This is a genomic window from Xanthomonas sp. NCPPB 1128, assembly GCF_001043115.1.
Lineage (GTDB): Bacteria > Pseudomonadota > Gammaproteobacteria > Xanthomonadales > Xanthomonadaceae > Xanthomonas_A.
Genome location: NZ_LFME01000013.1, coordinates 1 through 57,671, shown reverse-complemented (window position 1 = coordinate 57,671; position 57,671 = coordinate 1). Strand labels below are relative to the sequence as shown.

Genomic DNA, 57,671 nt, shown 5'->3' with positions numbered 1-57,671 from the left:
GCACCTTGTCAAAGTTCATCTGGACATTGACGGACACCGCAGCGTTCTCGCCGCCGGGTGCGTTGGCCAGCAGCTTGCGGATGTCGCTCTCGTATTGCGCAGCGAGTGTGCGCGCGGCACCACCACGCTCGCTGGCGGCCTCTCCACCATCGGCCTCTCCGCCACCGAGCTGCAACCCCGAGGGACCAACGACGATGACCGAATCTGCCTTCAGGCCATCCACCGCGGCGGCGACCAGGTTGCGGATGCCGGCCACCTGTCGCGCATCGAGCCGTGTGCCAGGCGCGAGCGCAACGGCAACGGACGCCTTGGACTCGCCATCCTCGGCCAGGAACATGCCCGGACGGCGGATCGACAGATGCACGCGTACGTTCTGCACGCCGGGAATGGTCGCGATCGTCCGTTCGATCTCGCCTTGCAGCGCGCGTTGGTAGCTGATGCGCTGCGCGAATTCGGTGACCCCCAGCTCGCTGTGATCGAACAGCTCGAAACCGACATGTCCGCCTTTGGGAATGCCGGCCGATACCAGGCGCATCCGCAGCGGATGCACCTGGGATTGCTCGACCAGGATCCCGCTTCCATCATTGGTATAGCTGTGCGGCACCTTCCACTCGTCCAGCGCCGTGGAGACCTCCGCGGCGTCGGATTCCTTCAGGTCCCCGAACAGCAGCGCCTGACGGGAGGACAGCGCCCACCACAGCGCGCCGGCGGTGGCCAGCACGATCACCAGCAAGCCAAGCAGAAGGCCGCGGCGCCGGGACTGGCTCAAGGCGGAGTAGGTATTGGTCAGAAGCGCCACGTGTCCGGGTCCTTACAGCTGCATCCTGGAAAGCTCTTGATAGCCTTCCACCAGTCGATTCCGCACCTCCGAGAACAGCATCAGGTGCATCCGCGCCTCTTCCAGGGAGATCATCAGGTCGTGCGGCGCGATATCGTGGCCCGCGGCCAACTCGCGCACGTTCTGGTCCGCCGCGCCCAGCGCCTGATCGACCTTGGCCACACCCTGTTCGACGATGCGGCCGAAATCGGCCGGCTGCAGCGCCGATGGCGCCACGGGCGCTTCCGTTCCGGCATGGGCCAGCAGCGATGTCACCGCCTCTATCGCCGACATGCTCATTTGCCCCCGATTTCCAATGCACGCAGCACCATGCTGCGCAATACGTTGAAGGACCGGACATTGGCCTCATAGCCGCGGCTGGCCGTCATCAGCGTGGTCATTTCGCCGACCATGTCCACCGCGGGGTAGTGCACCATGCCCTTCGCGTCGGCCATCGGATGCTTCGGATCCAGCACCGTCCGCGTCCCGAGCTCGCGCGCGGCGGACACGCCCTCGTCCTGTCCCACCAGCGTCGCGAACGACGGACCGGTCTTGGTCAGTTGATTCGGATCGAGGGCACGGTTGGCGACCGCGATGTGCCGCCCCGCCTCATCCATGCGCAGCCGTTCGTTCTGCATGCCTGCGCGGCTTGCTTCCAGGATTGCGTCGATGCCCATCTCAGCTCCTTCCGGTAATCGCCAGGCGCATCAGACCGAAATGCCGGCTCAGCGATTCGGTCAGCGCCTGATAGTTGAGACCCGCCGACACCGAATCGGCGACCAGTTCGTCGAGCGAGGCCTGCGGCAGATCGTTGCGTTCGTTCACCACTGCCAGGGACCCCTTGACCGGGTCGTGCAGCAACCCGGCAACGTCCTGCGGCGTCGCACCCGCTGCGGCTTCCAGCAGACGCGTGGCCTCTGTATCGTCGACGACGAAGCGGGTGGCGTTGGCGGCGGACGCGTTGACGATGTTCCAGCCTGCGACTTCCGCTTTCAGTTTGCTTACGCCCAATGCCGTACGTACGGCATCGACGGTCAGATCGTGCGCCATGACATGTCCTATTGAATGACCAGTTCGCCGTCGAGCGCGCCCGCCGACTTGATGGACTGCAGTACCGCGATCACGTCGCGGGTGGAGAGCTTCACCGCGCGCAGCGCCGAGATCAGCTCGGCGACCGTGGCGCCTTCGGCGATCTTCACTACCGGCGCAACGCCCTCCTCGGTCTTGATCTCGCTTTCGGGCACCAGCACGCTGCGGATGCCCGGACCCGGGCGGACCAGCAGGCCATCCGGCTGGGAGACGCTGTAGTGCGTCGCGATCTCCACGCGCAGGTCTCCATGCGAGATGCTGACCTGGCCCACCCGGATATCGCCTCCCGCCACGACGGTGCCGGTGCGTTCATTGATGACCACGCGTGCCGGCCGCTCTCGCGCCACGCGGACGTTCTCGACCTGTGAGATCCGCGCAACGCGGTTGCCATCGTCGCGGAAGCGGACGACCACCTTGCCCGCGTGCTCTGCCGTGGCGGTCGCGCCCGGCACCGTGCGCGTGATCGCCTCGGCGATGCGGTTGGCGGTGGTGAAATCGGCTTCTTCCAGCAGCACGCTGAGCGTGCCGGGCTGACCGGCAACATCCAGCGGCGCCGCGCGTTCGACGGTCGCACCCGAGGGGATCCAGCCCACGGTCGGATGGTTCTTCTGCACCGAGGCGGTGACGGCCTCGAACTGGTAGCCGCCGACGGAGATCGCGCCCTGCGCGATCGCATAGACCTTGCCGTCCGGGCCGGACAGCGGCGCGAGCATGAGCGTGCCACCGGTTAGGCTGCGCGCATCGCCGGCCGAGGACACCTGCACGTCCAGCGGTTGACCCGGCTCCGCGAACGCCGGCAACTTCGCGGTCACCAGCACGGCCGCAACGTTGCGGCTGGACAGATCGTTCAGCTCGACCGCCACCCCGAAGTTGCGCAGCGTATTGGCGACCGACTGCACCGTCGCGCGGTTGCGCGGAGAGTCGCCTGAGCCGGACAGTCCGAACACCAGTCCATACCCGGTCAGCGGATTTTCGCGGACGCCGGCGATACGGGCCACGTCCTTGACTTTGACTTCATGGCTTTCAGTCGCCGACGCAGCGCCGGCGAACATGCCGACAAGCAGGACGAACGGATGCAGGAATTTCATAGCACCCTCAGCCATTTCAGCACCCGGTACACCATGCTCTGCCGCTGCGATTCGGCCACCGCGCCCTTTCCGTCGAACTGCACATGCGCGTTTGCCAGGCGATGCGACCAGACCGTATTGTCCGAAAGAATATCGTCGGGTCGCACGATGCCGCTCAGCACGATGTGCTGGTCTTCCTTGTTGATGGTCAGCGACTGCTCGCCTTCGACCGCCAGCGACCCGTCGGGAAGCACCGCCGTGACCCGAACCGACAGCTGGGTCCGAAGCTCGCCGACGCGGGAGGTTTCGCCGCTGCCCTTGGTACCGCCAGCCAGGCTCGCATCGAATGCGCCGCGATAGGCATTGTTGCCCGCCGTACCGCTCACCCGCACGTCCGATCCGGCATCGGTCGCGGCGCTGGACCGCGCACGCGCAGCCTCGAGCACATTGACCGTCAGGATGTCGCCCACCCGGTAGGCACGCCGATCCGAGGCGATGCCGCGGTAGGTATCGGGATTGATCAGGCTTTCCTGGGCGATGGCCGCATGCGCCATACCGAACGCCAGCAGCAGCGGCACTGCCCGGGACCACATACGTTCAGCGTTCAATCGCCACCTCCCCTCGCGCCACGACGCGCGCCTTGACCGCGTCGTGTGCGCCCTCCGGCACCACGGCGATCAATTCGCCGGCTTGACCGCCATCGATGGCCAGCGCCGGCATGCGTACTACCACCGCCCCCTGGGTCAGCCGCAACATCACGCGCTCGCGCTGCTCCACCGTACGCGGCTGCTGGAAATCCGATGCCAGCACCACGTCGCCCGCGCGCACTTCGCGCCGCAGGCGCAGTGCGGCAGCGGATGCCGCGTCCGCCATGGTCGGGCCGCGCTGGGCCAGGCCCGCGACATTCACGCGGGCGGATCGGGTCGCCAGCGAGCCATACGCCGTGCCCTTGGCGTAGCGGTCCGCATAGACCGGCACCTGCGCCCACCATTTCGCCGAGAACCACACCATTCTGGTCTGCTGCGTCTTGCCATCGACCAGGATCCGTACCGGCACGCCGACCCGTGCCCGCGGCCACGCGCCTGCGATCGTGCCAGCCTCGAGCGTGACCGCGGCAGGCTCCGCGTCGAGATGCGATTCGACCGGCGCGCTCGGTTCCAGCTCCAACTGCCCGGCCACCGACGACGGCAGACCGTGCAGGTAGGCACTGGCGCACTCGACCAGACGCTCCGGGGCCAGGGTCGTCGTCGCAGCGATCGCCCACATCGGGCATACCGCCAATAGCAGGAGCACGAAACGGGTCATCAGCGGCGCAGGTTGTTGATGGTTTCCAGCACCTGATCGGATGCCTGCAGCACGCGCGCATTCAGCTGATACGCACGCTGCGCCAGCACCAGCCCGGTCATTTCGTCGATCATGTCGACGTTTGCGGACTCCAGATAGCCCTGCTGCAACTTGCCCGCGCCATCCACGCCTGCCGTGGCGACGATCGGCTCCCCGGAACGGCTACTGGCCTGGAATACGTTGTCGCCATATGCGCTCAGCCCTTCGGTGGAGGCGAAGGTCACCAGATCGATGGTGCCCAGCACGCTGCGTTCTTGCGCTCCCTCCAACGTCGCACTGACTTCGCCCGCGCTGGAAATCAACAGATCGGACGCGCCGCTGGGGACCTGGATGCCAGGTGCCAACCGCATGCCGTTGACCGCCGTCAGATAGCCCTGCGCGTCCAGCCGGAATTGGCCCGAGCGAGTGTAGAAACGTTCGCCATTGGCATTTTCGAGTTCGAAGAAGCCGCTCCCGTCGATGGCCACGTCCAAGGTGTTGCGGGTGGGCTGCATCGCACCCGCGCCGAACTCCATGGTCGTGGACATGACCCGCGTGCCGCCGCCATGCAGCATGGCCGCCTGGTCGATGCTCTCGCCAGCCATCGGCACATTGGCGATTTCGGCGAAGTTCACCCGCCCACGCTTGAAGCCGGGCGTCTGCATGTTGGCGACATTGTTGGAAATGACGTCGATCTGCTGCTGCTGGCTGCGCAGGCCGCTGGACGAGATATAAAGCGCATCGATCATGAGAGTGCCCTGTTAGTTGTCGCCGACGCGGTTGATGCCCACATCGAGCACCTTGTCGTAGAGAGAAATCACGCGTTGCACGGATTCGGCATGGCGCGTCAGTTCGATCAGCTGCAATGTCTGCTCCGCGGCATCGACATTCGATTGCTCGACCGCGCCCTGCTCGACGGTGCCGTTCCAGTCCTGCAGCGCCCCGTCGTAACGGTAGCCACCGGCCGCGGGCAGCAACCGGCCGGCATCGGCGACGTCCACCAGCAGCAGGCGCCCGAGCGACTGGTCGCCGCTCCAGACTGCGCCATCGCGCTCTACGCGGATGTCGCCCTGCGGCAACGTCAACGGGCCGCTGTCGGTGAGGACCGGCATGCCGTCGCGCGTCACCAGCATGCCGTCCGCCGAACGGACGAACGAGCCCGACCGCGTCAGCACCCGCTGCTCTCCGTCCTGCACCACGAAAAAGCCATTGCCGCGCAAGGCCAGATCGAGACCGCGCTGCGTTTCCTTCAATGGCCCGTCGCTCAGTTGCAGCGCGCCGCGCATCCCCGAAACGGTGGCGAAATCCGGAACGCCGCGCACCGACTGGTAACCCGGCGTATTGATGTTGGCCACGTTCCGACTGATGGCAGTGAGGCCTTCGACATCCGCATTCAGGCTGCGGCTGATGGCATTGATCGCGTCGCTCATGCGGCCGCCTGCAAGGAAGTGCCCACGGCCGCGAACGAGCGGACCATGGTGGTGGAGGGGATCTCGTTCAGACCGAGCACGGCGACGTGCGGCAGCGATCGCTGGATCAAGGCGCGCAACGGACGCCGCAGCGGCGATGGGCACAGCAGCACCGGCTGCAGGCTCCGTCCCATCATCGTTTCGGCGGAGCGCGAGAGCTGGCGCACGAAACCGTCCAGTTCCGCCATGTCGTTGAACAGCGAAGCGCGCCCTTCCGTCGCCCGCTGGTTGCCCATCAAGGCCCGCTCGATGCCAGGCTCCAGGGTCAGCACGTTCAGTTCGCCGCGCGGGTCCACATAGCGCTGGCAGATGGTTGCGCCCAGTCGCTCGCGCACGCGTTCGGCCAGTTCGGCCGGCGCCTTCATGGTGCGGCCGCAATCGAGCAGCACTTCGATGATCGCTTCGAGGTTGCGAATGCTGACCTGCTCGCGCAGCAGCATCTGCAGGGTCTTCTGGATATCCGAATAGGTGAGCACGGCAGGCACCAACTCGTTGAGCATCGCCGTGCCGCGCTCGCCCATCCGCGCCATCAGGCGCTCGGTTTCGGTACGGCTGAGCAGCTCCGGGCTGTGCATCTTCACCAACTCGTTGAGATGGGTGATCAGCACGGTGTCCGGCTCCACCAGCGTGTAGCCCGCGGTACGCGCGCTCTGCCGCTGCTCGGGCTGGATCCACAGGGCCGGAAGACCGTAGGCCGGGTCGCGTGTTTCCAGCCCGTCCAGCTTGGTCTTGATGCCGCCGGGATTGATCGCCAGCACCCGGTCCGGATACAGGACGCCGTGCGCCACCCGGTTGCCTTCGAGATGGAACTCGTAGCCGCCGGCATCCAGTTCCTGGCGCAGGCTGGTCTGTACCTTGGGCAACACGAATCCCAGATCCATCGCCACCTGTTTGCGCAGACTGGCGATGCGCTCGGCGAAGTCGCCGGCCGGCCCCAACAGCATTTCATGCACTGCGCCGCCCAGCCTGATCTCGACCGGCTCGACCCGCATCGCCTGCTGCAGATCGTCCTGCGCGGCGGGGACGGCCTCTTCTTCGGGTTCGGTCGCCGCCATTGGCTCCTTGTTGCGGCTGAACCTGATCAGCACTGCGATACCGGCCAGCACCAGCAGCACCGGCCACTTGGGAAAGCCTGGCAGCAGCAGGACCATCAGCAACGCCGCCCCGACCACCAACAAGGCCTTCGGGTTGGACAGGACCTGGCGCGGGATCTCCGCGCCCAGCCGGGCATCGGCAGCGGCGCGGGTGATGATGATGCCGGTCGCCACCGCGATGACCAGGGAGGGGATCTGCGTGACGATACCGTCGCCCACCGTCAGCAGGGTGAAGCGCTGCACCGCCTCCGTCCACGGCATCCCCATCTGCGCGATGCCGATCGCCAGACCGCCGACGATGTTGATCAGGACGATGACGATGCCGGCGATGGCGTCGCCCTTGACGAACTTGGTCGCGCCGTCCATCGCGCCGTAGAAATTGGCTTCCTTCTCGATCTGCTTGCGACGCCGGCGCGCCTCGTGCTCGTCGATGAGCCCCATGTTCATGTCGGCGTCGATGCTCATCTGCTTGCCGGGCATGCTGTCCAGGGTGAAACGTGCGGCCACCTCGGCGACACGCTGCGCGCCGGTGGTGACCACCACGTACTGCACCACCACCAGGATCAGGAACACCACGATGCCCACGACGTAGTTGCCGCGGATCACGAACGAGCCGATCGCGGCGATGACGCGGCCAGCATCGGCGCCATCGAGGATCAGGCGTGTGGCCGACACATTCAGTGCCAGGCGGAACATCGTCGCCAGCAGCAGCAAGGTCGGGAACGTGGAGAAGTTGAGCGGCGACTCGGTGAAGAAAGTCACCAGCAGGATCAGTAGCGCCAGGCTGATGTTGATGATCAACAGCAGATCCAGCACCACCGACGGCACCGGCACGAACAGCACCATGAGCACGCCCACGACCAAGCCCACCAGGGCCAGGTCGCGCTTGTCCTGCAGCAGCGGCGCCAGCAGCTCCTTCATGCCGCCTTCCCCAGGCCTTGCGCGTACAGCTGCCGATAGATCGGCGCCAGTTGCCCGTAGAGATCCTCGGGCACCGGCGCATCGATGTCGCAGGCGCGGTACAGCGCGCGTGCCAGCGCCGGAACGCGAATGACCGGCACGCCCGCACGCGTTCCGACCCCGCGGACGCGCGCGGCCATGAAGCCGCGGCCCTTGGCCAGCACCACCGGCGCGCGCATGCTGCGCGGACGGTACTTCACCGCGACCGCGTAGTGCGTGGGATTGGTCAGGATCACGTCGGCATCGGCCGCACGCGGCAACGCACGCACCTTCTTCAACAACTCGCGGATCTGCCGCCGTTGCCGCGACTTGACCTCCGGATCGCCGTCGCGGCGCTTGGCATCGTCGCGGACTTCGCGGCGGCTCATGCGCATGCGCTTGCCATGATCCTTGCGCACGAACAGCAGGTCGGCGAACGCCACCACCAGCAGCGCCGACAACAGATAGAGCGAGGTCGTCCAGAAGCCGTCCTTCAGCCGCTCCGGCAGGTCTGTGACCGGACTCAACGCGATACGGCCGACGAAGCTAGCCGCGGCCTTCGCCGCCGCATAGGCGATCAACGCCAGCAACAGCAACTTCACCACGAGCTTGCCCAGTTCCCACAGGCTACGCATCGAGAACAGCCGCTTGACCGTCGTCGCCGGATTCAGCCGCTGGGCGCTAGGCTTCAGCGGGAAGGCGGTGAGGATCGGCCCGGTCTGCACGAGGTTGGCGACCACGCCCACCACCAGCAGGGCCAGCACCATCGGCATCACTGCCTGCAGCAGGCCGAAGTAGGTTCCCTCCAGCCAGCGGAACAGCCCCGACCCGATGATCGGGCGGGTACCGGCCAACAGCAGGGTGCGCTCGGTTGCCTGCGTCAGCGCGACCGCGATCGAGCGCACGGTCAGCATCAGCGTCAATGCAAAGGCGATCAATCCCACCATGCCGACCATGTCGCTGCTTTTCGCCACCTCGCCCTTGTTCCGCGCTTCCTCCAGGCGATGCTGGGTCGGCTGCTCGGTCTTGTCCTGGTCGCCGGCCATCACGGCGCTCCCAATACGGTCGGCACTGCATCGATGGCCTGTGCGAACAGCCGGCCGATCAACGCTGGCGCATAGGCCAGCGTCAACGCCAGCAAGCCCATCGCCACCGCGACCTTGAGCGGCAGTGCCAGGAAATAGATGTTGGCCTGCGGCATCGACCTGGATGCATACCCCACCGCCACATCGACGCAAAACAGGCCCAGTACCACCGGCGCCACCACGGCCAGCCCACCCACGAAGCTGCTCCCCAGCATGGCCAGCAGCGCATCGGGATTCAGCGGCCGGGTCACCCGTCCCAACGGAATGAGCTGCACGCTCGACGCTACCGCCTTGAACAACACCAGATGCAGATTGAGGGCGAAGAACAGTACGGTCGCCGCGAGCATCAAGGCGTGACCGAGCAGGGATTCCTGGGTGTCGCCCGATCCGGGATTGAGCAGCGCACCGGCGCTGAGTCCGGCCTGCATGTCCAGCAGCCACCCGCTCTTGTGCAAGGCGCCATTGGGAAGCAGGAACGCCAGGCCGAAGACGCCGCCCAGCAACAGCTCTCCCAACGCCGCAAGCAGGAGCAGCAAGGGCTGATGCAGCAACGGCAACACCTGCCCATCGGGCAACGACAACACGGTCAACCACGCGAACGCCAGCATCACCACAATCCGCACCAACAGCGGCGCCCAGGACAGCGGAGACAACCCCGGGAGCACGGTCAGCGGCAGATAGCGCAGCGAGGCGAATCCGAACAACACGGCCAGGGCGGCGATCGCGTCCATGCTCACATGCTCGCGGCGATGTCGAACATGCGCTTGGCCAGCTCGACCGAGGTCAGGATCATCCAGCTTCCCAACATCACGACCACCACGCCGACGGCGATCAGCTTGGGGATGAAGGTGAGGGTCATCTCCTGCACCTGCGTCACCACCTGCAGGATCGAGATCAGCAGCCCAACCACCAGCGTCACCAGCAGGATCGGCGCGGACACCTTGGCCGCGGCAAGCAGCGTCTCGGCCAGCAGTTGCATGGCGGTATCGGCGTCCATCCTTGCCCCTCAGCCAGCGTGCCGCGGCGCCGACAGACGGGCGCGCAGGCGCATGGCCATCTGCGCCGGATCCGCGTCGGGCACCTCGATCGCGCCGGCCAGCGCGCCTTCAGCGACCAGGACGGCAAACTCCGCCGCCGCGGTCGCCGCATCGCCGCGGTCTTGCAGCCACAGCGTGCGCGCATAGCGCCCGCTGATGCTGCGCGGATCCAGCCGCAGCGCGATGCGCATCAGGGCCTCGCCTTCCTCGCGCCCTTCCAGCAACGCCACTACCGCCAACCCGCCGTGAGATTCGGCAAAATTGCGATCCAGTGCGTAAGCCTGGCGGTAGCTGCTCTCGGCTTCGCTGCGCTCTCCACTCAACAATTGCAGCCAGCCCAACGCATGCCATGTCCCGATGTGATCGGGCATCGCACGCGTGGCGGCCTCCAACAAGGCGCGGGCACGTTCCAGGTTTCCTTGCAGCATGCACGCTTGGCCCAACCCGGACAGCGCACGGCCGGAATGCGGGAAGCGCGCGAGCGCGCGTTCGAAGTCGGCCGCCGCTCGGTCGGCATCTTGATGATAAAGACGCACGCTGCCGATCGTCAGCAGCGCCTCGTGCTGATCCGGGTACTCGGCCAGGCAAGCAACCGCGGTGTCCCATGCCTGCTGCGGACGGTCGGCGTCCAACTGCGCCAACGCGCGCAGGCCCAACGCCGTGGCGTGGCCGGGATCGAGCTGCAACGCCTCGTCCAGCGCCGCATCGGCAGCCGCCTCGTCGTGCTGCATCAACGCAACGCGCGCGGCCAACACAGCGAAATCGGCCGAGGGTCCGTGAAGCTGCCTCGCCTCGGCCAAGGTGGCGGTCGCACCGACAAGATCGCGTTGGCAGAGCTGCGCAAAGGCGATGTCATGCGCGATGGCTGGCGCAGGCGTGCGCTGTATCAGTGTCCGCAAGGTCGCTTCGGCGGACCCATAGCGCCCACTCAGCAGGTCGACCCGCGCGCTACGAAAGGCGACGCCGGGATCGTCCCGGCTGGCGTCCGGCAACTGCGCCAGCACCCGATCCGCAGCCGCAACCTGCCCGGCCGCGATCAGCGCATCGCACAGCTGGCACGCAAGCAGCGGGTTGGCGGGGTCCTGTGCCAGAAACGCGCCAAGTCGATCGATCGACGACATCTGTTACATCCATGCGACAAACAGCTGCGCCCGTCCTGTGGACGGCACGACAACTGGCAATTCCTGAAACGCCAAGACCCGCAAGCACATCAACGCCATCACGCAGCGCGCCTTCGCGGACGATGCGTGTCATTGATGAAGTCTTCGGCGTGTCCCCCCTGACAACGCGGCCACTTTACAGCCCATACCGGGATGCCTGTCAAGCGATCGTGAAGAAGAGCTTGACGAATGGCCACGCGAGTATGGTAGATCCGCACTCTGCTATAAAGGTTGCACTTTTGGCCGTTGGGCGCAGCGCGTCTTGGCAAGCAGAACCCGGAATGGATGGCTGGGCGCTTGCACATGGCACATTAATGTGATGGGCGCCTCAAAAAAATGTTATTAAATGATGCCCGCTTTTTTGATCCGACGCTGTGGCAAGTTTTGGACTTAGCTTTTGATGCTGTGCGCTGAGGCAGACAGTTGTCGCGTTTTAGGCAGCCATTAAGGTCGATGTGAGCGCTCCTCATCGGAGGACATGCCGTTGCCTTTCTATTTTATACAGCAGTGTATCGCGATAGCCGCGAAGGCGGCCAGAACCGGATCTGTTAATGGCAATCGGCTGGCGCTTTGGCAAATCCGTCGTCCTAAAGATCGAAGCCCCGCGGATGCATCGTTAGGGCTTCGCGTTCTTTCAGAAGATTTCGCTTGGCCTATCGAGTATGCAGAGGCATCACCTCTAATCAACACTCTACAAACTTTATTGCATAGAAAAAATTCCTGAAAAATTCGAAAAAATCTCATTTCCCCAGCGCGTTTCAAAACTCAATGGAAACATTGAATAAAAATCGAGAGACCTCCCCATCATTAGCAAAAAATTATCTATTTGCTCTTTAGATGCGCCTGGCATGTTTTTGTTGACGTAAAAAACGCAACCGTCACAAAAAAGCCCTATAGAAAATACTCTATCCACGCCCACGATATAACCCTCAAACTGCTCTCCGGTCGGCCCGATAAATTGAGCACGAATGCTCAAATCCCGAGCAAGCTCAGGCAACTCCTGCTCGCATCTTACGGGAAAGAAGAGATCACTGTCCTCGTCATATCTCCAAGCAGGGCAAAAATCAAAATCCGCAGGACTCAGGTTAATTTTCCCATCAATTTCCAAGCTGTACCCCCTTAATTAATCCTCTATCACGTAACAACGTTTGCGCTGAAACGCGCCCCGAAGTTGGCGTGATCACAATGTTGTAGCCCTCTCCACGAATCGGATCGAAGCGATTGAAGAACCGTGCTGCAACTGCAGAATCCTTGAGACTCACGATCTCGATCGAAACATCTTGGACTCCTGCAGCATTAAACGCAGCCAAACGCCTATTATCAGTCGAAAACGGATTCCTCTCATAAATAACAACCTGCAAAGGCTTACCAACCTCATCAGATGTTATTCTACCCGCACGCAGGTCATCCACCAAACTAGTGATTGTTCCAATGGGTCGCTTTGTAACGGGATCAATGAAGTTGGGCGATGCATCGGACTGAGTAAATCTGAGCTGCCGTGGATCTGCCCTGTAAAATCCAGGCGGGATTTCACCCGAAGAAAAATCCACAAGCGCCACTCTGCTTGCACCTTCAGCAGCGGCCGCATTGAGTTTAGCAGCTTGTCCCAGACGTGCCTCAGGCGCAAGCACACTGACGACCGCCATGCCCACATCGAACATTGTCGCGCCCATCTGCTGATCGGCCGGGATATCGAACCGCGGCAGGTCCATCCGATAGCCAGTCAGCACCTGCGTCAGCTTTCCGGCCGACGACATGTTCACGAAGCCTTCGGCACTGTCGCTGAGGAGATTGATGCCGCCCTTCCATTGACCCACCGTCAGGTCCAGCGGCGAGTCCGGCATCGCGTACCCATTCTCCGCCCAAGCATGCACATTTGGCACTAACCCACCCACGAGGCCTCTGACGATGCCCTCGCCACTGATATGCGGCAGTTGGACCGTCGCTGCATCCAGGTACCGCTGCCCGATCTCGGTCTGCCCCAGCGTCTTGTCAGTAAACGGCAAGCCCATCTCAGAGAGCATGGCGCGGCTTTGCAAGCTACGTGCGTTGTAGGCGTCGACCAGCGTGTTCAGACCCGATGTGATGCCAATCCCCGGGAAGCCATAGGTCTTTGGCGCTTGCGGCTGCGGCTGCATACGCGACATCTGCCAAGCACGCGCATCCACCCCAGCACCGTAGCCATTGGTCCAACTGGCCGGAGGACGACTCCACGCCTCGACCGTCTGCTCGCGCGAGGAACGACCGACGTTCAACATCACCTGCGATGAGGTGATCCAACGCCGGTTCTCCGCATTCCATACCGCGCTGTCCCAGTCGCCCGTCACTGCGTCGCGATGCAGGCTCACCTAGATCGGATCCAGATCGGTGATTGCAGTTCCGCCACCGTCAAGCGATGCCAGCGCATATGGATAGCGGCTTCGGAAATCTCTCCCATCAACCACAGCTGTGGCAGCACTCGCGGAACGTCCAGCCGCATTAGCCAACGCATTGCCGAACGCATCAGCAGCGATCGCGCCGTAGTCCACACCACCGCCGACCAGGCCTTGACGCACATGCGCACTCACCACACCGCCGGTGATGCCAGCCAACAGATCGCCCGGCATCGAGTTCGGGTCGATCTGGAGTGCTGAACCCAGCGCGGGAACAACCTCCGCCGTGATCGCTGCGCTGACGACGCTGGCGGCCACGCTGCGCCAGCTGAACCCGACATCGTTGCCGACCAGTTGGTTGGCAGCGTAAGTGCTGAGGTTGCCCACCGCTCCTGTCGCCATCGCCTGTACCACCGGGTTGGATAGCGCTGCAGCACCGCTGGTCGCCGCGCCGAACCCGGCCGTCACTGCGCCGGCCACCGTGCTGGCCGCCACGTTGCGCCAGCTGAAGCTGGTCGCGCCCATCGCGCTGCCCACGCCCTGGCTCGCCACGCTACCGGCGAACGCGCCTGCTGCGCCACCGACGATCGCGGCCGTCGTGCCGTAGGTGCCGGCCAGCACGCCGGCGCCCGCACTGAGCGTTGCCCCGGCCGTCATGCCCGCCGCGGTGCTGACGCCTGCAGCCGTTGCCGCGGTCGCACCACCCGCCGTCGAAGCTACGCTACCCAGCGCCGCACCCGCCGTATACACCGTCACCACCACCGCCACGGCGACCATGATGATCGTCGCCAGCGAGCCGCAGCCGTGGCTGCTCGGCGGCTGGATATACGGCAGTTCCGGGCTGGTCGAGCCCACCGCCTCGCTGGCGTTGAACGGCTTGAAGGTGCGCGCGTCGTTGGCCGAACTGGTCACGTCCGGCACCGTCAGCGTCGCGCCGACCACCAGGCCGCTGTCGTCATCCAGCGCATTGGCATCGGCCAGCACGTACCACAGGTTGGCGTTGCCATACAGGCGCTGCGCCAGGCTGCGCAGCGTGTCGCCGGCCTGCACCGTGGCCTTGGTCGTGCCGGTCTCGTTGACGTCGTAGGCCGAGGTCCGGCCGAGTACGTCCACCTTGCCGTCGTAACGACCGGACGCCACGTTCTGCCCATTGACGTAGGCATAGACCTGCGTGCGCAGCACCGCCGCATCGTCCTGGGTGAAGGCACCGTTCTTGATGGTGCCCTCGGTGCGGCGCAGGATGTTGCCGTTCTGATCCAGCCCGAAGTAGCGCACCCGGTCGTCGATCTTGCTGCCGGGGGTCTGCTCGCGCACTGCCAGCAACCGCCCCCAGTCGTCGTAGCTGCTGGTGCTGTTGCTGGTCTTGAACTTGCTGTTGCTGCTGCTGCCGCTCACCACCTGCTGCAGGTAGCCATCGCGGCCGATGTAGCTGTTGCGGTAGGTGTGGGTGTAGCCCTCGTCGGAGGACACGCCGCTGCTCTTCTCGTTGTGCAGCAACGTGTAGCGGTAGCCGCGCAGCCGGCCGGCCGTGTCGTAGCCGATGCTGGTATCACCCTGTTGCTGGTAGGTCACCGTGCTCAGCAGGGTCAGGCCTTCGTAGCCGTCGGCCGGCGCCGAGCCGTTGCCCGAGTCGTTGAGCGGGCGACCGTAGGCCTGCTGCGCGATCAGGCGGCCATCGCCGTCGTACTGGCTGACGTCGATGTGCTTGGGCGCGCCGGTGTCGTCGTACGTGCGCCGCTCCAGCACCCGCCCGTTGCCGTCGTAACTGCTGGTCTCCAGCACCCGCCAGACGTTGTCCGGCATCTGCTGCAGCACCTGGGTCAGGTGCCCGCGCGCGTCATAGACCATCTGCTGGCGCTTGAGCGTGCCGTTGTCGTAGAAGCTGCGCGTGGCCACGTTGCCGGCGGCATCGTAGTTCTGGGCGAAGCTCACGTCCTCGGTAGAGGCGACGATCTGCCCGTTCACCAACGCGCCGTTGCTCACCGTCATCCGGTTCTCGGCGTCGTAGTCGTACCAGTAGGTCTGGGTGGGCAGCGTGCTGCCTGTGCCGTCGGAAGTCAGGCCCCAGGTGAAGTCATCCACGTTCAGCGCGGCGCCCGGGTTCTTCTTGGCACTCGCCCCGATGCCCATGTAGGCCGCGCCGGCTGGCACCTTCACCGTCACCGACGACTTCTTCCATTCGCCGTTGGAGCCGCTGTCGATCAGGTTGCCGGCCGACCACGACTTGTCCTCGCCACCGGGCAGCATGTTGCCGTCGCCGTCGTACCAGATGATCAGTACGCGCGCGGCGGCATCGCCGGCGGAAGAGGCGCCCTGTTGAACCTGCACGCTGGCGGTCGCGGTCTGCCCAGGCAGGACGGCGATGCGCTTCTTGTTGACGATGCTCTGCGGCCCGTTCCTGGTGCCGTCGAAGCGCGCACCCCAGGTGCCGGTGTAGGCCTGCCCGCCATCGGTCTCCTGGCGGATGCTCCAGCTCTCGCCCAGGATCCAGTTGCGGTCGCCGTCCTCGAAACCGGCGTTGAGCGGCTGCTCGCCCGCGGGATTGTAGAAACTGCCGACCTCGATGCGGCGCCGGTTGCCGACCGCGTCGTAGCTGTACCGCGTATCCAGCATGCGCCGGCCATCGACCAGGTCGTCCTGGACGATGCCCTCGATGCGGTTGTGCGCGTCGTAGGTGATGATGGTGCGCAGGTGCAGGGGGCGGCCGCTGGCGTCGGTGGCCTGGGTCTCTTCCAGGGTCCGGTTGCCGTTGGCGTCGTAGTCGTAGCGGGTCCGGTTGGTCGTACCGGACGAGGTCTGCTCGGACACCTCCAGCAGCAGGCCATTGGCCGCGTACTTGTAGTTGCGCGTGCCCTGGGTGCTGACCGTGGTCGGCGGGGCGGGCGGCTCGCCATCCTGCCCGTCGGAGCCGCTGGCGCTTTGCGTGGTGGCGGTTTGCGTGCTTTGGCCTTGGCCGTTGTCGACCGACTGCGACAGCAACTGCCCACTCGCCGCATCGTAGACGTAGTTGTAGTCGTCACCACTCAGGTCGTTGTGGTCGACCACGCGATTGAAGTAGTCGTAATCCCAGGTCTGCTCGTTGAGCCGCACCTGCTCGCCGTCGCGGTCGGTGATCGATGCCGAACCGCCGCTGCCGCCAGCAAGGCTGAAGTCGGCCAGGGCATTGGTCTCGCGGATCTTGTTGCCGTGGACATCGTACGCGTAGGCCATGGCCACGCCTTCCGCGGACCGCGTCCGCAGTAGGCGTCCCTTGCTGTCGTAGTCGTTGGAAACCGTCTTGCCCTGAGCATCGGTCACCGTGAGCCGGTTGCCATTCTGGTCCAGGGTATGGCGTTCCAACGGCGCCCAGGTGTAGCTGTTGCCGCCTGCGGTGGTGTCACTGAACGCGACGATCTGGCCGGCGCCATTGTAGTCGCGCCGGGTGATGCGGCCCATCGGATCCTGCGCGAGGATTTGCCGCCCCAGCGCGTCGTAGGCGAACTTGATGACGCTGCCGGTGCCATCGATCTGGCGTTTGAGCAGGCCGTTCTCGTACTCGTAGCGGCGGACGTTGCCATTGGCATCGCGGGTGGCGATGAGGCGGCCGGCGGCATCGTAGTACCAGGATGTCTGCGGCCACCGCATGGCCTCTTCGCCGCTGGCGCTGACGACCTTAACCCCGGGGCGAGCCTCGAATACGACCTGATTGAGCTCGTTGTAATCGTAGTAGGTCGTTGCGCCGCGTGCATCCGTGCTGGACACGACATTGCCCGAGCGATCGTAACTCTGGCTAGTGCTGACGGTGGTACCCGCATCAAGTCCCGGGCGATCCTGGCGAATCATGCGCCCAAGATTGTCGAAGGTGTTGACGGTCGTGACCACGATGGCTGCACTGCCGGAAGCCGGCGTGACCGCATGTTGCTCGCTGATCTGCCGGCCTGCCGCATCGTAGCTGTACGTCCGCACCACGCCATCGCCGGCATTGGAACTCAGCAGGCGTCCATAGGCATCGTAGGTGTAGTGCTCGGCATAGTCGGCGACCTGGTTCGACGCCCCGATCGCCGAGCGCTTGTGTGCGATCTCGCCGAAGGAGTTGTATTGAACCTGCTCGCTGGCATCGATCTGTACGCCGACAGCCGCTCCGCCAACGAAGTTCTGGCGTGCCGTCTGCGTGGTCAGCTGGCGGCCCACCGCATCGTAGGTGTAAGACGTGGCGATGTCGGCCCAGCGGCCGTCGTTGCCGTCCAGGCGATAGGTTTCCGACAGGACGCGGTCCGCGGCATCGAACGTGCGGGTCTTCACTGCACCGGAGGCGGTGCGTTCCCATACGTTGCGTCCTTGCCGGTCGTAGCCGAAGCTCTGCACGGCATCGGCGCTGGACTCCTGCGGCGCCGCATCGCCCGCGCGCAAGCCGAGCGCATACGCCCGCGACTGCACCAGATTGCCGAAGGCGTCGTACCACATCCGCGTATACGGCGAAGCAGACTGATACAGCGCGACGTCATCGAGATCGGCGAAATTACCGGTCGCCAGCGCTGAGCCGGCACCGGTCGCCACGACATTGCGGGCGCCTTCCTTGGTAGAGGTCACCTTGCCCGAGGCGTCGTAGGTCATGTTCACCGTCGCGCCGTTCACGGTGGACTGCTGCAGGTGACCCTCTGCGTCGTACGCGAAGGTACTGACGGACGACGGTGCCTGCGTCGCACCAATGTCCGCTGGCGAACCCTGAGGCAGGTAGCGATCGACCGACTCGCTGATCTTGCGGCCAGCGGCGTCGTAGCTCCAGGTGGTACGGCGATTCCAGACTGTCGTTCCCTCCACCGGCGTGGCCGGTGCGGGGGGGGGTGCCAGGGATATTTCTTCCTGTACCGGCTGGGTGTACTCGACCTGCTCGATCAGCTCGCCTTTTGCCGAATAGGCGTAGGTGGTGAGATAGCGCTCCGCGTCGACGGACGCAATCTTGCGGTTATCTCCGTCGTAGTAGTTGTAGCTGCTCGCCCAGATACCGCTTCCCAGGTCCTGATCGTAGCTCCCCTGATCCTGACGCAACAGCACAGACTGCTTCACGACGTTACCGAAGACGTCATATCGGTATGCGGTCCGCGTCACCGCGTTACCTAGCGCATAGTAGAAGTTCTTGCCATCCGTCTGTGGATGCGTCCCGGCGGGAAGGGTGAAGACGTTGGCCTTGTAACCGCCCATGTTGTATTCGGTATAGACCGTGCGATCCAGGTCGGCCGAAACAGTGATGCGGCTAGCGATATCGAAGCTACTGGCCACCTGCCCTGCGGGCAACGCGATCGTGTTTGCAAAGCGCGTGAGGATGACCTGATTGCCCAGCGCGTCATAGCCGTAGCCGGTGACGCCGCCATTCTGATCGACATCGTAGACGAGCAGCCCACGCTCGTCGTAAGCCTTGTAGGTGTAGTTGCCGCGCACGTCCTTCTGCATGACCGCGCGCCCCATGGCATCGTAGGTCACTTCGACGGTCGGATGGACGCCGGATGGCGCGATCGTGCCGTCGGCCTGCAGGACGCCGGCATCGGGGAAGATGGTCCGGATCTGATGCCCGCGGTTGTCATACTCGTAGCGCGTGATGCGCGGCGCACCGCTGTCGGCGTCTTCGTAGCGGGCGATGACATTGCCCTGCGCGTCATAGAACGTACGCGTGACGACCGCACGGCGCACCGTCGACACGCTTCCGTCCTTCGCAGCGGACGCCACATCCGTCGGCGGCGCGATTTCGGCGATGCGCCGACCCGCAGCATCGTACTGATAGGTCCAGACATTGCCGTTGCGGTCCTGCCGGCTCGTCACCAATCCGGCACCGTCGTAGGTCAGCAGTTCGGAGTGATTGAGTCCGTCGGTCTTGGCGACAGCCCTGCCTGCGGCATCATATTGGATCTTGTTCGTGACGAAGTCGACGCCCTGCAGCGCCGTGGACAGCGCTTCCAGGGTTCCTGGTGCTGCGTCGTTCTTCTTGGAGAACGTACGGATCTCTACGACATCGCCAGCGCTGTTGTAGATGGATTGGTCGATGCGACCGCCTTCATCGATCGTATAGACCTTGCGCCCTGCCGCGTCGAACAACGCGTAGGTGTGCCGGTCCGGCGAGGCGGGCAGATCATTCCAGTTGCTTCCGTTGATGCTGCTGGATATCTGCCCATTGTCCCACTCCGCAAATGTAGGCATTCCCCAGCTAGCCAGGATCTTCCCATACTCGATCTTGTCAACGACGTTGCCGGAGCCGTCATAAACATATTCAACTGCACCACCACCACCATCGGAACCGGCACCAACCTTGTCGACCTCATACTTAATTCGGCCAGCGCCGTCGTAGTGATAGGTCGACTCCTTGAATCGCCCCTCCCAGAGATACCGCTGCCAATCGACGAACTTGTCCAGCGTTGCGACATCTGCTTTACCGGAATCGAAGAAATCCCTATAGCTTGCGTATTGCGCTCCGGTTTCAGTCGATCCATCCAGCGCCTTGTCTGGGGAGAATCTGTTGTCGAACTGGCGGAACGCCTTCACCCTACCCGCAGTGTCATAGAGGTACTGGGAGAACGCCCCCGTGCCATCAAACGTATAGGCCAAACGGCCATTGCCGTCGTAGACGCTCCAGGTGATCTTGTCTTTGCCGTCGTTCTCGACCAGGCCGAGGGCCAATGCATCGGCCACGCCTGACTGCAGTTTCGCCCGCAGGTCGTCGGACAGAGAAACAGCAGTTGCCAGATCGCGCGTTTTGAACAGGCGACCAGCCGTGTCGTATTTGAAGGATCGAACGGCGCCCACGCCATCGACCGTGTAGTTCAGATAGCCGTCTTTGCCGAAGACGTTGAACGTCTGAATGTCCTTGGCATCGTTGCGCTGCACTTTGCCATCGACATAGGCGAAGCTGACGGCGAGCGAAGCGCCCGATAGGTCGATCGCCTGCGCATACCGCCGCGACGCGACCACGCGCCCGGCAGCATCGTAGTAGTTGCGGACGACGCCACCAGCGGCATCCACGGCGAACACCACATGATTGGCCTCGTCGTAGACGAAGCGCTGGACCCGGCCCGCGGGATCGGTCTTGGCGACGACGTTGCCGTTGCTGTCGTAGCTGTAGGTGGTCACCAGATTGAGACTTCCCGGCGCGACGGTCTCGCTGACCCGGCGCCCAGCCGCATCGTAGGCGTAGGCTGTGGTCCGCGCGTCCGTCGTACCGGCACCCTGCGTCACCGACAACTGATGCCCCAGTGCATCCCAGGTGTAGGTGGTCCGCAGCGCCAGCCCATCCGGATCCTGGATGGTCTCCACGAGATGTCCGGCGGCATCGTACTGCATCGCCGTCACGCGACCCGAGGCATCGACGGTCCTGACGTTTCTGCCCAGCGCGTCGTAGCTGTAGGACGTGGTCAGCGCCAGGTGATCCGAGCCACCGGATGCATCGGCGGGGTCCACGGTCGTCTGCGTCAGACGGCCCTGGTCATCGTAGCTGTAGGTAGTGGTCTTGCCGCGCCCTTGCTGCTGAGTGAGCCGACCGCGGCCATCGTAGGTGTAGGTGATCTCCCCGAGCTTGGGGTCGTTGTCGGAGATGACGCGCCCATCCTCGTCATACGTATAGGAGTGGTTGTCCACGCCGGTGACGCTGACGATACGCCCCTGGGAATCGCGACGCGTCTCGGTGACACGTCCTTCGGCCGAGGTCGCCTTGACCGAATTGATCGTGTCGTCGTAGATGTAGGTGGTGACGTTGCCCATCGGGTCCGTCTGCCGGGTAATGCGCGACAAACCGTCATAGGCGATGGTGGTGGTCGCACCGACCCCGCCGACGACGCGCGTGGTCGCGACTTCCCGTCCCAGGCGATCGTAGCTGTGCAACACGGTGTTCCCGCGCGGATCGACCTCTGCGACCACGCGGCCAAAGGCGTCGTACTGGAAGGTCTTGGTGAGGTTCAACTTGCCGCTGCCGGCGTCCTCGACCTGGCTGGTCAACAGCCCGCGCTTGTCGTAGGTGGAGTGGGCCTTGGTCTCCAGCGCCGTACCGGGCGCTCTCTGGGTATCCACCAGCTCGCCGAACTGGTTGTACTGGTAGCGCGTGAGCGTGCCCAGCGTATCGACCTGCGACAACACCTTGCCGGCCTTGCTGTAGGACCAGGTCTGGTGGACATCACGGGAGGCGGCGTAGCTCAGTACGCCGAGCGCCTGCGAGGCGCTATCGCGGCTTCCCGGCGTCTGCAAGGTCACCCGCTGCCCATAGGCGATCTTCTCGCTGACATCGCCGAACGCGTCGTAGCGCAGTTCCACGACTTCGCCCTGCGCATTGGCCACGCCCGCGGCGTCGGCGACGCCGCTCACCGTGTAGCGCAGGCGCCCGTTGGCATCACGGAAGTACCATGTCTTGGCACCGCCTGGGGCGGTGGTTTCGATCAAGCGCCCCGCAGCGTCATATTTGTTCGTCGTCCCGAGATAGTCGATGACCATCTGCATGGATTCTGGACTCGAGTCAGTCCGCAGCCACGATGCGCCGCGCGCACCGATTTCGAGGACCACGTTGCCGAACGCGTCGTAGCGCTGGAACGACAAGCCCTTCGTTCCGTTCACGTCCTGCAACGAGGTCGACTGCAGGCGGCCAGCGTCGTCATAGACATAGCGCTGCGTGACCTTCGCATCCGCCGCAACGTTGGCGTTGTTGGTCTCGACCGAAACGAGCTGTCCCAGCTGGTTACGACGCTCCGCGCGGTACGTCATCGTCTGCGTCGGCGGTGCCGACGTGAGCATGGCACTCCATGCGCTCGCGAAGCTGGTTTCCCGATAGGACTCGGCGACCGGCAGCTTGGCGATCTGGACGATCTTGGTATTGGTATCGTTCCTCTCGATGAAGCGGGTCAGGTAGCCTTCGCTGTCGAGGATGCCGGCGACGGTCCCCTGGCCGATGTAGTAGTACGTGGTCTTTTGATCCGCCGTAGAACTCGGCGGAATCAGATCACTCATCAGTTCCTTTTCGCGAAGCGCGGGATCGACCTTGGTGGCGTGCCGGATCTCATGGATCGTCTGGCCGTAGTAGGTGTTGATCCGCCGGACCAGATAGCCCTCGGGATCGAGGGTCCCCTCCAGATTGCCGAGGGCATCGTAGAAGTAGCGCGTCACCCGCGCATCGTCCCCGGTACCCTGGGTCATCCGGATCAGCTGGCGCTTGCCATCGTACTGATAGCTCAGCACTTTACCGTCGCCGTCGATCTGACCGATCAGCAGCCCACTGTCGTCGTAACTGGACTGCGTCGAACGATCGTTGGCCGCGTCCGCGACGATTCCGATCTGCGCCACCTGCTGCGGGACGACCTTGCCATCGCTCAGCCATTGCGACGTATCGACGCGGTTGGCATAGGCGGTGGACAGAATGCGCCGATCGGCCCCATCGTAGGCGTTGACGGACACAGCGCCGGTCGCGTCCACCGTCGCGGCCAGCCGCCCCTTCGCGTCGTAGAAGAAGTACTGCCTCCCACCCATGGGATCCTGAGTCGCACGCAGCCGCCCGAGCGCATCGTAGAAGTTCTGGCTAACATGCGTCTCCACTACGCCGTTACTCAGCCCGGCTTCGCTGGTCGAGATCACCTGCCCCTGATCGTTACGGGTCGTGGTGCTGACCACGCCGGCATCGGAGGTGATCCGGGTCTGGTGCGCGGAGTCGGCATAGAAGTACGTCGTCTGCAGCGTCATCGCGTCGTAGGCGGCAGGATCGCTCTTGGCCAGGTCCGCGGTGGCAGCGGAGCCGCGACGCAGCGTGCTCAGCAGGCGGCCCATGCCGTCGTAGACGTAGTCGGTGATTTCGCTGAGCGGATCGACGGCGGCCGTGGGGTCAGCGGAGCGGGTGTCGCCGTGCACGACCACCTGCTGACGCAGCAATCCTTGCGCGTCGTACGTGTAGCGGGTGATTCGTGCAAAGACGTTCAACACGCCGACGCCCGACGCATCCACACTTTGGTACTGCACTTCCTGCGCCAGCTGCCCACGCGCGTCGTAGGCGTAGGTGGTGGTGTTGCCGATTGCTTTATGGTCCTGCGCCCACTGCGCCAGATCCGCCACGGTCGGCGAAGCCAGCGACCCGGTGTACTGCGCAAAGCCGTTTCCGCCGTTGTAGGTGATGACTGCGCTTTTCTGCCCGATGCCGTTGCCCGAGGTCGCGTACTGGATCTCGGTCACCCCGCCGTAGGACGTGACGATGAAGCGGACGCGGTCGCGCTCGTCATAGATGTAGTTGGTCTTGGTATTGACGAAGTTCTCTTGCACCCCCGTCCTGCCGACATCGGCGTGGGTGTAGGTGGTTTCGCTCAATATCTGGTTGGTGGCGCTGTAGACCCGCAGCGTGCCGCGCCCCTCGCCGTCCCATTGCCACAGGCGGTTGCCGCGGTCGTCGTAGAGATTGTCCACCCGCGCCAGCACGTCGCCGCCACGCGTCTGCTTGCTCTGCAGCAGGTTGCCCGCGGCGTCGTAGCTGTAAGTCGTCAGGTCGCGCAAGCCATCGACCGCCGGACCCGCCTGCTGCACCAGGCGGCCGGCGCTGTCGTATTGGTAGCTCCAGGACTGGCCGTTGCCGTCGGTCACCTGCGTGGTGAGCGTCGATGCGTCGTAGGAGAAGCTGGTCTTCTGCGCTTGGTCGCCTGCGCCATAGAGGACGCTCTTGACCTTGCCGTCGGCGTAGTAGTCGTAGCTGACGAGGAAGCCATCGCTCTGGCGCACGCTGGCGATGCGCAGGCTGTCGCCCGCATAGGTGTATTCGGTGCGGAAGCGCAGGCCGTCGTTGTTGGCGAGGGTGGTCTCGTCCCAGGTATTGTCCGTGGCGTCGCCGGGGGTCAGATCGGTGACCACCGCGGTCAATCTGCCCAGTGCATCGTATTCATACATCGCCTGGGTCAGGACCACGCCACTCTCGCGCGTGGACAGGCCGGTCAGCCGGCCTTGCGCATCGTAGGCGAACAGCATGGCATCGCCGGCCTGCGATCCGTTGGCGGCCCGCACCTCGGTGACATGGCCGGCGCTGTCGTAGACGAGATCGAATTCCGCCGGCGCCGCCGCATCGGTGGTGGTAGAGACAATCTTCAGCAGACGCCCGCGCAACTGGCTGTCGGCGTGGTCCGCATACACCTCCTGCTGCCGGGTGCTGCCCTCGGTGTAGGTCCAGGTCTTGGCGCTGGCGTCCCAGGCGATGCTGTCCTTCGCCCCACTACCCGCCGTGGTCTGGTAGGTCTGGCTGTTGGCGTCGTAGAGGAACTCGACGGACTGGCCATCGCCCATTTGCAGGCGGACCTTGCTGTCGCTGGCGCCCAGCGTCCCGACCAGTTCCACGCGCCGCTCGAAGCCGGTCACCCAGCCGTCATTGCCCGTGTCCGACACCTGGCCGAAGCTGTTGTAGGTGCGCACCATCGAGATGGGCAGTCCACGGAAATTCAGGAACTCGTCGCGCCCCTGCAGCACCAGGTTGCCGTTGGCCACATTGATGAACTGCCGATCCTGTCCACGCCCCAGGCCTGCCGCCCCGCCGTTTGCGGAACCCAGCTTGGACAGCGAGCTGTCGAACAGACCCAGCCCATTTCCCGTGAAGACAGCCACCATGTGAATCGCTCCTTGGTTGATCGGAAGGGGGCGCTTCTTGCCCCTACTCCTCTATCAATCCCAGGAAGCGGAATTAAGTTTAGCGGCCTGGCCACCCCCTCCAGGAGCCGCCTCGGCAGCGCCCGGACCTCGATTCAAGTCAATGATTCAAAAGGGGAAAGGAGAACGCTGCGTGTACACGGTCGCCATGGCGCGTGCCAGCCGAACCAAACGCCTTCCATGGGCGGGGTGTCGCGCCGACCGCCATCGTGCGTGCAGGCGCCGCCGAACGACGGTTAGCCCGATCCCTTCTGCAGGTCCCGCACCAGAGCGCCGAGCGACTGCATCATCGGGTCACGGCGGTCGAGTTCCTGCTCGATGCGTTCCATAAGCGCCTGCCACTGCGGACGCTCGCGCAGTTGCGGGCCGAACTGCCACAGCAGCACGGTCCGGATAAGGGCGGGGCGTATCCGTTTGACCGCGGCCGGGTCCTCAGCCGCAACCGAGGCGACCAGGTCGGACAGTTGGCTGCGAAGCTGGGCCACCGACGGGCGATCCCCGCGGCCTTGCTGCTCCGCCGCCGCCGTGTGCGTCTTGCTCGCGGCGCCCGGCTTGCCCACGCCACCGCGCTTGACGGCTTCGCCGCGGATGGCGGCGATCAGCGCTGCGGTCGGAGAGAGCCGGTCGATCGCCATGGAATTCAGTTGTAGCGCCGATAGTTGGACAGATACAGCGAAGCGCCGTGAACGGAGGCATCTTCCATCGCGATGCCCTCGCCAGTGCCGGCCGCGATGGCGGTCAGGCGCCCATCCAACTGCATCATGTCCTGCCTGAGCGCGTCGAACTGCTGCGGCTCGGACAGGCCTTGGCGCAACAGCGCAATGGCACCCGAGATGTCCGCCGCCGCCCAGCAACTGATTGCCGCGGCATACGCTGCCAAGGCGCCCTCCCCCGCATGCGCGAGCGGCGCCAGCACCTCGATGGCCTCCGCCGGCCGGCCAGCCAGCGCCAGCAACTGGCCGAGCTGGAACCGCGCCATCGACTGCTGTGGCGACAGGCGCAGCACATGGCGAAAGCCGGCCTCGGCCGCGGCCATGTCACCGAGCTGCGCGTACTGGGCGGCGAGCAGATAATGCGCCTCGGCGAAATCGGGCTCAGCCTCCGCCAGCGCCCTCAGCAAGGTCATGGCTTCGTCGTCGCGCGCGCCCTGCATGGCGCTGAGCGCCAACGCGAGTGCATCATTCCTGTCGATCTGCACGCTCACTTCGTTCTCCGGTTGCTGGATGACGCTGCCGGACACGCGCCGCATAGGCGAGGCTTGTCCCTTGGACTTACTATCCCTGTCTACGGCAAGAAGTTTAGCCCCTCCTCCCGGGCCGGCCCGTCTGGGGGACAGGGGCCTGCCCGACGGCTGATCGGCAAGGGCAGGCGCCAGGCAAGATCCCCGCAGGTGGCGCGCCCGCATGCTACTCGGAATCCACCCCGGCCAGCGCGAACACCCAGCGCGGCACCACCGGTTCACCGGCGTAGAAGTCCTTCGGCTTGTCCTCGGCCATCGCCCAGCGGTGCAGCCAGCTGATCCCGCCGGGGCCGGTGTAGCCCTCGGCGTGGGTGTAGGCAGGATCGCGCAGCGCCTCGTCCAGGCCGATGAAGGCATAGCCGCGGCGGCGCGTGGCTGCGACCAGATCCGGGAAGGCCGCAGCGTTGAGGGCGTTGGCGTGCATCAACCACACCTGCGGGATGCGGCGGCCGAACAGGGCCTGCGATTCGCGCTCGAAGTAATCCAGCTTGTTGAGCATGTACGGCACGTAGCCCTTGCGCAGCCGCAGCAGCATGGCGTCGCGCGCCGGGCCTGGCGGCTCGTCCAGCACATGCGCGTAGGCGAACGCCCACACCCACTCGCCGCTGTCCACCGTCACCGGCGCGACACGATAGCCGTGCGCGCCGAGGAAGGCGTTGACCGCCTCGCGGTCGGCGACACTGCGGCCGGTGGCCAGATACGGGTGACGGAACCACTGCAGCGGCTGGCCACGTTCGGCCAGCAACGGCCGCAACGTGCGCTCGCCGCGCATGATCGCGTCCTCGTACGCCGGCACACCGACCTGATGCAGGTTCACATGGCCGTAGGTGTGGTTGCCCAGCGCATAGCCGGCGTCCAGCCAATCGCGCAGCATCGCCACCCGTTGCGGCTGCACCTGACCGTCCTGCTCGAGCTTGTCCTCGTTGATGAAGCCGACGATGGGCACCTGCGCCTGCCGCAGCGAGGCCATCAACTGCGCATGCAGCGCCGGCAATTGCGCCGGCGGCGTCTGCTCGATGCGTTGCCACGGCAGGTCGTCGATGGTCACCGCGATGCGGCCGGTGTCGTCCTGCGCCTGGGCGAATGCGGCAACGCACAGCAGGGCCGGCAGCAACAGGCAGCGAAGTACTCTCATCGGACGCCCCAGTATGGAGTTGCCAGTCTATACGCACACATGCGGGCGACACCAAGGAGCACCTGTCAGCTGGTTGCACGCCCTGCCTGGCCGACTCACCTGCAAGAGCCAGGCTCCGAAGATTCAACTCCCTGCGTGCGCGTTGCCACGATCCTGCGAGCAGGATAAAGGAGAGCGGCGTTCCAGGTTCCGAGCCAACACCTTCACCAGTTGCTCGCGCGCCAAGCGCTTTCGTGCAGGCGACAGGGCCGGCAGGATCTCCACAAGCGCATCGCTGAGCGGCAGCGACCAGGTCGCCTTGGGACCATCCATCTCCTCATCTCTTCGGCCACTTGGCATGCCGTGGATCCACGCCAGCATGAATGGCTTCTGCGACTGCGAATGGAACACCAGCGGCGCACCACGCTCTGGCACGATGCGGACCGTCATGGACGGGCTATCGTCGGTCCATGGAATAGTTTCGCGATAGAGTTGCTCGAGCTCTGTCCTCACGCTGTCCGCAGTCGCTTGTGCGGCGCGCCACTGACGTTGCTGCAGAGGTGAGCAATCCCGAGCAGCAAATAGCCTATTGCGGATTCTGGCGATTGTCGCTGGCGCCATCGCCCGCTGCTGCACTACGCCCAGCCCGGTCGCGCGATCGATGCGGGGAGCACGCGCTGCTGCGAACAACGCCATCACTTTGTCCGTGGCGACCTGCTGCTCGGCGTGCCCCGTGCCATCCTTGTCCGTCCACCGCATGATGAACCCCATGCCGTTACGCGCCGGAACCAGGTGGAACCTTTCATCGACGTACCCCCACCCCATGTACGTGTACTGGATAGAGACCGACGCGATTCTGATCGGGTCTTGCTGTCCGGCCGGCGCCGCCGCGCCCTCTACGACAAGCAGCCAGAGCGATGCCACGGCAACGGCGATGACCAACGCGATTCGCATGCGATTCCCCCCAGGTGCAGGCAACGTAGTCCACCTTTCATGCAGAGGGAAGAGGCCAGGACAGGAATCCCTGCCCACTGCTCCGACCGAAACGGGCCGTGGGGCTGGCGGAGCAGGTTTGCGAGCGATGCACAACACAAGCGGCAAGCGCACTCGCGCATGCAGGCGCATACGATGTAACGCGCCAATGCGCGCACCTCGCGCGTGCATGGCACCATCAGGAGCGCCGACTTGCGCGCGAGCTACAAGCAAACGGAAACGACGGAATGAGGAAAGGATTTTGGCTGGTCTGGACATCCCTGCTGCTGGCCGGGTGCACGAACACGGCGCAGGCACCCGCAACGGGAGTGGTAGCGAAGGAAGTCACCACGCAGCCGGCGGCACCTGCCGCACGCACGGTGGCGACGCAGCTCGGCGGGCAGCTCGGCAGCGGTGCGCCCTACGAACTGGTCGGGACCGAGGTATGGGATGTTCCCGATCCCGTGTCCGGCCGCACCTATCAGGTATTCGTGGCGCTGCCTGCCGGCTATGCGGACCATCCCGAGCGGCACTACCCGGTGCTGTATGCCACCGATGCCGACTATGCGTTTCCGGTGGCGCGACAGATCGCGCGGCGCTTGAACGGCGAAGGGCTGGCCATCGAGGACTTCATCCTGGTCGGCCTGTCGTATGCACTCGGCGATGAGCCGATGCCGAGCCGGCGCCGCGACTACACGCCCACCACCGAGGACGGCGACGCCGCTTCCGCTGGTGCCACGCATGGGAGCGCCAACACCTACATCGCCTATCTGCGCGACCGGGCGTTGCCGTTCGTCGCGCAGCGCTATCGCACCGACGAAGCGCGGCGCCTGTTCCTTGGTCACTCGTATGGCGGCCTGCTCGGCACACAGATCCTGCTGAACACGCCGGAGCTGTTCTCCGGCTACATCCTGGGCAGCCCGTCGTACTGGTTCGGCGCGCATGCCATGCGCGCCGAGGAAGCGCGCTTCGCCTCAAGTCACCGCGATCTGCCGGCACAGGTCTACATGTATGTTGGCGAGTACGAACAGCGCCGCTACGGCAAGCGCTACGACATGGTGACCGACGCGCAGCAGATGGCGCAGACCCTGCGCGGGCGGCATTATCCGTCGCTGCGCCTGCAGCTGGACGTGCTCGCCGACGAGGATCACCTGAGCGTCGCACCGCGCGGCCTCACGCATGGATTGAAGTCCCTGCTGGGTGTTCCGCGGCAGTGAGGTCCCGCGACGCCGCTTGCCAGATGTGTCGTATCGATCCTCTGCACGCGCGTTTGGCGCACCGGCGTCAAGCGCTGGCGGCTGCAACTCGTCTTCAAACGCAATGATTCCAGCGGCTGCAGACTTTGCGCAATCGATCTGTTGCGCATGCTTCGCTTGGATTTGAGCGGGTCGCAGGAGGTGCCCTGAGGCGGCGGTGGGAACGCCCCGCTGGACGCTGCGGCTCAGGTCGACGCAGACAAGATCACGATCGCGAAAGGCACCGACCTCACCTCGGCGACGCCCGATAGCTGTTCATTTTCGAGCCAGCCACTGCGCCGGCATCCGCGTAACCTTGCCCGCCTCCCACGTTCGTTTCGTGCCAGGCGCCTTCGATGTCTCCTGCTTCGTCTTCGCATACGCCGCTGTCGCCGGCGCCCTCGCTCGCGCCTGCGCTGGCCGCCGCGCACATGCCACGCCGGTTCGCGCCACTGGACCGGCGCGTGTTGCGTCTCTGCGCCTTGGCGCTGCTGGTCGGCGCACTGGTGGCACTGGCCGCGCACGTGCTGATCGCATTGATCGCGCTCGCCACCAACCTCGCCTACTACGGCCGCTGGAGCATCGAAGCGGCCAGCCCCGCCGGGCACCACCTCGGCACCTGGGCGATCGGGCTACCTGTGGTCGGCGGCCTGATCGTCGGCGCGATGGCGCGCTGGGGCTCGCGTGCAATCCGCGGCCACGGCATTCCCGAGGCGATGGAGCAGGTGCTGCGCAACGAAAGCCGCATCCCGCCGCGGATGATCTGGCTCAAGCCGGTGTCCTCGGCGGTGGCCATCGGCACCGGCGGGCCGTTCGGTGCAGAAGGGCCGATCATCGCCACCGGCGGCGCGCTGGGCTCGCTGTTCGGGCAATGGCTGCGCGTCACCGCCGACGAACGCAAGATCCTGCTCGCAGCCGGCGCCGCCGCCGGCACCGCCGCGGTGTTCGCCGCGCCGATCTCCGCCGTGCTGCTGGCGATCGAACTGCTGCTGTTCGAATGGCGCGCGCGCTCGCTGATCCCGGTGGCGCTGGCCGCGGCGGTCGGCGCCAGCGCGCATCTGGCGCTGGAGGGCAGCGCACCGATGTTCGCAGTGCCCGCGCTGGCCGCACCGGATGTGCTGGCAGTGATGGCCTACGTGGCGCTCGGCCTGCTCTGCGGTCTCGCCGGTGTCGGCATCACCAAGCTCACCTATGCCATCGAGGATGGCTTCGAGCATCTTCCCATCCACTGGATGTGGTGGCCGGCGCTCGGTGGCATTGCAGTCGGGCTGATCGGCTGGTGGATGCCGCTCACCCTCGGCGTGGGCTACGACAACATCGCCGGTGCCATCGCTGGCCACCTGGCGGTCTCGACCTTGTTGGCGCTATGCGTAGCGAAGCTGTTGTCGTGGTCGATTGCATTGGGCAGCGGCACATCCGGCGGCACACTTGCCCCGCTGTTCACCATCGGCAGTGCGTTGGGCGGTGTGCTCGGCGCGGTGCTGGCGGCGCAGGCTCCTTGGTTGCACGTGGACCCGCACATGGCCGCACTGGTGTGCATGGCCGCAGTGTTCGCCGGCGCCTCGCGCGCCTTCCTGACCTCGGTGCTGTTCGCCTTCGAGACCACCCAGCAGCCGCATGCGCTACTGCCGCTGCTCGGCGCCTGCGCCGCGGCCTACCTGGTGTCCGGCCTGAGCATGCGCCACACCATCATGACCGAGAAGATCGCACGCCGCGGCGTGCGCGTCCCCAGCGACTACGCCGCCGATTTCCTCGACCAGATCGCCGCTGGCGACGCCTGCAGCCGCAACGTGGTGGCAGTGCGCAGCGACGAATCCCTGCGTGACGTGCGTGCACGTATCGCCTCGGGCGAGACCGCCTTCAAGCATCAGGGCTTCCCGGTGCTGGATGCCGATGGGCACCCGATCGGCATGCTCACCCGCCGCGACCTGCTTGACCCAACGCACCACGACGACCTGCGCCTGGCCGCCTTGCTCCGCCGCCCGCTGTTGGCCGTGCGCGAGGATCATTCATTACGCGAGGCCGCCGACCATATGGTGGAAGCCGAGGTTGGCCGGCTCGTGGTGCTTGGCCGCAACGCACCGCATGCGATGGTCGGCATCCTCACCCGCGGCGATTTGTTGGCCGCACATGCGCAGCGGCTGCGCCAGGCGCGGGATGCGCAGCACCGTAGGCACGGTGCACAGACGGGCGCGCAGCGCTGAAGGGCATCGCGTCGCGCGCTTTTGTCTGGACACGGCCTGACGCGTCGTGGCCTCTTCGCAGCGACCTTCAGGCTTCGCTGGGATTCTCAGCGGCGGCGGTCCGGCTCTCGTCACACATGGCATGTCTCGTAGGAGCGGCTTCAGCCACGACCGCCGTCCCGGGAAAACCTGTCGCGGCTGAAGCCGCTCCTACACCTGCGCTTCCGGTGGTCATGGGCTGCCTGTAGAGCCTCTCCAATAGCGAGGTTTCTGCACCCCACAGAGACACATCGCTCTCTTGTAGGAGCGGCTTCAGCCGCGACAGGATTTCCGATTACACGCGTCGCGGCTGAAGCCGCCCCTACCAGTGGCCTCCGCCTTTCCTGGAGAACCCCTGAAGTCATGGCCCGGCGCGTCGTTCGCAGTGGCTTGGTGAACGCGCCAAGCACAGATCGCCTCAATACTTCAGCGCATCCGCCGTCGGCGCCAATGGTGCGAAGCGCGCTCGACTGAAATCGTGCAGCAACTGGGAGGCCTGCGCGCCCCGCTGCGCCACCTCGCGGAAGTCGCTCTTGCGCAATCGATACAGCCCGCCATCGCGCGCGAACACCAGGTCGCCGCCATCCCAATCGGCCCAGTCGCTGCCTGGCAGATCGACCAGCACGTTGCCCTCACGGTCCAGCACCCGATGATCCAGGCCGTACCATGCATGATTGTCCTGGCCGACCACATGCAATAGCGACTGCAGGCGGCGGCCATTGGCGCCGAGCTTCTCGCGCACGCGTGGGCGGCTGAAGCGGAACAATGCGTCGCTGCGCAACCCACCACGTTCGCCCTCGCCGTCATCGCGCAACTGCCAACCATCGCGCTCGCGCAACACGCCGTCGATCGGCGCGTCCTCACCGCCGCCCGAGTACTTGCCGAACGAACGCACCTGCAGATCGTGCGGCAACTGGAAGCCGCTCGGCATCGGGAAAGGATCGCGCCCGTCGCGTGGCTGATGGTTCAACAACAAGGTCCGCTCGTCTTCGAACATCCCGCCACCGCCCCAGCTGTCGCCTTTCGGCCACAGCGCCAGCGCGGTGAAGAACGGCGGCCGCGATAGCGCCGTCCAGGTGCCGTAGTCGCCCCGTTGCGTGGAGGCGAAGTACACAAGCAATCGCCCCGACGGCGACAGATCGCAACGCCGTTCGTAGATGCGGCCCTTGAGCCACTGTCCGTGCACGAAGGTATCGTCGCGCAGATCCCAGTGGATCAACTGCACCTGCTTGCTCGGTCCGCGGCGGAAGATCACGCCGGTGCGCGCCTCGCGCGCCAGCAGAGCGAACAAACGGGTCGCCGGCGGGCGCTGCGGCATTGAGGACGGGGCGGACTCCATCTGCGGATCTCCTCGCAGGACACGGCCGCCACAGTGGCAGACCCGCGGCACGGCGACAACCGCTGCCGACGCGCCGCATCGGCAACGCGCTCAGTGCAACCGTATTCCGCTCGCGGCGAGCATCCCGGGCTCGCCTTTTAGCAGCGCCGCACTACTTGGCGATCACCGACGTCCCCGACGGCACCATGTAGCAGGCCTGCGCCTTTGCACAGGCCTCGGCGTTGATCTCGGCGATCTGGCTGGCCAGGTACTGCTCCGGGGTCAGGCCCATGCGGTTGCGGTAGGCGTTGTCCGCATCGGCCTTGGCCACCTGCTCCTGCTCGCGCTGGCGCTCGGCGGTGGTGGCTTCCACCAGGGTCTTGACCCGCTGCTGTTGCGCCGCAGTCAGGTTCATCTGCTGCAGCACGTCGGGATTGGGACGGGCGCGGCCGAGGGTGATGTTCTGGATCTGGATCGGCAGGCCCTGCTCCTTGACCAGGGCGCGCACGTTCTCGGTCACCGCCTCGTCGATCTTCCGTGCACTGTCCGGGTCGCTCATCATCTTGGTCATGTCGTAGCGCTTGACCTGGTCGCGCACGATCGCCGCGTACTGGCTGGCGACGTTGTTCTTGAACCAGTCCTGGCCGAAGCCGGACAGCAGCCGCGCCGGCGCGGTGATCCGGTATTGGATCTGCGTGGAGAAGTCCAGCAGGATGTTGTCGCTGGACGAGAAGTCGTCGAACGCCACCTGCACCGTCTGCGGCGTGGTGTCCACGTACACCGCCGACGTCGTCATCCACGTGTAGGTGCGGCCGGGATCGCGCACGTCGTCCAGGCGGATGCCGCCCTTGCCGAACAGCAGCGGCTTGTCCACCAGCACCGCCTGCTGACCCGGATCGGGCGAGACCACGGTACAACCACACAGCAAGGCCGCCACAGCGGCGGCCAGGATGGAATGCTTCATCGATGTCCCCCTGAAGGACGACGCCGCGCGCCGTCGTGTGCGGGGGATGCTAGCGCATCGTGGTGGGCACGGCATCTACTTGGGCATGGGCAGATAGACCGCCCATGGACCTACATGAGATCCGAATAGTCGCCGATCTGGTTGCATACCTCTTCAGGTGGATCAGCCAACTTCACTATGCGGCGCTTGCGGGCATCCGCCTCTCCCTTGGGAGACACGATGCGGTACAGCAGGTAAAGACCATCCGTGGTTCTCCATAGGCCAAAGCTAGAGAGGTCCGAGAACCGGTAAGTCCCGCCGTTCGACCGGCGAGCAGTGAAGAGGCACTCTGCGTAGCTTCCCAACCCGCAGCTAGCGTCCAGCGTTTGAAGTCCGGCGCTTCCGTCCAGAGCGAAATGATAGGTACGGCCTGCATCACTTTCTACGACCATCGGGATCATCTGTTTTACACCCACCGCCGCTCCATCAGTCCAATCGCTGGCTTGGCTGCAAAGTAGATCGCCCCGATCTACTTCGACGGCGCGGGCAGCAGAAACAATCATGCCTCCACCCAGGAAGGCCACGATCAGCCACCATCGCACTTCCGTCATTCCTCCCGCCTTAGTCGATCTATCATCTGTGAAATTGCCCTTCCAACTAGCCAAAACCTGACCTGCTGTGGCCCATCGCGGGGCGCGCCCCTATTTCGCTTTTCTCGTGAAGGCGATCAACAGTTCCGATCCGGCTTCCTCCAAGGCACCGACGTTACCCTCGAAGCGGACGGACACCCGGTATCGGCCGGGCGGCGTATCCCGTATAAAAGCCATGTCCAATTCGCGGTAGGTGACATTCGGAGCAATCAACCCCGCGGCTTCCATCGTTGTGACGTCCGCATCTGCCGCGAAGATACGTGGCACATGCCCATCGCGGCCCAAGGCCACGATTCGATATTCGGTACGTCCTATTTCTTCGCTTCGCTGCAGTAACACCGGTTGCTCGCCTGCCTCTGTCAATCGATAGAGGTGCAACTGAGCGGTCACGCCGGCATCGCGTAGGCGATCGACCTTAGCCGCTGCAGCCTCCCCATCTGCAGCAGCGACCCGCAATCCGATGAAGATCGGCGGCTCAGGGTCATCCTCTTGGGGAGGAACCGCGAAATCGAGTGTGATGGCATCAGACAGGAGTTGCGGACTGAGTTTCCTGACCAGCGGCACGATCGTCCTCGCTGCAGGTGACTCATTGCCATGTGGCGCTCGGCTGGACGCCACTGATTGAGCCGACTCGGGCTGGCATGCTGTCAGTTGCAACGTCGCGGCGATGAAGACCATGCAAAGCGCTTGCTTCGATTTCGTCATGAAATCACCTCAATGCTTATTCCATAGAAGCGCCGAATTGCATTCTAGCGCTAGCGCGCAGAGACGCTGGCTGCTTCGGGCGCAAGGAATTGTCAGGGCTGGTCGAGCCCATCGTCTTGATCCATGCATTCTTGATCGAAAGGCACATCCTTCCCTGCGACACTCGGATGAAGCGCAACGTCGCGCCGATAGCCGGAACCGTACTTCTGATAGCGAACAAGCAGTCCATTTTGTAGCCGGAACCGATCTTCTGGTCCTGAGAACGCGGGGCATGCGGCGTAGCTTTTTCCTCCATCTCCACTGCAATAGCGGATATACAACGTGCCCCCGCGTACTTCCCCCTGCAACTGCCCATCATGGCCGTGCGCGTTGGTTCCCTCGCTCCAATCTCCGGTAACGCGATCGCCATGCTGCTGCAGATGCAGGCTCACGTAATGGCCCAAGTCGCATCTCTTGGCATAACCCCACTCGCCGGATAATGTGGTGGAGTTGCTTGCGTAAGCGGAACCCGCACACGAGGTCATCAACCCCATCGCCACAACTCGCGCGACCAGCGACAAGCGCCACCCGCATCGGTGCTGCTTCATCATCGGTCACCCCTTACATGGCCTGTGGCTCGTAGGCAGGGAAGATAGCAATCGGTCTCACTGCGCTCCACCGGCCTCCCACCAGATATCCACCCGCAGGCCAGCCTGCGCAGGGGCACACCGACTTGACGCATGGCCGCATCGCGCGTTAAAGAGCAGTAGGGAAGACAGGATCGGCGAAAGGATATGGCGAAAACACGTCCGCTGAAGATGACCTGGCTGGTCTGCGCTGCGATCGCCACGCTGTCCACAGCCGCCTGTTCGGCGCAACCACCGGCCGCTGCCCCGAAGCCGGCAGTGCGCAAGGAACAGCCTGCCGTGGCGGCGCCGCAAGTTGTGCCCGACAACGCTCCTCCACCGGGCGAGTACATCACCGACAAGGGATGGGGTCGCCTACTGATCAAGCAGCAAAACGGAGCATTGACCTTCTCCCTGGAAAGCACCACTGGGGAGGACGTGTGCGAGCTGAATGGCGCGATAGAGGGGCACACCGGCGTCGCCAAGTGGAACAAGGGCCAATCCAACTGCCAGGTGAAGTTCGCCAATACGCCGCAGGGCATTGATGTAGCGGCCGCCACGCCCGCCGAATGCAAGACCTTCTGCGGCTACAACGGGGATTTCGAGGCCCCCTACCTGCGGGTCAAGGATGGCTGCGGCCGGGACGCGCTGGACCGCACACGGACGACCTTCAAGCGTCTCTATGATGCGAAAGACTACAAGGCGGCGCTTGCTACCTTGTCGCCAGTCGTGCCGAGTTGCCTGCCTACGCTGGAATGGGAAGACGAAGGCGCCATTCGTAACGATCTGGCCATCACCCAGTACAAAAATGGCCTGTATGCGCAGTGCCTGGCCACACTCGACAAGTATGCCGAGGACGCCGCAAAGGACGACGACGCGGCCGTGGAAGGATGGACGCCAATGCTGGCGGACCGCTACCTGGCCATCGTGCGCGCAGCGAGAACCAACATCGGCCTGTGCCGCAAAGGCGCAACGAAGAAGTAGCCTCCAACGCGAGGGAGTGTCATGGCAGAAGGAAATGAGGGCACCACGCCGCCGCCGGCGACCACACTGACGGATTCGGAGCTGCGCGCACTGGCCTACTTTGGCGTGGGCATTGGATCAGAAGGAGGCGACAGCGGGAAGAACGTCTCCTATCAACTCTCCTTCGCCGGCAATGTTCGCAATGGGGTGATGACCCCAGTGGGAAACAGCGGCTATTCCATCGGCACCTTGCAGACGGATTTGGGCCAGCATCCGGAGGTGGCCGCGTCCTTAGTGGAGGCCTATCAGACCTGGGCAGGCAGGACCCATCCGGACTGGGTGCTCACCGAAGCGCAGCAGACCCAAACGGCCAGCGACCTCGGCCGCAACGGGCGCACGATCACTGCCCAGCACGGTCGGGCCTTGGACGCGACCGTCAAATCGCACCTGGATACCTTCCTCACTTCGGATGCGGGCCTCACCTACGTCCACGAGCGTGACACTGCCCAGGTCAACTTGTTGATGCGGCCCGGTAGCGGGGTCAACCAGCTCCGGGAGACAGCGCTCTACCAAGGCGCGACACTGGACGAGCAGGCCAAACTGGCCACCATCGTGCTGAAGCTGGAGAACCAAGGCGGGGAGCGCTATTACCCAAGGATCATCGACGGCATCAGTAAGGGAACGATTACGAGCGCTGCAGACGCGCAAACCGTCGTCAACGGATTTCTGCCCAATCGTGGTGGGCGAAGCCGAACCGAGCCCGATTACATCGAGACCGGCGCTGCGCACGCCCTTGAAGCGACAGATGTCTTCAACGCCTTGCGCAATGCGGACGCGCGCAGCCCGCTATATCAACCATGGCAAAACGTATTGGCCAATCCACTGGTCAATCCCACGCAGACAGGGCAGGACGCAGCAAGGCCGAATCTCAGCGCGGAATACACGACGGTCAAGAATCTGTTCCTGCAGAAGAGCAATGCCCCTGCGCTGATCGAAGCGTTGGACCAGGGAGGAGCCTACGGCTACAACGTCCCTGATCGTCAGGGGCGTCCCCGGCCGCAGTCCACCAGCCTGTATGCCTCGGGCGACGACTTCGTCGTGATGGATGGAAACGGAGTGGGGAAGGCCTACATCGGCGGCGCTTGGAGCGACGTGAATCGTGCCGACCTCACGCGCGTCAATAACCACGACGGCACCGTCGATCTGAACATCAGCCGCGGCGGCACCACCGATCGGCTGCTCCACCTGGATCCGAATGCACCGGTCTTGCGTCCGCCGCAACCAGCAACGGGCCCGGTCGATCAGGCACCACCCACACCTGCGCAGCAGGCGCCGCTCCCGGGGACGGGAGAGCGCGGTGGTGAACGACAAGGGGCCATTGAATCCAGCCCAGCGCCACTCTTGCCGACAGACCTGCGCGATCCCGCGCATCCCGGAAACGCGGCATTTCAGCGCACACTCGGCGAGGTCCACCGCATGGAAGATGGGCAAAGCATTCCGCATGGACCGCACAGCGAGAAGGTCGCCGCTGCACTGCTGGTAGAAGCGGAACGAAACAAGCAAGGCATCACCAACGTCGAGATGCGAGCCGATGGCCAAGTGCAGGGTGTCGCGCGCTACAACGCCTTCGAATCTGAGAAACGTGTGAATGTGGATCCGCAAAGCGCTCAGTCGGGAAGCATGGAAACCTATGCCGCGCAGTGGTCACAAGCGCGCTCGTCCCATTACGCCAGCAACGCACCAGCGGCCGAGCGAACGCCCGAGCAAAGCCAGGCATTGGCGCTGCTACCGCCCGAGGATCGGCAGATGTTTGACAAGATCCGAGGCGCGACACCCGCCCATCTTTCGGACGACGTGGTGGCAAAGGCGCTTTATGCAGCGAAGCAGGATGGCATAGCGGACGCTTCCAAGATTGATAGTGTGCACATGTTGGGAGACCGTCTTGTGGTGAACGGGACGACGCCCGGCTTCCGTGGCTTGGTGGACGTTTCACAACCAATGCCGCCACTGCAGGAAACCGCGCAGCAAACACTGGCACTCAACCAACAACAGGCGATCGCGCAGCAACAAGATGAGACTCAACGGCAGCAGCGGGCGCAGGACACAGCTACCAGAACGGTGTGAGCGACATACGCTGAGCGCGGTCGCATCGTCGGTAAAGCTCCAATTGCGCTGGCGGCACAGCCGCAGGACCGCCTGGAAACTTGTCCTTCGTGTCCGCGCTCAAACCGGTTCGCATAGTGACGACCACTCGGTTCCGCATGGCCGAACGGCTCGGATGACACCGCTGACCGACGCACAAGCGTTGGGATAGTTCGCAGGAACTACAAGCGACTACAGTATGGCGACGCCACTGCTGCCTCAGCGAAGGGCTTTCAGGCAGAACTGCTGCATCGCTTTGCCTTCTTGCAATGCTTTGGTCACCGCACCATTGCGCAAGAACGGCATCAAGTCTCTCGTCACCGAAAGACCCACGGCATTGGATGCCGCGACACTTTCCGAGACGCCTTCGGCGTAAGGAGCAAGAGCAATCGAAGGCAGATCCTCGCTCCTCACCCATCCCAGGGCCTGCAGTTGCGCGCATGCACCCATCGTGTAAGCGAGGCGTTCTTCCTCCTGTATTCCCGACGTCGTGCCGCTGAGGCCACGCAGTAGGTGGAATGTTTCGTGCGCTGTCGTGGAGACGACATTCGCGGCAGCCAGATCGCGTTCCTTATCTAGTGCGAACGCATAGCGCGCGCTTGCGCTAGCCGCCATCGCCAACGATGACGTGCGGGCAATGAGCTGCCGACCGGGACTGACCAGATCCACAGTCAGTTCCAACTCCACGTCAGACAAGGTGGACGCGGCGACGGCGTACTGAATTCCCGCCAGCACTGCGGCACAGGCGGGAGCAGCATAGGCTGCTGCACTCTCTTGTCGTCGCAAGGCGACGTGCAGCTTTCCGCTGCGACACTCGTCAGTGACAGTGAACTTTTCGGCCACGCGCGAACCACCAGGCAACACGCTCACGGTTCTGACGACAAACACCGGCCCAATCTTGGTCACCGCCGTGGCATGCGCGCCCTCCTTGACAATCAAGTTGGCAGGTGGCACCTCGATCGAGGCGCAGGCAGGCAACAGCAAAAGCGCCGTCGCCAGTGCGACGGCGCCGACATGCCACCGCACCGCACGCGGCGCATCCCGTGTCAGCGCGACGTCGATGGCCACTCCTGGCCCAGCGCCGCCACGGCGCGTTCCAGCACGGGGTCCTTGCCGTCGCGTACGTCTGTGCGGGTCGGCGCGGCCACGAGGTCCGGCAGTACGCCGACGCCGACGAAGTCGGTGCCGTCGGGGTAGCTGTCGCGTTTGACGCAGATCCGCGCCGAGCCGCCGCCGGGCAGCGCCAGCAGCAACGGCTGGCCAGTGCTCCCGCCGGTCGCCTGCCCCACCAACGGGCCGCGCCGCATCAGCCGGAACACTGCCGCCGTGTCCTCGCCGGCGGAGAACGTGCCCGCGTCCACCAGCATCGCCACCAGGCCGGAATAGGCGTTCGGTTCCGGTGCCACCGGCTCTTGTTGCACCGGCCGCCACTCGATCAACCTGCCCCCGCGTGCCTGCGCCAGCGATGAGCCGTTGTTGCGCTCGACAGAGCGCAGCGAGGGCAGCGGTGCCGCGGCGACGTAGCGCAGGATCTGCAGGCCGAACCAGGTGTTGCCGCCGCCATTGCCGCGCAGGTCCAGGATCAGTCCGCGCGCGGCACGCACGCGGGGCAATGCCTGCTTGAGCGCCTGCAGGCTGGCATCGTTCTCCAACTGCGGCACGCGCAGCACCGCCACGCCATCGCGGCGAATGCGCAGCAGCGGCTCCTCCGGCACCTTCACCGCGGTGTAGCCGCTGCGGGCGGCACGCACCTCGATGCGGTGCCCGTCGGCGTGCTCCACCGACAGTTGCATCGGGGTAGCAGCATCGCCGGACAGCAAGGCATAGGTGTACATGCGTAACTGCAGGTCTTGCGGGGTGGAGCTACTGAGCTGTGGACGCACCACCCGCTGCGCGTACTCCACCACCGGCTCGCCGTCGATCGCCAGGATGCGGTCACCACGTGCCACCCCTTGGCGGCGCAGCGCGGCATCGCTGACCGAGGTCACCACCACTTCGCCGTCCAGCCACACCGTCCGCAGCCCGGGGCGGGCATACCAATGGTCCTCCAGTTCCTTGGGCGGCAGGATCCCGGTGTGCCCGTCGCGCAACTGCGCCAGGAACCGTGCCAGCACGCGGTAGTAGGCGTCGGTATCGGCCGCGCGCTGGACCAGCGGCAGCGTCTCCAGGTACAGGCGGTCCCAGTCCAGGTCGGGCACGTGGTCGAACCAGACGAAGCGCTCGCGCGCGGCCATCCACACCTGCGACAACCCGGCCACGCGCTGGGCTTCGGTCAGCTGCACGGCGTAAGGCACTACGATCGAGGGCGCCGTGGCATCGCGCACCGCCAGCGCTTCGTGGCGCCGCACCTCGGCCAGGCGCGGGTCGTCCAGCAACGCCGCCGTTGCCGGGTCCTTGTCCACCACGAAGTCGATCAGCCCTTCATGCCAGGACATCGCGTCCAGTGCGCGCCAGGCCGCCACCGCCGCGTTGCGGTCGCCGAGCCACACCTGCACCCGCACCAGATCGCCCAGCAGGTTCAGGCGGCGAAAGCGCAGCGTCGTGCTGCCCTCGGCGAGCGCCGCGACCGCAGGATCGTCCAGATACTGCAAGCCCTGCTGCAGGGCGTCGCGTGCCTGCAGCAGGTCCTCACGCGCGCTCTTGGCGCCGTGCTCGCTGAACTGACCTGCACGGTCGCGGAAGGCGGTGGCCCGCGCATAGGCCTGATCGGCCGGCGTTTCCGCGGCGCCGACCGACGGCAACAGCAGCAACCACAACAGCGCACCCCATCCGTAGCATCGCATCGCACCCTCGCGCTCGAACGTTTGAATCGCAGGCCGCAGTATCGGGCATCTGCTGAACGCGAGCATCTGGGCGACGCGGGGCCGCTGCGGCGACCAGTCGGTGCGCGGCTGCCATGGGCCATACCCTGCGCTCGCCCTGCCCGCCGTCACGGGCCGGCGCACTTTGCCCCAGTGCTGCCAGGCTCAATGAAGCCAGCCACAGTCTGCAGCCGAAGCAGCCGGCTCCAGCTCATAGACTGCCCGCTCCTCCCGCACCACGTTGGGCGCGACGTCGTGCAGCGGCTGGCGCTCGATGCGCTCCAGCAGCGCACGCATTGCGTTCGCTGCATTGCAGAGCACCTCGCTCGCTTGCGGCAACGCTTGGCCGGCGTGCTCGCTGCCATCGGCAACCGTCAGAACCTGGGCATTGGCCGAGACGATCTCGGCCAGCTGAGTGAGCCTGTCGATCTGCTGCTGCGTCACCCGGAACGTGCCGCTGCCGGCGTCCGGGGCTGCCTGGACAGTGGCATCGGACCAGGCGTCGCGCATGGTGTCGGTCCGCTGGGCGGGGTAGGACATTGCGCCCAGCACAAGCTCCACTTGCTCGGCCAACAGCTCCAGGCAGAGCGCCAGCTCGCTCATGCGCACCTTGGGTTCGGCGGCGCGCTCCTCGGCCTGCGTGCGTGGCTGTGCCAGCCGGACCAGGAAGCGCACGTGATCGCGTAGCTTCGCCAGGCGGAACTGGCTGTCCTCCGGCAGGAAATAGCCGGGCATGTCGTCGTCGTCCAAACGGTCGTGCGCCATCGTTGCCTCCTCGTTCCATGAAGGGGTCCGTCCGCCACGCATGGCGGACGGGAAGTCGGGAGGTTCGAAACCGCTAAGAGCCGGCGGGCGTATTTCCCCGAAGGGTGTTGTATTAGCCGCCCTCCCGACGCAGGCATCGCGTCGGCTTGCGCCCGAGCTTCGGGCACAAAAAACCCACCAGTTTGTCGGAGGTGGGTACCGCTCTTAGAGGAGTTTCGACGCTCCTTGAAGTGGAGATTGCTACTGTACTCCACCGCGTGTCAATAGCGATTTGTAGACCTTACATTGGGCAATCGGATTGCTCTAGCGCGATGTCAGTGGCTACGGAATACTTGCTGCAGACAGCCTTAGCTGGACGCTCGAAGGTAGAGACATGGCGAACGCAATGGAAGAAATAACCGCAGCGCCTGCTAAAAATTCCGAAGAGAGTGCGGCATCGCATGAGCTCAGCTTTCCTTGGCTCGCCGCGGTGATGAGCCACTACTCGCAAGTAACCGAGCAGAACCGCGCTGGCCCGGTGGAACGGTGGAGTTTCATCGTTGGCTTGTTGGGCGCGGGGTTTGGCATGTTGTTCGGCACTGTGCTGGATGGCAGGGCAGGGTTCGTCTGTGCGGCAGCGGGAGTCAGCATCGAGCTCATTTGCTTTGCAGTCGCCGCCATTTTGCAGATCAAGCGTGAGCTGCCTGGCGTTAGACATCCGCATGCCAAGCATGCAGAGCAGATGGAGCAGGAGTTTTCTCAGTACGAAGACATCGTCACGGCACTACGCGCGTTTCCGCTTGAGCAGCGCCGTCAACGCGAGACCTTCATGCGTGACCGCCGGACGAACATGCATGAGCGGCTTGGCTTGTTCACCGGCGGAATGGAGAAGCTCGGGATCATGCCGGTGCTGCTCGCGCTCTATCTGCAGTTCAAGGACTGGCGCTGGGGTGACTGGAGTGTTTTGAGCAAGATCACGATCATGCAGAGCGTTCTCGCGTTCTTGCTGCTGTTCGCTTACGCGCTGTCCTGGCACCTGATCCGATTGCGCGTTCGCGTGCAGACATACGAGCAGTTGCTTGGTGAAGCGAACCGGCAAGACACTGTCGCGAGTGGTTGAACGCCTCATCGCTTAGAGAACCACTCCATGAACTCCTCGGCGACGTCGGGCGTAAGTTCGAGGGCGGCCTCCGCGACCGCGTGCTGTCCCTTTGCCGCGGCGACCGCGGCTAGAGCACAAGCAAGGAACTCCGGATCCCAGGCGCGAGAGGCCGCAGCCGCGGCCAAGGCGGGAAGTTGAGCGAGGGAATGCAGGTAAGCGGCCCGAAGATCCTCGGGGATCTCGGCCTGGCTTTTCGCGCGGCAGACCTCGACCCAGGCGGGGAACTGGAAGTACCCGTAATCCGCTTTGTCGGGTGCGCGTGCCAGCGCATGGATGACATGCGGAACAGCCGCGAAGGAAGCCGTATAGACGTCGCCTTGATGCGCAAGGGCGCTCCACAAGGTGAACCACGGCTCCGATCCATCCATGGATGAGGGTACCGTCTGTAGCTGCCCCAACAACGCAGGGATGTCGCCGGCTGAGCCATATGCGTGCTGCAGGTCAGACCAGCGCGGACTTTCGAGACTGAGCACAGTAGATCCGCCCGTACGATTTACTGAGTTGTGAAGGTCATTAACAGTAGAGGAAGCTGCATTCGGGCTCCTTTGCCTCAGTTAATCGACCAGGAACAACTACAAAACCAAAGTGCACGAGGCAAGCACACTCTGACTCCTGTCCCCACATTAGATAGTGGAAACAGGGTCAGGCTCACTTACAGCCAGAAGCGAACCTGAACCCTTTATTCCGCGCTGCCGCATTACTGCGGGGCAGGCCGAGCGACAGCATCCTAGCTTCGCTCTAAACGCTGGACGCCACACGATGATCGTGCAAGACCTGATCGTCGTAAATTTTAATGGCACTCAACGGCACCGCTAATCCCTGTGTCTTTCGCCCTCAAAGGTCATGTGTACCTCGTGAAGCATGAACGCTATGAACCACCAGTTTAGCTATCGCCGCGCCTTAACTTTTGATCCTCATCAAGTGCACACACGCGTGCAACCACTCTTCTAACGGCATCAGATGCTGGCGTAGCAGCCAAATAATCTCGTGAGTTCTCAAGACGATAAAACTCAGACTTCGGCCCGCCAACCGCCACGTTTGTCCTAACCCTTAGAACACCTTCTTGCTCAAGCACTTCTTTAATATCGTACCATTCATCTTTCGCGAGCAGCCTAGCAGCAGGATCATCCCCTGCGGATCGGATCCAAAACTGCCGCATAATCGCCCGACAAATACGTTCAAATAGCAACCAATGTGATCCCGATTTAGTTAGTCTATCTCGAGAAACGGTGTGTTTTTCAAGCCATTGAGGAATTTCTTCTTGCTCAAGACTATCTGCGGAGCCACCATCATCCACCATCAATTGACCAGGCCGAGGAAATTCAACCGGCAACTTAGTTGTCTCATCTACTATCAACTGAGCGATACTGCAATTAACGAAAGCAGCGCGCGATAGATCTCCCCCACGAACGTCTAACATTGAGAATTCAACTGAAGAAAAGCTACCGTTTGGCAAGACTCCTCGCACCAAACCTTCATCTAGTTGCTGCGCTGACAACCTGAAATCAGAATCTAAGACATCTACATCAAGAACCGAAAGAAGCAGCGAGCAAACATTTCGCCCTCCACGCCCATCAAGCAACCTCCGATCAAGCGCATCTTGAGCCGCGATGCAAAAATCTCGAGCCGCAGTCTTTTTCTCTGCGGTAACTACATCACTAAAAGTAGCCAAAAAATCTCTGCCAACAATTCCTCGACGAACTGACTTAGGGAACTCCCCTGCAACAATAAGCTCTTTGTAGGCAAGCGACAAAAAGAAATTCTGTATCTCGGTGTGCGGAAATGCCCGACTACCAGATTTAGCGTCCCCCTCAAGCAAGCTAATGGTTGACGCCCTATTAATGAATATGGCCAGGTCGTCACCCGAAAGAAATTTACTGAACACAATTTCAGCAATGAGACTGAGTGTAGACACGTCAATGGACTCAACCTCTGAGTCCGCCATGTCCCGCGCGACTTCCATCAGAAAATCGCGATAGATAGCTGAGAACTCCACCCCGGCCACCTTCTTGGCAGCGATTTTTGCCTCACGCTCAAGCATCGTATTAACCAAGTACGTCAGCGGCGCCTCGGAAAACTCATTAAAGCTTCTCCCATCTTTGGCGACATCAGATATCTTTGCGAGAAAGAACGGCCTCAGCGCATATGAATTACCCTCAAACAACCCTAACGATTCAAGCTGATCAACGCGAGGCGCAGCCCATTTTTTTGCCATCAACCAATGGCGAGCCTCCTGCGGCAACAGGGGACGCAAATGCACTGCGATTGTTTTATCCGAATCCAGGAGTACTACCGAGCGCCTTATGCTATCAGCGTTTATGAACGTGTCGCGCCCGGCGAGTATTATAGAGCCTTGGCCATTCAGCTCTTCTACGAAGTCACGTAAAGATCCCCATGCGGTATCGTATCCATGCGGATCCGCTAGCTCATCAAAACCATCAATGGCAACCACGAGAAGTCCATGTCTAACCATCACTGGAACCTGATCAAAAGTTAACCCCACCCGGAGAGCTTGCAAAGTCCCCGCCAACACGTCATTTAGTGTAGTTAGCTTCCTGCCCCGACTTTGAACGTGGAGGATGGGAGCCAGGGAGGCGATGCCATAATCTCCGTTTCTTTCAAATGCAAGGAGTCTAATCAGATGTGTCTTGCCGATTCCAGCTGGACCATCTACAACAAGAGCACGGACATTGCTGCTGGAGCCGTCACTCTCGTCTGTTTGGGATAGCCACTTATTAATTCTTTCTAGAAGAACGCCATCTTCTTTTTCGTCGCCACCGATCGAAAGGGCGCCAACGACGGGCAGGTGAGCCGATTTATTCTCCACATAAGGGGCTTCATATTTAATAAATGCACGCTGGGCGTCAGCAACCCGTTTTATGTTTCCGAAACCGGGCGAGGCCAGCAATGCCTTGTAACTTTGGTAAACGCGCCTCGAACCGCCACGAATCTCCACTACAGACGATCCATCTTTTGCGATCCTCACCTCGACAGCGACTGTGTTTTGCGTGAATTTTATTGTGTAAAAATTTCCCTCGGAGCCGGCTTTCGGCTCTGAGCCAAGATCAGAGAAAAGGCTAAGTTCTTTTAAGTAATCTTGCTTATTCATCTTTAGCACCTTTAATTCTACACAGCAGCTCATCGATCCTTAGATGCCCCATGTCCTGACGTCTTCGGGCAAGGATGCATCGCCCTCCTTTCTCGTGACTCCACTTTTCAGCAACAAGCACACCAGGAACAACGTCATCATCTTCCGCAAGCACAACTTTCCAACTTGCTGCATCACTTCTGGTAACTGAGAGAAGATCTGCTACAAGAGCAGTATCGATCATCTTTTCCCTGAACTTCCCCTCTTCATCTGCACGAAAGGTATCCGGCAGATGAAGATTCAGCTTCCGATGAAGACGACGATCTAAAGCTGCTAAAAGTTTATCGCCAAATAGCGCAGACCAGTTGTAGGTACAGCGCCCCCGTGAGCTAGGCAGCTCACCATCGCCTGACATCCGTTCCAATTCGATACGACTCTTGGTCTTGGTAAGGCCAGCATGCCAACCGTAATACAAACGAACATCGATATCGAATCGATCCCACTCTTTGTGAGGGGCTAAAACCTCGTCAAGGACACGCGCGACATACTGTGTAACCTGATCGACCCCCCGCCCCCTTGTCGCAAACTCGCGATTCACACCCGCGTTGTATGTCTGAGAATTCCAGTCGACAAATGCAGTTACATGGCATTTTCGTAGCATCACCTCTCCCTAGTTCTGCTGGCCTAGGACATAAAGAAGAGGCGGCCAAGGGCCGCCTCTTTCATCACATGGTGAATCGTCAAACCCCAACCGGATTAGCCTTCTCAGGATCGATCTTGTACTGCTTGATCGCCCGAGCCACATCCTTCCCGGTCATCTTCCCCTCCTTCGCCAACGCCGCAATAGCGGCATGCGCGATGTAGTACCGATCCACCTCAAAGAACCGGCGCAGGTTGGCGCGAGTATCGCTCCGACCGAAGCCATCGGTGCCCAACACGGTGTAGTGCATCGGCACGAAGGCGCGGATCTGGTCGGCGAAGGCGCGCACGTAGTCGGTGGCGGCGATGGCCGGGCCCTGGCGGCCTTCCAGCAGCTGGGTGACGAACGGCTTGCGCTGTTCGCCTTCCGGATGCAGGCGGTTCCAGCGCTCGGCGTCGAAGCCGTCGCGGCGCAGTTCGTTGAAGCTGGGGCAGGACCAGATGTCGGCGGTGACGCCGAAGTCCTTGTCCAGCAGTTCCGCCGCGGCGATGGCTTCGCGCAGGATGGTGCCCGAGCCCAGCAGCTGCACGCGCAGTTCGCCCTTCTTGGGCTTGCCGGCGTCCTTGAGCAGGTACATGCCCTTGATGATGCCGTCTTCCGCGCCCGCCGGCATTTCCGGGTGGGCGTAGTTCTCGTTCATCAGGGTGATGTAGTAGTACTCGTCCACCTGCTCCTGCATCATCCGCTGGATGCCGTACTGCATGACCACGGTGACTTCGTAGCCGAAGGTGGGGTCGTAGCTGCGCACGTTGGGGATGGAGCCGGCGATGACCTGGCTGAAGCCGTCTTCGTGCTGCAGGCCTTCACCATTCAACGTGGTACGGCCGGCGGTGCCGCCGAGCAGGAAGCCGCGGGTGCGCATGTCCGCCGCCTGCCAGGCGATGTCGCCCACGCGCTGGAAGCCGAACATGGAGTAGTAGATGTAGAACGGCAGCATCGGCACGTTGCTGACCGAGTAGCTGGTGCCGGCGGCCATCCACGAGGAGATCGCACCCGGCTCGCTGATGCCCTGCTGCAGCACCTGGCCGGACTGGTCCTCGCGGTAGAACATCAGTTGGTCGGCGTCCACCGGCTTGTACTTCTGGCCGAACGGGGCGTAGATGCCGATCTGCCGGAACATGCCTTCCATGCCGAAGGTGCGGGCTTCGTCGGCCACGATCGGCACGATGCGCGGGCCCAGTTCCTTGTCGCGCAGGGCGATGTTGAGGCTCTGCACGAAGGCCATGGTGGTGGAGTAGGTGCGCTCGCCGCTGTCCTTGAGCAGGCGCTCGAACTTGTCCAGGCCCGGGGCCGGGATGGACAGGTCGGCCTTGCGGCGGCGCTGCGGCAGGTAGCCGCCCATCGCGGCGCGACGCTCCTGCAGGTACTGCACTTCCGGCGAATCCGGGCCGGGGTGGTAGAACGGCACCTGCTCGGCGTCGGCCAACTGCTTGTCGCTGAGCGGGATGTTGAAGCGGTCGCGGAACGCGCGCACGGCGTCGTCGTCCAGCTTCTTGGTCTGGTGGGTGGGGTTCAGCGCTTCACCGGCCGAGCCCATGCCGTAGCCCTTGACGGTCTTGGCCAGGATCACGGTGGGCATGCCCTTGGTGTTCACCGCCTGGTGGTAGGCGGCGTAGACCTTGTGCGGATCGTGGCCGCCGCGGTTCAGGCGCCAGATGTCGTCGTCGGACAGGCCGGCGACCATGGCCGCGGTCTCCGGGTACTTGCCGAAGAAGTTGGCGCGGGTATAGGCGCCGCCGAAGGCCTTGCAGTTCTGGTACTCGCCGTCGACGGTTTCCATCATCAGCTTCTTGAGGACGCCGTTGGTGTCCTTGGCCAGCAGGGCATCCCAGTAGCCGCCCCACAGCAGCTTGATGACGTTCCAGCCGCCGCCGCGGAACACGCCTTCCAGTTCCTGGATGATCTTGCCGTTGCCGCGCACCGGGCCGTCCAGACGCTGCAGGTTGCAGTTGACCACGAAGATGAGGTTATCCAGGCCTTCGCGGCCGGCCAGGGCGATGGCACCCAGGGTCTCGGGCTCGTCGCTCTCGCCGTCGCCGATGAAGCACCACACCTTGCGGTCGGACTTCTCGATCAGGCCGCGGTGCTCCAGGTACTTCATGAACTGCGCCTGGTAGATGGCGCTGAGCGGGCCCAGGCCCATCGACACGGTGGGGGTCTGCCAGAAGTCCGGCATCAGCCACGGGTGCGGATAGGAGGAGATGCCCTGCCCGTCCACTTCCATGCGGAAGTTGTTGAGCTGGTCTTCGCTGATGCGGCCTTCGAGGAAGGCGCGGGCGTAGATGCCGGGGGAGCTGTGGCCCTGGATGTACAGCAGGTCGCCGGGGTGCTTGTCCGAGGGCGCGCGCCAGAAGTGGTTGAAGCCCACGTCGTACAGGGTGGCGCTGGAGGCGAAGGAGGCGATGTGGCCGCCCAGGTCGCCCGGCTTGCGGTTGGCGCGGACCACGGTGGCCATCGCGTTCCAGCGGATGATCGAGCGGATCTTCCACTCGATGGCCGCATCGCCCGGGCTCTTGGCCTCGTTGGCGGGGGCGATGGTGTTGACGTACTCGGTGGTCGGCGAGAACGGCAGGTAGGCGCCGGAACGACGGGTCAGCTCGACCATGTCCTCCAGCAGCTGATGCGCGCGCTCGGGGCCTGCGACATCGATGACGGCCTTGAGCGATTCGATCCACTCCTGGGTTTCAGTGGGGTTCGGATCGTTCTGCAGCACCTCGTTCAACCAGTTCATAACGCTCCCGTAGGTCGCACGCACGCGCGCGATGGCATGTGTTTTCTCGAAGCCTGCAAGTGTAGCGCAACCGCCTCTCAGGACCTCGTACGCCAGCGTATGGAACGGACTGTCACATTGGCCCGGGACACGTGGCGGGACAGCGGCCACGGCCGCTGCGCCGGGCGGCCGCGGCTGCGCTTATGATCGGGCTCCAGGCCCCCGTGGAGCGCCGCCATCGCCCTTGCCTCGTCAGCGCAGGACGCCTCCGCGGTCGCCTGGCGGCACAGCCTGCGCACGCGCCTGCTGCTGTGGGGCAGCCTGCTGCAGGTGGCGCTGCTGCTGGGCCTGGCCCTGCTGTTCTACGTGGGCGCGCGCGAGGTGATGGTGCGCAACGCCCGCGAGGACGTAGCCGGGCTGACCCAGCAGACCGCGCGCAGCCTGGACGCCACGCTGGGCTCGGTGCAGGTGAGCGGGCGCACCCTGGCCGCGGCCGCGAGCGGGCTGGGCCGGCAGCCGTTCAACCTGCGCAACCTGCTGCAGGCCACGCTGCAGGGCGACCCGGACATCGCCGGCGCCTTGCTGGTGATCGAGCCCGGCGCGCTGAAGGGCGACGACCGCGGCTTCGCCTGGCACCTGCGGCGCACCGCCACCGGGGTGCTGGAGCAGCCGGTGGAGGCGCTGGGCTTCGACGCACGCAGCATGCCCTGGTACCGGCGCACCCTGGCCACGCCGGCGCCGTGGTGGTCCGAGCCGTACAGCGATGCCAGCAGCGGCGGCGCCTTTCTCACCACCTACAACCTGCCGCTGCGCCTGCCCGGCGACGGGCCGCAGGCGCCGGCGATCGGCATGGTGAGCGTGGACGTGCCGCTGCAGCGACTGCAGGCCATCGTCGCCGAGCTGCCGGCCAACAGCGGGCTGCAGCCGATGCTGCTGTCACCGGACGGGCTGTTCGTGCTGCACCCGGACCCGGCGCTGCGCTTCCGCCGCACCCTGGAGGCGCACGTGGCGCGCGCGCGGCCGGACCTGTCGCCGCTGGCGCAGGCGGCCGATACCCACAGGCCGGTGCGCTTCGAGCACACCGCGCCGGACGGCACCCGCTACCTCACGCAGAGCGCGGCGGTGGGCGACACCGGCTGGACCTTCGCGCTGAGCGTGTCGGAGGACTACATCCTGGCCGGGCTGGACCGCATCGTGCTGTGGGGCGCGCTGGCCGGCGCCGCCGCGCTGGCGCTGCGGCTGTGGCTGCTGCACCGCTACACGGTGCGGCTGGTGCGGCCGATCGAGGACCTGACCGACTCGGCGCTGCACTTCAGCCAGGGCGCGTTCGACTATCCGCTACGCCACGTCGAGCGCGCGGACGAAGTGGGGGTGATGGCGCGCGCCTTCGACAGCGCGCGCGGCTCGATCAAGCGCCAGCTGGACGAGATCGCCACGCTGGCGCAGGCGCGGCAGCGCATGCAGAGCGAGCTGTCGATCGCGCGCGACATCCAGCAGGCGATGCTGCCGGTGGGGCGCACCTTCGACAGCGCCCACAAGCACCTGGAGACCTACGCGCTGCTGGAACCGGCGGAAATGGTCGGCGGCGACTTCTACCAGTTCTTCGAGACCGAGCCGGGGCTGCTGTGGTTCGTGGTCGGCGACGTGTCCGACAAGGGCGTGCCGGCGGCGCTGTTCATGGCGCGGGCGATGACGGTGCTGGAGATCGCCGCGCGCCGGCACACGCGCCCGGATGCGATCCTGATCGCGGCTTCGCAGCGGCTGGTGGAAGGCAACGAGCCGTGCATGTTCGCCACCGTGCTGTGCGGGCTGATCGACGTGCACAGCGGCGACTACTGGCTGTCCAGCGCCGGCCATGAGCCGCCGCTGCTGCTCGGCGCGGACGGCCGCGCAGAGCTGCTGCCGCTGGAGTCGGGCCCGCCGCTGGGGCTGGAGCCGCAATCGCGCTACCCGGTCGTGCATGGGCGCCTGGCCGCCGGCGCCACCCTGCTCAGCTACACCGACGGCATCACCGAGGCGATGGATGCGCAGGACCAGCCGTACGGCGAGGCCAGGCTGCTGGCCGCGCTGCGGCCTGGCGCCGACGCGCAGGCGCAGTGCGCCGCGGTGCTGGCCGACGTGCAGGCGTTCACCGCACCGGCACCGCAGTCCGACGACATTACGCTCCTGGCGATCCGGCTGCGCCAGGATCCGGCACGGGAGGCGACGCGATGATGCTGCGATGGCAGATGGAACCGGCAATCGATGCACTGGCGCAGTTGAGCGACAGCGTGGAGGCGGCGCTGCGGCGCCACGGCGTGAGCGGCGAGCAGGTCAGCCGCACCCGGCTGATCGTCGAGGAACTGGCGTGCAACGCCCTGGAACACGGCCACCTGCACCGCGCCCCGCTGCCGGTGGACGTGATCGTGCACCTGCAGCCCGACGTGCTGGTGCTGGAGTTCCATGACAGCGGCCCGGCCTTCGACCCGCGCAGCGCGCCGGTGCCGGACCTGGACGCGGACATCGCCGAGCGCCCGATCGGCGGCCTCGGCCTGCACCTGGTGCAGCAACTCGCCGATCGCCTGGAGTACCGCCACGACGGCGGCCGCAACGTCGTGCGCATCGTCCTGCTGCCGCCCGCCGATCCATCCCTTCAGGAGTCGCCCGCATGACCACATTGAGCCTGCAGATCGACCCGGCGCAGGACAAGCGCCAACGCCTGACCCTGAGCGGGCGCCTGGACACGCACACCTACCAGGCGCTGGACGAAGCGCTGGCGCCGCTGCTGGCCACGCCGATCACCACCCTGGTGCTGGACCTGTCGCACCTGGACTACATCAGCAGCGCCGGCATCCGCTCGATCTTCAAGGCACGCAAGGTGCTGGCCGCGCGCGACGGGCGGGTGCTGGTGGTAAACCCGCAGCCGCAGATCCGCAAGGTGTTCGACGTGGTCAAGGCGGTGCCGTTGAACGAGATCTTCACCTCGGTGCAGGAACTGGACGAGTACCTGGACGAGATGCAGCGGCGGGTGCTGGAGCAGGCGCGTGGGGGGTGAGGCAAGGCGGCGTCTGTGCGGTACGCCCGCGGCCTTTGCGTTTTTTGCTCTTCGTAGGAGCGGCTTCAGCCGCGACAGGCCTCACCGGTAACGCCCGTCGCGGCTGAAACCGCTCCTACAAGGGTGCTGCCGGCTGGCATACACCTTCGCGACGCACTCTTGCTCTCGCGCCGACATACACCAAAGACGGTATCCCACGCGACGCAGGCGTTGGACGACGCCCTGGGTTAGATGCAACAGCGACATCAGAACAGGGGAGCGGCACGGCATGCGATCGCCATCGCAATCGCCTCCTGTAGGAGCGGCTTCAGCCGCGATGGCTTCACCGGGAAAGCCCGTCGCGGCTGAAGCCGCTCCTACGACGGCCAATACGATCTAGGACAACTGGTACGCGTCCTACGAACCGTAGGCGCCTGAACCCACCCCTACGCGCCGTGCTCCACCCAGCACCAACCCCGCTTGCCGGCCACCCAACTTCGATATATCGTTTCCGCACCAGATTCGACATATCGAAATGCCACGACCCCACACCCCCGGCCCGCACCCCGCGCACCGCCTGTTCGAGGAAGACAGAGCCGGCCGCGGCCGTGGCGCACGCGGCCCCCGCCCGCTGGGCCACGGCGACCTGCGGCTGTTGCTGTTGGCCATGATCGAGACCCAGCCGCGCCACGGCTACGAGTTGATCCGCGCGGTCGCCGAGCTGTTCCATGGCCTGTACACGCCCAGCGCCGGCACGGTCTACCCGACCCTGGCGCAACTGGAAGCGCAGGGCCTGGTGCAGGCCGATGCCGAGGCCACGCGCAAGCGCTATGCGATCACCGAGGCCGGCCAGGCCTTCGTGCGGGCCGAGCGCGCGCAGGTGGACGCGGCGCTGCAGCGCACCCAGCACAGCGCACGCGCGCTGGTGCGCGCCAACGTGCCGGCGCCGGTGCGCGAGGCGATGCGCCGCATCAAGCACGGCCTGCTGGCGCGGCACGGGCGCTGGGACCCGGACGAGATCGACCGTATCGCCGCGCTGTTGCATGCCGCCGCCGACGGCATGGATGGCAGCACTCCCTGATTCCTTCCAGCCAGCGCGCGGGTGCTTGTGTGGTTTCGCCCCGCGTCGCCCGCCACCCCTCTCCCCCACTTTCGAGGATTCCCATGGCGACCCACGAACACCGCCTGCTGCGCCACCCGCTGCGCCTGCGTCATCTGCAGGTGCTGCGCACGCAACCGCTGACCCCGCACATGCGCCGCATCGTCGTCGGCGGCCCCGAGCTGGACGGCTTCGTCAGCGCCGGGCCGGACGACCACGTCAAGCTGTTCTTCCCCAATCCCGAAGGCGCGTTCGTGCTGCCGACGATGACCGAGCACGGCCCGGTGTATCCGGTCGACGCGCTGCCCTCGCCCGCCCGCGACTACACCCCGCGCCACTACGACGCCGACGCACAGGAACTGACCCTGGACTTCGTGTTGCACGGCGACGGCCCCGCCTGCCGCTGGGCGGCGCAGGCCGACCCCGGCGATGCGCTGGTGGTCGGCGGGCCGCGCGGCTCGTTCGTGGCCGCCGACGACTTCGACGCGTATGTGCTGATCGGCGACGAGACCGCGCTGCCGGCGATCGGCCGCTGGCTGGAAGCCCTGCCGGCCGACGCGCAGGTCGACGCGCTGATCGAGATCCCCGGCTACGCCGACCGTCAGCCGCTGGACTGCGACGCCGAACTGCGCATCACCTGGCTGGAGCGCAACGGCGTGGACGCGCGCAGCAGCCAGTTGCTGGAAGGTGCCCTGCGCGACTTCGACGTCCCCGATGGCGACGCGTTCTACTGGATCGCCTGCGAATCGGCCCGCGCGCGGATGATGCGCAAGTTCGTCGAAGGCCACCTGGGCGTGCCCAAGGAGTGGATCCGCGCGACGGGGTATTGGAAGGCGGGAGGAGAACACGACGAGTAACACACGGGTGCCGCGCAGCCAAGCGATGAAGTGCGACGTCCTTCGGGCTGGAACAGCGGTGATGCACGGCCGTAGACACAACATATTTTCGTGAATTTCATCACGTTATTTTGGTGCTTTGCATTTTACAAAGCCGCCTACCCATCGACGGATCTCGAGAGGCGGCTTGCACATGGACAAGGCATTTCACGATATTGATCCCCGCGGCATTACGTTGAATCCGGACGGGTCGATCAACTTCGCCAACCATCGATTGCGCGCCGCGGCGATCGCTTCGGCGACAGCGGGAACCATTCGCCCGATGGGCGAAAATGCCGGAACGTGCACCAACTCCGGCACCTGCTCCTCCACGAATTACACCTGCAACAACACAGGTGACTGTTCCAAAGCATCCAATGTCGGTTCTTGTCGAGCCGGCGGCCAGCCTTCGCCAAACGGCTGAGACACGCCGATGCTGAGCGAAGCCACCATCGCCGAGGCGCTTTCTCCGCGCATCCTGTCCCTCATCCTTTTGCCGACCGAAAAATGCAATTTCCGCTGTACATATTGCTATGAAGACTTTGCAATAGGCCGTATGCAGCCGAGTGTGGTCAGCGGCATCAAGGCATTGATCTCCCATCGCGTACCGCACCTGGATCGGCTCAACATCTCCTGGTTCGGCGGGGAGCCACTCCTGGCGCGCGATGTCGTCCTGGAGATCGGTCAACACGCAAACACAGTATGCGCACAACATGGGGTTGCATTCAGTGCCGGCTTTACCACCAATGGCTACCTGCTGGAACCGGCTCTACTGCAAAGGTTGACTGAACTCCAGCACCGTGAGTTCCAGATCACGCTGGACGGCGATGCGGAATGGCACGACAGGACACGGATCACCGCAAACAAAGGCGCCACGTTCGAGAAAATATGGTCGAACCTCATTGCCTACCGCTCGCTGGCGGCGAACTTCGCCATCTCGCTGCGGCTGCACCTGCACCAGGGCAACATCGAATCGGTACGACGCCTCTATGCCAGCCTGCATCGTGAGCTGCTCGACGATCCACGGTTCTCGGTCTACTTTCACAAGGTCTCGAATCTGAGCGCAGGCGGCACGATCGAAGAAAAGGTGTTGCCGCGAGACCGCTACCTGGAAGCCATCGCCTACATCACCGCGTGCACGAAACATCCGTCCAAGGACCAGCGCCCGATTTCGGAAGAGCACCTGGATGGGTACATCTGTTATGCGGCAAAACCGAACTCGCTGATGATTCGCGCCAACGGGAAGATCGGCAAGTGCACCGTCGCGCTCAACGATGATCGCAACGACCTCGGGCGCCTCCACGCTGACGGCACCATCGACATCGAAAACGACAAGCTGCGTCGCTGGATGAGCGGATTCTCCGATCTCTCCGAACAAACGCTTGGTTGCCCGCTTTCCACCTTGGCAAGCACCTGAGATGCATCCCAATGCCAATCCGCATAGATCCAGACAAAATATCGCTCGGCAAGAATGCAGAAGTGCTGTTCGACAGATCAGAGGCGTCTACCGCCGCTGCAGTCGAAGCACTGGCAACACGGCGCTTTGGCACGCTGGCCACCAACGAGGTCTGCAATGGCACCAACCCGGCGTGCACGAACACGAAGGACTGCTCGTTAGGGAGCAACACCAACTGCACTAACAAAGGTTCCTGCATCACCCCCAACCCAGGCCCAGGCCAGGGCTGACGTGCAACCACCAGGTGGATCGCCATGACAACGCATACGAACGATAGCCGCCGCAGCTTCCTCTTCGGCACCGCTGCGACTGCAATTGCTGCGATGATTCCTGCCGCGGCTGCATCTGCCGCGGCAATCGGTGCCGGCGCTCCGCAGACGGCGTCCCCCATTGGCCGCGCGCTTCCCGAGACGCAGACCTTCGCGGTGCAGGTCCTCGGCGACCTGCGCCAGCCGTCGACCGACCTGCAGCTGATCCCCGGCCAACTCTCCGAGCCGCTGGCGCTCAAGGGCAACGGTACCTACCGGGTGAAGATCAGCTCTACCGATATCGCCACCCGTTTCGGACCGATCTATCGGCTCACCCTCGCCGACGCGCAGGGTACGCCGCTGGAGGAGATGAACATCGGCAGCGACACCACCGCCACCTTCAGCCGCTACGGCGTGCAGGTCTACGCGCTGTCGATCGAACAGGCGATGTAGACATGCCGTTGTGCTGTTGTAGATACCGTCTTACCCCCTAGCAGGCAAGGGCCCTTTTCGGGTCGAACGCGGTGCCCGATTTGAGGACGCCGTAGGCGAGGTGCAGGAGCTTACGCATGGCAGCACACACGATTTGCTTGCCGGC

46 protein-coding genes and 1 pseudogene (1 of these 47 running past the window's edge) are annotated in these 57,671 nt (G+C 64.2%); 13 read left to right on the top strand and 34 right to left on the bottom strand.

Translation table 11 applies throughout. The annotated features are described in order from the left end of the window. From fliF to ACP93_RS10145, 21 genes are all read right to left on the bottom strand, one after another. A protein-coding gene (fliF, locus tag ACP93_RS10235) for a flagellar basal-body MS-ring/collar protein FliF (protein ID WP_228136003.1) crosses the window boundary here: on the bottom strand, positions 1 to 799 show its 5' portion. The gene continues 557 nt to the left of window position 1, outside the view; 799 of the gene's 1,356 nt are visible here — the first part of the coding sequence; it begins with the start codon at positions 797 to 799; its stop codon lies beyond the left edge, outside the window. Between the two features lie 12 nt (positions 800 to 811). Next, positions 812 to 1,117 (bottom strand): flagellar hook-basal body complex protein FliE, encoded by a 306-nt coding sequence (locus tag ACP93_RS10230; protein WP_048490578.1) that lies wholly within the window; start codon positions 1,115 to 1,117, stop codon positions 812 to 814. Next, entirely contained in the window at positions 1,114 to 1,494 is a 381-nt protein-coding gene (locus ACP93_RS10225) for a flagellar basal body rod protein FlgC (RefSeq protein WP_048490577.1), read from the bottom strand. The genes ACP93_RS10230 and ACP93_RS10225 overlap by 4 nt, the downstream gene beginning before the upstream one ends. A gap of 1 nt (position 1,495) precedes the next feature. Then, positions 1,496 to 1,867, bottom strand: a complete 372-nt coding sequence (locus tag ACP93_RS10220; RefSeq protein ID WP_048490576.1) for a hypothetical protein — start codon at positions 1,865 to 1,867, stop codon at positions 1,496 to 1,498. An 8-nt stretch (positions 1,868 to 1,875) separates the two neighbouring features. Continuing rightward, positions 1,876 to 2,994, bottom strand: coding sequence for a flagellar basal body P-ring protein FlgI (locus tag ACP93_RS10215; RefSeq protein ID WP_053069730.1), 1,119 nt, complete (start codon positions 2,992 to 2,994; stop codon positions 1,876 to 1,878). Next, on the bottom strand, positions 2,991 to 3,551 hold the full coding sequence (locus tag ACP93_RS10210; protein ID WP_228136002.1) for a flagellar basal body L-ring protein FlgH: 561 nt from the start codon (positions 3,549 to 3,551) through the stop codon (positions 2,991 to 2,993). Before ACP93_RS10210 ends, ACP93_RS10215 begins: the two co-directional genes overlap by 4 nt. Positions 3,552 to 3,570: 19 nt before the next feature. Continuing rightward, positions 3,571 to 4,278, bottom strand: coding sequence for a flagella basal body P-ring formation protein FlgA (locus tag ACP93_RS10205; RefSeq protein WP_048490574.1), 708 nt, complete (start codon positions 4,276 to 4,278; stop codon positions 3,571 to 3,573). Continuing rightward, complete coding sequence (locus ACP93_RS10200) at positions 4,278 to 5,045, bottom strand: flagellar hook-basal body protein (protein WP_048490573.1); 768 nt, start codon at positions 5,043 to 5,045, stop codon at positions 4,278 to 4,280. The genes ACP93_RS10205 and ACP93_RS10200 overlap by 1 nt, the downstream gene beginning before the upstream one ends. Before the next feature lie 12 nt (positions 5,046 to 5,057). Then, complete coding sequence (locus tag ACP93_RS10195) at positions 5,058 to 5,726, bottom strand: flagellar hook-basal body protein (protein ID WP_048490572.1); 669 nt, start codon at positions 5,724 to 5,726, stop codon at positions 5,058 to 5,060. Next, a complete protein-coding gene (locus ACP93_RS10190; RefSeq protein WP_048490571.1) occupies positions 5,723 to 7,780 on the bottom strand; it encodes a flagellar biosynthesis protein FlhA in 2,058 nt (685 codons plus the stop codon). Before ACP93_RS10190 ends, ACP93_RS10195 begins: the two co-directional genes overlap by 4 nt. Next, positions 7,777 to 8,844, bottom strand: coding sequence for an EscU/YscU/HrcU family type III secretion system export apparatus switch protein (locus tag ACP93_RS10185; protein ID WP_048490570.1), 1,068 nt, complete (start codon positions 8,842 to 8,844; stop codon positions 7,777 to 7,779). The genes ACP93_RS10190 and ACP93_RS10185 overlap by 4 nt, the downstream gene beginning before the upstream one ends. Further along, complete coding sequence (locus ACP93_RS10180) at positions 8,844 to 9,614, bottom strand: flagellar biosynthetic protein FliR (protein WP_048490569.1); 771 nt, start codon at positions 9,612 to 9,614, stop codon at positions 8,844 to 8,846. Before ACP93_RS10180 ends, ACP93_RS10185 begins: the two co-directional genes overlap by 1 nt. A 2-nt stretch (positions 9,615 to 9,616) precedes the next feature. Beyond that, entirely contained in the window at positions 9,617 to 9,880 is a 264-nt protein-coding gene (locus tag ACP93_RS10175) for a flagellar biosynthetic protein FliQ (protein WP_048490568.1), read from the bottom strand. Positions 9,881 to 9,889: 9 nt separating this feature from the next. After that, complete coding sequence (locus ACP93_RS10170) at positions 9,890 to 11,041, bottom strand: tetratricopeptide repeat protein (protein ID WP_048490567.1); 1,152 nt, start codon at positions 11,039 to 11,041, stop codon at positions 9,890 to 9,892. A 739-nt stretch (positions 11,042 to 11,780) separates the two neighbouring features. Next, on the bottom strand, positions 11,781 to 12,188 hold the full coding sequence (locus tag ACP93_RS21745; RefSeq protein ID WP_131721610.1) for a hypothetical protein: 408 nt from the start codon (positions 12,186 to 12,188) through the stop codon (positions 11,781 to 11,783). Continuing rightward, a complete protein-coding gene (locus ACP93_RS21740; RefSeq protein WP_131721609.1) occupies positions 12,178 to 13,428 on the bottom strand; it encodes a hypothetical protein in 1,251 nt (416 codons plus the stop codon). The genes ACP93_RS21745 and ACP93_RS21740 overlap by 11 nt, the downstream gene beginning before the upstream one ends. Continuing rightward, positions 13,429 to 25,029: a DUF6531 domain-containing protein gene (locus ACP93_RS10165; protein ID WP_053069728.1), complete on the bottom strand. Its 11,601-nt coding sequence runs from the start codon at positions 25,027 to 25,029 to the stop codon at positions 13,429 to 13,431. A 275-nt stretch (positions 25,030 to 25,304) separates the two neighbouring features. Further along, positions 25,305 to 25,703 carry a hypothetical protein gene (locus tag ACP93_RS10160; RefSeq protein ID WP_048490566.1) on the bottom strand — a complete coding sequence of 133 codons (399 nt, stop codon included), beginning with the start codon at positions 25,701 to 25,703 and terminating at the stop codon, positions 25,305 to 25,307. Between the two features lie 5 nt (positions 25,704 to 25,708). Continuing rightward, positions 25,709 to 26,272, bottom strand: coding sequence for a hypothetical protein (locus ACP93_RS10155; protein WP_131721608.1), 564 nt, complete (start codon positions 26,270 to 26,272; stop codon positions 25,709 to 25,711). Positions 26,273 to 26,474: 202 nt separating this feature from the next. After that, positions 26,475 to 27,443: a polysaccharide deacetylase family protein gene (locus ACP93_RS10150; RefSeq protein WP_048490565.1), complete on the bottom strand. Its 969-nt coding sequence runs from the start codon at positions 27,441 to 27,443 to the stop codon at positions 26,475 to 26,477. Positions 27,444 to 27,566: 123 nt separating this feature from the next. Beyond that, entirely contained in the window at positions 27,567 to 28,376 is an 810-nt protein-coding gene (locus ACP93_RS10145; protein ID WP_048490564.1) for a hypothetical protein, read from the bottom strand. Between the two features lie 266 nt (positions 28,377 to 28,642). Between ACP93_RS10145 and ACP93_RS10140 the strand changes: the two genes are divergently transcribed. Together ACP93_RS10140 and ACP93_RS10135 are read left to right on the top strand one after the other, a co-directional pair. Then, entirely contained in the window at positions 28,643 to 29,611 is a 969-nt protein-coding gene (locus ACP93_RS10140; protein WP_048490563.1) for an alpha/beta hydrolase, read from the top strand. Positions 29,612 to 30,060: 449 nt separating this feature from the next. Then, entirely contained in the window at positions 30,061 to 31,833 is a 1,773-nt protein-coding gene (locus tag ACP93_RS10135) for a chloride channel protein (RefSeq protein ID WP_048490629.1), read from the top strand. A 436-nt stretch (positions 31,834 to 32,269) separates the two neighbouring features. Here the strand turns inward: ACP93_RS10135 and ACP93_RS10130 are convergent, their stop codons facing one another. The 5 genes from ACP93_RS10130 to ACP93_RS21120 all read right to left on the bottom strand — a co-directional run bounded on the left by ACP93_RS10130 (position 32,270) and on the right by ACP93_RS21120 (position 36,057). Further along, positions 32,270 to 33,190: a hypothetical protein gene (locus ACP93_RS10130; RefSeq protein WP_228136001.1), complete on the bottom strand. Its 921-nt coding sequence runs from the start codon at positions 33,188 to 33,190 to the stop codon at positions 32,270 to 32,272. Between the two features lie 151 nt (positions 33,191 to 33,341). Beyond that, complete coding sequence (locus ACP93_RS10125; protein WP_048490628.1) at positions 33,342 to 34,121, bottom strand: SPFH domain-containing protein; 780 nt, start codon at positions 34,119 to 34,121, stop codon at positions 33,342 to 33,344. Positions 34,122 to 34,243: 122 nt separating this feature from the next. Then, positions 34,244 to 34,723, bottom strand: coding sequence for a hypothetical protein (locus ACP93_RS21130; protein ID WP_228136000.1), 480 nt, complete (start codon positions 34,721 to 34,723; stop codon positions 34,244 to 34,246). A gap of 90 nt (positions 34,724 to 34,813) precedes the next feature. Then, positions 34,814 to 35,467: a hypothetical protein gene (locus tag ACP93_RS21125; protein ID WP_228135999.1), complete on the bottom strand. Its 654-nt coding sequence runs from the start codon at positions 35,465 to 35,467 to the stop codon at positions 34,814 to 34,816. A 92-nt stretch (positions 35,468 to 35,559) separates the two neighbouring features. Further along, on the bottom strand, positions 35,560 to 36,057 hold the full coding sequence (locus ACP93_RS21120; protein ID WP_082143418.1) for a hypothetical protein: 498 nt from the start codon (positions 36,055 to 36,057) through the stop codon (positions 35,560 to 35,562). Between the two features lie 207 nt (positions 36,058 to 36,264). Here ACP93_RS21120 and ACP93_RS20830 point away from each other — a divergent pair, with 207 nt between their 5' ends. Together ACP93_RS20830 and ACP93_RS22295 are read left to right on the top strand one after the other, a co-directional pair. Further along, positions 36,265 to 37,056, top strand: a complete 792-nt coding sequence (locus tag ACP93_RS20830) for a hypothetical protein (RefSeq protein WP_053069726.1) — start codon at positions 36,265 to 36,267, stop codon at positions 37,054 to 37,056. Positions 37,057 to 37,077: 21 nt separating this feature from the next. Beyond that, entirely contained in the window at positions 37,078 to 39,159 is a 2,082-nt protein-coding gene (locus ACP93_RS22295) for an XVIPCD domain-containing protein (protein WP_228135998.1), read from the top strand. Between the two features lie 237 nt (positions 39,160 to 39,396). Here ACP93_RS22295 and ACP93_RS10105 read toward each other — a convergent pair whose 3' ends face one another. From ACP93_RS10105 to ACP93_RS10095, 3 genes are all read right to left on the bottom strand, one after another. Further along, positions 39,397 to 40,245: a hypothetical protein gene (locus tag ACP93_RS10105; RefSeq protein ID WP_048490561.1), complete on the bottom strand. Its 849-nt coding sequence runs from the start codon at positions 40,243 to 40,245 to the stop codon at positions 39,397 to 39,399. After that, positions 40,224 to 41,960: a S41 family peptidase gene (locus tag ACP93_RS10100; RefSeq protein WP_053069725.1), complete on the bottom strand. Its 1,737-nt coding sequence runs from the start codon at positions 41,958 to 41,960 to the stop codon at positions 40,224 to 40,226. The genes ACP93_RS10105 and ACP93_RS10100 overlap by 22 nt, the downstream gene beginning before the upstream one ends. A gap of 183 nt (positions 41,961 to 42,143) precedes the next feature. Next, positions 42,144 to 42,743 (bottom strand): XAC0095 family protein, encoded by a 600-nt coding sequence (locus tag ACP93_RS10095; protein WP_048490560.1) that lies wholly within the window; start codon positions 42,741 to 42,743, stop codon positions 42,144 to 42,146. Between the two features lie 373 nt (positions 42,744 to 43,116). Between ACP93_RS10095 and ACP93_RS10090 the strand changes: the two genes are divergently transcribed. Continuing rightward, positions 43,117 to 43,842 carry a hypothetical protein gene (locus ACP93_RS10090; protein ID WP_228135997.1) on the top strand — a complete coding sequence of 242 codons (726 nt, stop codon included), beginning with the start codon at positions 43,117 to 43,119 and terminating at the stop codon, positions 43,840 to 43,842. 5 nt (positions 43,843 to 43,847) lie between these two features. On the opposite strand, the gene ACP93_RS10085 is transcribed toward ACP93_RS10090, so the two are convergent. The 4 genes from ACP93_RS10085 to aceE all read right to left on the bottom strand — a co-directional run bounded on the left by ACP93_RS10085 (position 43,848) and on the right by aceE (position 50,403). Next, entirely contained in the window at positions 43,848 to 44,357 is a 510-nt protein-coding gene (locus ACP93_RS10085; RefSeq protein ID WP_048490559.1) for a hypothetical protein, read from the bottom strand. Between the two features lie 410 nt (positions 44,358 to 44,767). Next, positions 44,768 to 46,993, bottom strand: a complete 2,226-nt coding sequence (locus tag ACP93_RS21735) for an NACHT domain-containing protein (RefSeq protein WP_131721607.1) — start codon at positions 46,991 to 46,993, stop codon at positions 44,768 to 44,770. Continuing rightward, a complete protein-coding gene (locus ACP93_RS21730; protein WP_131721606.1) occupies positions 46,986 to 47,636 on the bottom strand; it encodes a hypothetical protein in 651 nt (216 codons plus the stop codon). The genes ACP93_RS21735 and ACP93_RS21730 overlap by 8 nt, the downstream gene beginning before the upstream one ends. Before the next feature lie 76 nt (positions 47,637 to 47,712). Beyond that, positions 47,713 to 50,403, bottom strand: coding sequence for a pyruvate dehydrogenase (acetyl-transferring), homodimeric type (aceE, locus tag ACP93_RS10080; protein ID WP_048490558.1), 2,691 nt, complete (start codon positions 50,401 to 50,403; stop codon positions 47,713 to 47,715). Between the two features lie 216 nt (positions 50,404 to 50,619). Here aceE and ACP93_RS10075 point away from each other — a divergent pair, with 216 nt between their 5' ends. The 8 genes from ACP93_RS10075 to ACP93_RS10045 all read left to right on the top strand — a co-directional run bounded on the left by ACP93_RS10075 (position 50,620) and on the right by ACP93_RS10045 (position 57,526). Then, positions 50,620 to 52,596, top strand: coding sequence for a SpoIIE family protein phosphatase (locus ACP93_RS10075; RefSeq protein WP_048490557.1), 1,977 nt, complete (start codon positions 50,620 to 50,622; stop codon positions 52,594 to 52,596). Then, positions 52,593 to 53,033 carry an ATP-binding protein gene (locus ACP93_RS10070; protein ID WP_048490556.1) on the top strand — a complete coding sequence of 147 codons (441 nt, stop codon included), beginning with the start codon at positions 52,593 to 52,595 and terminating at the stop codon, positions 53,031 to 53,033. The genes ACP93_RS10075 and ACP93_RS10070 overlap by 4 nt, the downstream gene beginning before the upstream one ends. Next, complete coding sequence (locus ACP93_RS10065) at positions 53,030 to 53,416, top strand: STAS domain-containing protein (RefSeq protein WP_048490555.1); 387 nt, start codon at positions 53,030 to 53,032, stop codon at positions 53,414 to 53,416. The genes ACP93_RS10070 and ACP93_RS10065 overlap by 4 nt, the downstream gene beginning before the upstream one ends. 514 nt (positions 53,417 to 53,930) lie before the next feature. After that, on the top strand, positions 53,931 to 54,476 hold the full coding sequence (locus tag ACP93_RS10060; protein ID WP_106407087.1) for a PadR family transcriptional regulator: 546 nt from the start codon (positions 53,931 to 53,933) through the stop codon (positions 54,474 to 54,476). A gap of 83 nt (positions 54,477 to 54,559) precedes the next feature. Beyond that, on the top strand, positions 54,560 to 55,351 hold the full coding sequence (locus tag ACP93_RS10055) for a siderophore-interacting protein (protein WP_048490554.1): 792 nt from the start codon (positions 54,560 to 54,562) through the stop codon (positions 55,349 to 55,351). A 172-nt stretch (positions 55,352 to 55,523) separates the two neighbouring features. Continuing rightward, a complete protein-coding gene (locus ACP93_RS21725; RefSeq protein ID WP_131721605.1) occupies positions 55,524 to 55,793 on the top strand; it encodes a hypothetical protein in 270 nt (89 codons plus the stop codon). Between the two features lie 9 nt (positions 55,794 to 55,802). After that, on the top strand, positions 55,803 to 56,786 hold the full coding sequence (locus tag ACP93_RS10050) for a radical SAM protein (RefSeq protein WP_048490553.1): 984 nt from the start codon (positions 55,803 to 55,805) through the stop codon (positions 56,784 to 56,786). A 464-nt stretch (positions 56,787 to 57,250) separates the two neighbouring features. Beyond that, positions 57,251 to 57,526 carry a hypothetical protein gene (locus tag ACP93_RS10045; RefSeq protein ID WP_131721604.1) on the top strand — a complete coding sequence of 92 codons (276 nt, stop codon included), beginning with the start codon at positions 57,251 to 57,253 and terminating at the stop codon, positions 57,524 to 57,526. Between the two features lie 37 nt (positions 57,527 to 57,563). Here ACP93_RS10045 and ACP93_RS22290 read toward each other — a convergent pair. Further along, positions 57,564 to 57,671 (bottom strand): annotated as a pseudogene (locus ACP93_RS22290) (IS110 family transposase); the annotation flags it as partial.

Excerpts from the sequence above, each read along its gene's own strand:
- ACP93_RS10230 (WP_048490578.1), bottom strand. The coding sequence starts at position 1,117 with ATGAGCATGTCGGCGATAGAGGCGGTGACATCGCTGCTGGCCCATGCC.
- ACP93_RS10225 (WP_048490577.1), bottom strand. The coding sequence starts at position 1,494 with ATGGGCATCGACGCAATCCTGGAAGCAAGCCGCGCAGGCATGCAGAAC.
- ACP93_RS10220 (WP_048490576.1), bottom strand. The coding sequence starts at position 1,867 with ATGGCGCACGATCTGACCGTCGATGCCGTACGTACGGCATTGGGCGTA.
- ACP93_RS10215 (WP_053069730.1), bottom strand. The coding sequence starts at position 2,994 with ATGAAATTCCTGCATCCGTTCGTCCTGCTTGTCGGCATGTTCGCCGGC.
- ACP93_RS10205 (WP_048490574.1), bottom strand. The coding sequence starts at position 4,278 with ATGACCCGTTTCGTGCTCCTGCTATTGGCGGTATGCCCGATGTGGGCG.
- ACP93_RS10200 (WP_048490573.1), bottom strand. The coding sequence starts at position 5,045 with ATGATCGATGCGCTTTATATCTCGTCCAGCGGCCTGCGCAGCCAGCAG.
- ACP93_RS10195 (WP_048490572.1), bottom strand. The coding sequence starts at position 5,726 with ATGAGCGACGCGATCAATGCCATCAGCCGCAGCCTGAATGCGGATGTC.
- ACP93_RS10190 (WP_048490571.1), bottom strand. The coding sequence starts at position 7,780 with ATGAAGGAGCTGCTGGCGCCGCTGCTGCAGGACAAGCGCGACCTGGCC.
- ACP93_RS10185 (WP_048490570.1), bottom strand. The coding sequence starts at position 8,844 with ATGGCCGGCGACCAGGACAAGACCGAGCAGCCGACCCAGCATCGCCTG.
- ACP93_RS10180 (WP_048490569.1), bottom strand. The coding sequence starts at position 9,614 with ATGGACGCGATCGCCGCCCTGGCCGTGTTGTTCGGATTCGCCTCGCTG.
- ACP93_RS10175 (WP_048490568.1), bottom strand. The coding sequence starts at position 9,880 with ATGGACGCCGATACCGCCATGCAACTGCTGGCCGAGACGCTGCTTGCC.
- ACP93_RS10170 (WP_048490567.1), bottom strand. The coding sequence starts at position 11,041 with ATGTCGTCGATCGATCGACTTGGCGCGTTTCTGGCACAGGACCCCGCC.
- ACP93_RS10165 (WP_053069728.1), bottom strand. The coding sequence starts at position 25,029 with ATGGTGGCTGTCTTCACGGGAAATGGGCTGGGTCTGTTCGACAGCTCG.
- ACP93_RS10160 (WP_048490566.1), bottom strand. The coding sequence starts at position 25,703 with ATGGCGATCGACCGGCTCTCTCCGACCGCAGCGCTGATCGCCGCCATC.
- ACP93_RS10150 (WP_048490565.1), bottom strand. The coding sequence starts at position 27,443 with ATGAGAGTACTTCGCTGCCTGTTGCTGCCGGCCCTGCTGTGCGTTGCC.
- ACP93_RS10145 (WP_048490564.1), bottom strand. The coding sequence starts at position 28,376 with ATGCGAATCGCGTTGGTCATCGCCGTTGCCGTGGCATCGCTCTGGCTG.
- ACP93_RS10140 (WP_048490563.1), top strand. The coding sequence starts at position 28,643 with ATGAGGAAAGGATTTTGGCTGGTCTGGACATCCCTGCTGCTGGCCGGG.
- ACP93_RS10135 (WP_048490629.1), top strand. The coding sequence starts at position 30,061 with ATGCCACGCCGGTTCGCGCCACTGGACCGGCGCGTGTTGCGTCTCTGC.
- ACP93_RS10130 (WP_228136001.1), bottom strand. The coding sequence starts at position 33,190 with ATGGAGTCCGCCCCGTCCTCAATGCCGCAGCGCCCGCCGGCGACCCGT.
- ACP93_RS21130 (WP_228136000.1), bottom strand. The coding sequence starts at position 34,723 with ATGACGGAAGTGCGATGGTGGCTGATCGTGGCCTTCCTGGGTGGAGGC.
- ACP93_RS21125 (WP_228135999.1), bottom strand. The coding sequence starts at position 35,467 with ATGACGAAATCGAAGCAAGCGCTTTGCATGGTCTTCATCGCCGCGACG.
- ACP93_RS21120 (WP_082143418.1), bottom strand. The coding sequence starts at position 36,057 with ATGATGAAGCAGCACCGATGCGGGTGGCGCTTGTCGCTGGTCGCGCGA.
- ACP93_RS20830 (WP_053069726.1), top strand. The coding sequence starts at position 36,265 with ATGACCTGGCTGGTCTGCGCTGCGATCGCCACGCTGTCCACAGCCGCC.
- ACP93_RS22295 (WP_228135998.1), top strand. The coding sequence starts at position 37,078 with ATGGCAGAAGGAAATGAGGGCACCACGCCGCCGCCGGCGACCACACTG.
- ACP93_RS10100 (WP_053069725.1), bottom strand. The coding sequence starts at position 41,960 with ATGCGATGCTACGGATGGGGTGCGCTGTTGTGGTTGCTGCTGTTGCCG.
- ACP93_RS10095 (WP_048490560.1), bottom strand. The coding sequence starts at position 42,743 with ATGGCGCACGACCGTTTGGACGACGACGACATGCCCGGCTATTTCCTG.
- ACP93_RS10090 (WP_228135997.1), top strand. The coding sequence starts at position 43,117 with ATGGCGAACGCAATGGAAGAAATAACCGCAGCGCCTGCTAAAAATTCC.
- ACP93_RS21735 (WP_131721607.1), bottom strand. The coding sequence starts at position 46,993 with ATGAATAAGCAAGATTACTTAAAAGAACTTAGCCTTTTCTCTGATCTT.
- aceE (WP_048490558.1), bottom strand. The coding sequence starts at position 50,403 with ATGAACTGGTTGAACGAGGTGCTGCAGAACGATCCGAACCCCACTGAA.
- ACP93_RS10070 (WP_048490556.1), top strand. The coding sequence starts at position 52,593 with ATGATGCTGCGATGGCAGATGGAACCGGCAATCGATGCACTGGCGCAG.
- ACP93_RS10065 (WP_048490555.1), top strand. The coding sequence starts at position 53,030 with ATGACCACATTGAGCCTGCAGATCGACCCGGCGCAGGACAAGCGCCAA.
- ACP93_RS10060 (WP_106407087.1), top strand. The coding sequence starts at position 53,931 with ATGCCACGACCCCACACCCCCGGCCCGCACCCCGCGCACCGCCTGTTC.
- ACP93_RS10055 (WP_048490554.1), top strand. The coding sequence starts at position 54,560 with ATGGCGACCCACGAACACCGCCTGCTGCGCCACCCGCTGCGCCTGCGT.
- ACP93_RS21725 (WP_131721605.1), top strand. The coding sequence starts at position 55,524 with ATGGACAAGGCATTTCACGATATTGATCCCCGCGGCATTACGTTGAAT.
- ACP93_RS10050 (WP_048490553.1), top strand. The coding sequence starts at position 55,803 with ATGCTGAGCGAAGCCACCATCGCCGAGGCGCTTTCTCCGCGCATCCTG.